The sequence below is a fragment of the Streptomyces sp. NPDC031445 genome, from assembly GCF_055581365.1.
The window spans coordinates 282868-339431 of record NZ_JBVIJO010000003.1 but is presented as its reverse complement, the minus strand read 5'-3'; the positions used below and the strand labels follow the sequence as shown (position 1 = coordinate 339431).

The window sequence follows — 56564 nt, the reverse complement described above, 5'->3', positions numbered from 1 at the left end:
CAACGTGATGGCGGAGGAGGGCGTCGTGGAGAACGCCAAGCGGCTCGGCGAGAGTGTCGTCGGCCCGGGCCTGGCCGAGCTGGCCGCGCGGCACCCGAGCGTCGGGGAGGTGCGCGGTACCGGCATGTTCTGGGCGCTGGACCTGGTGAGGAACCGGGAGACCCGCGAGCCGCTGGTGCCCTACAACGCGGCCGGCGAGGCGGGCGCCCCGATGGCCGCGTTCACGGCCGCCGCCAAGCGGAACGGCCTGTGGCCGTTCGTGAACATGAACCGCACCCACGTCGTCCCGCCGTGCAACGCGAGCGAGGCCGAGCTGAAGGAGGGGCTGGCCGCGCTCGACGCCGCGTTGAGCGTCGCCGACGAACACACGGTGTGACCGTACCGTGCCTGCCGCACGGCGGGTGCAGCGCGTAAGGTGACGTGCTCGTAAGCAACAGCGACCCGCGTAGATCGCGAGTCCGTACGAGTACGTCACCCGGACGTGTGAGGAGAGGCACGGACATGCCCGGCAACGGCACCGTGACGCGCAGCACCCTGCGCCAGCAGATCGCGGACGCGCTCCGCGACGAGGTGCTGGCGGGACGGCTGCGTCCGGGCCGGGCGTTCACCGTGAAGGAGATAGCCGACCAGTACGGCGTCTCCGCCACCCCCGTCCGCGAGGCGCTGGTCGACCTGTCCGCGCAGGGCGTCCTGGAGGCCGACCAGCACCGCGGTTTCCGGGTGCCCGAGTACTCGGTCACCGACTACCGGAACATGATCGAGGCGCGCATCCTGGTCACCGACGGCATGTTCGAGGTCCTCGCCGCCGGCCACCCCGCCTTCCGCACGCCGCCCGAGGACCCCCGCACGGCCACCGCCCTGGCCACCGTGCGCCGCCGCGGCGAGGAGGCCCAACGGGCCGCGAGCGCCGGCGAGCTGACGATCCTCATCGGTTACGACCTGCGCTTCTGGCGCGAGCTGAGCGCCCTCTTCGGCAACCCCTACCTCGGTGACTTCCTGCACCGTCTGCGCGTGCAGTCCTGGGTGTGCGTGGTGCAGCACCTGCTGCGCCTGCCCGACCTGCGCGGCCGGCTCTGGGCCGGGCACACCGAGCTGGTCGACGCGCTCGCCCGGCGCGAGGCCGAGACGGCCCGCGCGATCGTCGCCGCGTCCAACGCCGACTCGCTGGCGCTGCTGGAACACCTGACCAACGGGTAAGGGACCGGTACGGCCCGTCCGGTCCGTACGAGGGGAGCCGCCCAGGGGCCGTACCGACAACCCTTCCCTGACCACCTGCTGCCGTGCGTGACGGCGCGCCTGCCGATGTAGGAGCCCTCTTTTGGCCTGTGACCTGTGGCTGGTCCCGCTCGTGGACGTGTTGTGCCACACCCCGGACAACCCCTTCGCCGAGGAACTCGCGCAGTACGACAAGGCTCTCGCCGAGGCGGGTCTGCCGCCGGTGCCGGTGTACCAGTACATGCCGGGCCTGTCCGGTGACGTCGCCCCGGTCGCCGGTTTCGACTACGACGCCCTGCACTTCCTGCGCCGGGCCCACCTGCTCCAGGTCTGCGGCCTGCCGGTGACCCCGGTGGACGAACTGGGCGGCGACTACGAGCAGTTGCTGGAGATGTTCGAGTCGACCGCCCAGCAGTCGCACCTGGTCTGGCACTACGACCACGCGGGCGCGTACGTCCCCGTGGACTTCCCGCACCCGCTGTCGAACGACGAACTCCTCGCGGGCGGCGGCCCGTTGGGCTCGTCGCAGGCGCTGCTGCGCGAGCTCCAGCACGTCGCCCCGGCCATCGGCATCGACCCGGCGAACCCCCCGGCGCCCCCCGCCCCGCCCGCGGCCCCGACGGAGCTGGAGGAACCGGCCGTCGCGGCCCCCTATGACCCCAGCCCCTTCGCCCGCGAACGGCACGTCTGGCTGGGCCTGCACGCGGCGGCGACCCGCTCACTGGCCCAGGGCTCGATGATCGTGTTCAGCTGACGTGCCACGCCGGGGGCGGGACGGCCGGCCGGGGTCACCGTACCGGCCGGTCCGTCGCATCCCCGGGCTCCCGAACGGCGCGCTCAGAGGAACGAGTTGATCTCGATCGTCTCGTCGCGGCCCGGGCCCACGCCGATCGCGGAGATCGGCGCGCCGGACATCTCCTCCAGCGCCTTGACGTAGTTCTGGGCGTTCTTCGGCAGGTCGGCGAAGGACTTCGCCTTGCTGATGTCCTCGCTCCAGCCCGGCAGCATCTCGTAGACCGGCTTCGCGTGGTGGAAGTCGGTCTGGGAGTACGGCAGTTCCTCGACGCGCTTGCCGTCGATCTCGTAGGCCACGCAGACCGGGATCTGCTCCCAGCCGGTGAGGACGTCCAGCTTGGTGAGGAAGAAGTCGGTCAGGCCGTTGACGCGGGTGGCGTAGCGGGCGATGACCGCGTCGAACCAGCCGCAGCGGCGGTCACGGCCGGTGGTGACACCGCGCTCGCCGCCGATGCGGCGCAGGGCCTCGCCGTCCTCGTCGAACAGCTCGGTCGGGAACGGGCCCGCGCCGACGCGGGTCGTGTAGGCCTTGAGGATGCCGATGACCCGGCTGATCTTCGTGGGGCCCACGCCGGCGCCGGTGCAGGCGCCGCCGGCCGTCGGGTTCGACGAGGTCACGAAGGGGTACGTGCCGTGGTCGATGTCCAGCAGCGTGCCCTGGCCGCCCTCGAAGAGGACGACCTTGTCGTCCTCGAGGGCCTGGTTGAGGACCAGGACCGTGTCGGCGACGTACGGCTTGATCTGCTCGGCGTAGCCCAGCAGCTCCTCCACCACCTGGCCCACGGCGATCGCGCGCCGGTTGTAGAGCTTGGTGAGGATCTGGTTCTTGACGTCGAGGGCCGCCTCGACCTTCTGGGTCAGGATCGACTCGTCGTAGAGGTCCTGGACCCGGATGCCCACGCGGTTGATCTTGTCGGCGTAGGTCGGGCCGATGCCGCGTCCGGTCGTGCCGATCTTGCGCTTGCCGAGGAAGCGTTCCGTCACCTTGTCGACGGTCACGTTGTACGGCGTGATGATGTGCGCGTTACCGCTGAGCAGGAGCTTTGACGTGTCGACGCCACGCTCGTTCAGACCGCTCAGCTCGGAGAGCAGGACCGACGGGTCGACGACGACACCGTTACCGATGACCGGCGTACAGCCGGGCGACAGGATTCCGGAAGGGAGGAGGTGGAGCGCGTACTTCTGGTCGCCCACGACGACCGTGTGGCCGGCGTTGTTGCCGCCCTGGTAACGCACCACATAGTCGACGGAGCCACCGAGCAGGTCCGTCGCCTTTCCCTTGCCTTCGTCACCCCACTGAGCACCGAGCAGCACAAGTGCGGGCACGCGCGTACACCCCTTCCGGGCGGGGCATGTCCAAGGTCGGGGGCTTGGGCGTAAGGTTCACCGCCGCGTACCACTGCGACCGCCGTTGGTCGCACAACCGTCGGACCGGATGCCCCGGAATAGACGAAGCCCCTGGCGCAATAGCGCAAGGGGCTCTTGCACAAAGATGCTACCCGAGGAAGCGAGGCAGGACCGAGGTGGCGACTTTCGCGACGTCCGATCAGCTGCTGGTGATCATCGATCCATCGGCACGGCAGGCGGACGGCGAGTCCGTACGGATCGCGAAAGACGTGCTCAGCGCGGGTGCGGCGGCGAAGGTGTGCCTGCCGGACAGCCCGGAGGAATTCGCCCGCGCGCTCGGCCGCAGGGGGTCCCGGCGGCCGGTGGTGATCGGTGACGACCGCGCGCTGGTGCGGGCCGTCACCCTGCTGCACCGGCGGCGGGAACTGGCCGGATGCGCGCTGTCGGTGGTGCCGGTGGGGGACGCGGCGCTCGCCGAGGCGCTCGGGGTGCCCGGCGGCCCGGTGGCGGCGGCGCGGGCGGTCCTGGACGGCGCCCAGCGGCGACTGGACCTGCTGGTGGACGACAGCGACGGGGTCGTGCTCGGCACGCTGGGCATTCCGCCGGCGCGGCCGGTCCCCGCCGAGCCGGTCCCGCTCGGCCCGGACCGGCCCTGGTACCGCTCGCTGGCCCGCACCCTCGCCCCCCGTCCCGCCCGGCTGTCCGCCGTGCCGTCCCCGCGCGTGACCCGGCTGCGGGTCGAGGTGGACGGGGAGACGGTGGTCGACCTGGACCAGCCGGTGGAGGCGGTGTCGGTGACCCCGGGCCGGACCGGGACGGCCTCGGTGGAGGTGCGGCCCCTGTCGGTGGGCGCGGAGGCGACCCCGCTGCTGGCCTCCGGGCACACGGTGACGGTCACGGGGGCGGACTTCCGCTACCGGGCGGACGCGGCGGTCTCGGGCCCGGTACGGCGCCGGACGTGGCGCGTACTGGAGGGAGCCTGGGCCCTCACGCTGCCCCGCGCCTCCTCTTCCGGCACTGCTTGAGTCCCCGCGTGCCCGGGCCCGGTGCCGACGGCTCGCCGATCGGCCGGGCGGGTGGTCAGCGCAGCTCGACGGCCAGTCCCTCCAGGCCCCGGATCACGAAGTTCGGCTTCCGCTTCGGCTCCTGCGCCAGGGTGAGGGTGGGGGCCTGCCGGAGGAGGGCCGTCATGGACGCCGCCAGCTCCATCCGGGCCAGGGGGGCGCCGATGCAGTAGTGGATGCCCGCGCTGAAGGAGATGTGCGGGTTGTCCTTCCGGGTGAGGTCCAGGCGGGCCGGGTCGGCGAAGACCGCCGGGTCGTGGTTGGCGGAGCCGAAGAGCATGGCGATCTCCGAGCCCCTCGGGATCGTCGTGCCGTCGATCTCGACGTCGTCCAGGACCCAGCGTTCGAAGAGCTGGAGCGGGGTGTCGTAGCGCATCAGCTCCTCGATCGCGGAGGGGATCAGGGAGTGGTCCGCGCGCAGGGCCGCGAGCTGGTCAGGGTTGCGCAGCAGCGCCCACCAGCCGTTCACCGTGGCGTTCACGGTCGCCTCGTGGCCCGCGTTGAGGAGCAGCACCGCCGTGGAGATCATCTCCTGTTCCGTGAGGCGGTCGCCCTCGTCGTGGGCCGCGATCAGCCCCGAGATCAGGTCCTCGCCGGGCTCCGCGCGGCGGGCCGCGATCAGCTCCCGCAGACAGTCCGAGAACTCCACCGACGCCCGGACAGCCCGCGCCGCCGTCTCCTCGGACGGGTTCAGCTCGTACATGCCGCAGATGTCCGCCGACCAGGGGCGCAGCCGCGCCCGGTCCGCCTCCGGGATGCCCAGCATCTCGGCGATCACCGCGACCGGCAGCGGCTCCGCCACGTCCGTGAGCAGATCACCGCCGCCGTTGCCGGCCAGGGCGGCCACGAGGTCGTTCGCGAGCCCCTCGACGTACGGCCGCAGCCGCTCCACCGTGCGCGGTGTGAACGCCTTCGACACCAGGCGCCGGATGCGGGTGTGGTCCGGCGGCTCCAGGTCGAGCATGCCGTGGTCGTTGAGGGTGTGGAACGGCTCGTGCTCCGGCGGGGGCGGGGTGCGGCCGAACTCCTCGTGGCCGAACCGGTGCCGGTACGTCCGGCCCAGCCGGCGGTCGCGCAGCAGCGCCGAGACGTCCGCGTGGTGCGGGACCAGCCACTGGTCGGTCGGCTCGTACCGGATCACCCGGCCGCGAGCGCGCAGCTCCGCGTAGGCGGGGTACGGGTCGGCGACGAACGCCGGGTCCCAGGGATCGAACGCGAGGTCGGTGGGGCCTGCCATGCGGGGACGCTAGCGTGCCGGGCGCCATCTGACCAGGCGCAGTCGGCATGCAGGGATGCGGGGAGGACGTCGGGGCCCGGGCCGGACGTGCGGCCCGGTCCCGGCGTCCGGGGGCGTCGCGTCCCCGTCAGCCCGGCGTCACCAGTCGGGCCTCGTACGCGAACACCGCCGCCTGGGTGCGGTCGCGCAGGCCGAGTTTCACCAGGATCCGGCTCACATGGGTCTTGATCGTCGACTCCGCCACCACCAGCCGCCCGGCGATCTCCGCGTTCGACAGGCCCTGCGCGATCAGGACCAGTACCTCCGTCTCGCGCTCCGTCAGGTCCCCGTACGCCGCCTGGGCCCCCGGCATCAGCCGGGGGGTGTCCGCCAGCCGGGAGAACTCCGTGATCAGGCGCCGGGTGACCGAGGGGGCCAGCAGGGCCTCGCCCGCGGCGACCACCCGCACCCCGTCGGCCAGCTGGCGCGCCGAGGCGTCCTTGAGCAGGAAGCCGGAGGCCCCCGCGCGCAGTGCCTGGTACACGTACTCGTCCAGGTCGAACGTGGTCAGCACCAGCACCTTCGCCGTCTCGTCGGCCGCGACGATCTCCCGGGTCGCCTCGATGCCGTTCAGCTCCGGCATGCGGATGTCCATCAGGACGACGTCCGGGGACAGTTCACGGACCCGGTCCACCGCCTCCCGGCCGTTGACCGCCTCGCCGACGACCTCGATGCCCGGCATCGCGTTCAGCAGCACCGAGAATCCCTCGCGGACCATCATCTGGTCGTCCGCGATCAGTACCCGGATCGTCATGCCCCACCCTCGATCGCGGGGGCCGCCGCCGGCACCGGCAGGAACACCGCCACCTCGTAGCCCCCCTCGTCCGTGGCCGCCGCCGTCATCTCGCCGTTCAGCATCGACACCCGCTCCCGCATGCCCGTGATGCCGTGCCCGGCCCCGGGCGAGGGCTTCACCAGGTCCGGCGCCGGGGCCGGGCCGTTGACGATCCGCAGGCCCAGGCCGCCCAGCACGTAGCCGATCTCGACGCGGGCGCCCGCGCCGGGCGCGTGCCGCAGGGTGTTGCTCAGCGCCTCCTGCACGATGCGGTACGCCGACAGCTCCACCCCCTGCGGCAGCTCCCGCACCGCGCCGGTCACCGCCTTCTCCACCTCCAGACCGGCCTCCCGCACGTTCGCGAGCAGCCCGTCCAGGTCGGCCAGGGTGGGCTGCGGGGCGTCCGGGGCCTCGTAGTTCTCGGCACGGACCACCCCGAGGACCCGGCGCAGCTCGGTCAGCGCCGCCACCGCGTTCTCCCGGATGGTGGCGAACGCCTTCTCCAGCTCCGGCGGCGGGTTCTCCACCCGGTACGGCGCGGCCTCCGCCTGGATGGCGACCACCGACATGTGGTGGGCGACCACGTCGTGCAGCTCCCGGGCGATCGTCGTGCGCTCCTCCAGCAGGGTGCGGCGCGAACGCTCGTGCTCGGTCACCGACTGCTGGGCGGTCACCTCCTGCTCGGCCTCCCGGCGTACGTGCAGGACCGTGACGACCAGCAGGGCCAGCGCGGACAGCACGAGCATGGGGCCGGTGTCGGTGTAGTCGTTGCCGTAGCCGAAAACGGTCTCGGCCCAGAAGCCGTACACCGCGGTGAGCAGCCACATCCAGCCCGCCGTGCGCGGCCGGGTCCGGGCCGCCACGATCGTGAGCACCAGCAGGTGGGAGACGAAGCTGCCCGGGGGCCAGGGCCGGCCGTTCCAGTCGCCGCCGAGGACCGCGGCGACCGTCGTCGCCGCGAACGACAGCCAGAACGCGCCGGCCGGACGCACCAGGGTCAGCAGCACCGGGGCCAGGGCGAGCAGCCCGCACAGCAGGCCCGGCCCGCCGACGCCGGTGGTCACCGTGCCGACGAGCAGCGCCACGAGCCCGCCGGCCACCACCACCGCGTGCGGGGTCCGGGCCGCGTGGGCCCGCATCCGGTCGGGCAGGTGGCGGGTGAGGCGGCCGTCCACCGCCGTGCGGGGCAGCGGCCGGTAGGCGAAGGCGTCGTGGAACAGGTCCTGCCGCAGCCCGCGCAGGGCGTCCACGGCCAGCCGGAACTCGGGGCTGCGCGGCCGGCCGGCCGTGCCCGGCGGTGTCGTCTGCGTGTGCGTCGTCTCGGTCACGTGCCACACGGTAGGCGCCGGCCGGACTCCCGGTCGTCCCCTCGCAGGGGGGTCCTCGGGGGTCCGTCTCAAGTACTACGACGGTCCCGCGGTCCCTGCCGCGGAGTCCTCGGCCGCCCCGGCTGTCACCAGGCGAGCTGGGCGATCTCCTCCGCCACCACCGCGCAGGCGTCCGCCGCCGGGTCGATCAGCGGGAAGTGGCCCACGTCCTCCAGCAGGGTCAGTCCCACCATCTCGCCCGCCTTCGCCGCGGCCTCCGCGTAGGACTCGGCCACCGGCTCCGGTACGACCAGGTCGGCGCGGCCCTGGACGAAGGTCGTGGCGATGCCCGTGGGCAGGAGCAGCACCGGGTCGGCGTACGGACGGCGGGTGGCGAAGGTGTCGGGGCCGCCGAGGAGTTGCAGGGAGGCGTGCGCGCAGACCTCCAGCTTCTCCGCCACCTGGAGGTCCGCGATGGGGGCGAGCGCGACGACGCCCCGCAGGGCGGCCGGGCCGTCGGTGCGCCACGGCGCGTCCGCGGGGAGGACATGGCGGGCCGCCGCCCACAGCGCCAGGTGCCCGCCCGCCGAATGGCCGGTCAGGACCGTGCGGCGCGGGTCCGCCTGCGGCAGCGCCTCGCCGGCCAGGGCGGGCAGGGCGTCCAGGGCCGCCGCGACGTCGTCGAAGGTGTCGGGCCAGCGGCCGGCCGGGCCGCCGGCCGAGCCGTCGCCGCCCCGTCGGTACTCCACGTTGGCCACCGCGAAGCCCCTGCGGGCCAGGTAGTCGGCGAAGGGGCCGAGATGGCGGCGGTCGTAGCGGGCGCGCCAGGCGCCGCCGTGCAGGACGACGACCAGCGGGGCGAGGGCGCCGGGAGCGGTGGAGCCGGGGCCGGGGCGCGGAGCGTGGAAGTCGATCACCTGGTCGGGGTGGTCGCCGTACGCGGCGGTGACGTCCGGGGCGACCGGGGAGTGCGAGAAGGCCGACTCCTCTTCGGCGGCGGCGCGGGCTGCGGCGGCGTCGTCCGGCATGCTCCAACCTCTCAGCGACGATGGGTACCTCCCAGGCGTTCGGCACTGGGGGAGGGTGTGGCGGACCAGGGGGGAAGCGGGCCGTTGGCGGGGACGGTATCAGGCAGGTGACGTGCGGGGACACGGGGATGTGACGCACGGTCAGGGCGACCGGTCCTCCCGGGCCGTCGCGGGCGCGGTGCGGGGGCCGCCGAGACCCGACACGGCGACCGGACAAGCCGGTTGAGGGAGCCACCGGGGCGTGACGCGGGGCGGGGAGACCCGGGAGGACGACCGGTGCCCCGGGGTGCCGTCCCGGGCGCCCCGGGCCGCCCCGCCCCGCGTCCGCCGGCCTACGCCAGTTCCTCCCCCAGCACCCGTGCCGCCCGCTCCACGTCCCGGAAGCCCACGTACAGCGGGGTGAAGCCGAAGCGGAGGACGTCGGGGTGGCGGAAGTCGCCCACCACGCCCCGGGCGATCAGACGCTTCATCACCTCGCCCGCGTCCGGGCAGCGCAGGGCGATCTGGCTGCCGCGCTCCGCGTGCGGCCTCGGTGTCACGCACTCCACCCGGCCCGGCTCGGTGTACTCGTCCACGCACCGCAGGAAGAAGTCCGTCAGCGCCAGGGACTTGGCGCGTACGGCTTCGACGGACACCCCGTCCCAGACGTCGAGGGCGGCCTCCAGCGCCAGCAGGGACAGGATGTCCGGGGTGCCGACCCGGCCGCGCACCGCGCCCGCCGCCGGGGCGTACGACGGGCTCATGCCGAAGGGCTCGGCGTGGGAGTTCCAGCCGGGCAGCGGCGAGTCGAAGCGGTCCTGGAGTTCCCGCCGCACGTACAGGTACGCCGGTGAACCCGGGCCGCCGTTCAGGTACTTGTAGGTGCAGCCGACCGCGAGGTCCACGCCGTGCTCGTCCAGGCCCACCGGCAGCGCGCCCGCGCTGTGGCACAGGTCCCAGACCGCGACGGCTCCGCAGGCGTGGACCGCGGCTGTGAGCGCCGGGAGGTCGTGCAGCCGGCCGGTGCGGTAGTCGACGTGGTTGAGCAGCACGGCGGCCGTGCGGTCGCCCAGCGCCGCCGGCACCTGGGCCGGGGTCACCGCGCGCAGGGTGCGGCCGGTGAGCCGGGCCGCCGACTCGGCGATGTAGCCGTCGGTGGGGAAGGTCGTCGCGTCCACCAGGAGTTCGTCGCGGCCGTCGCCCGCCATGCGGACCGCGGCGACCAGTGCCTTGAAGACGTTGACGCTGGTCGAGTCGCCGACGACGATCTGGCCGGGTGCGGCGCCGACCAGCGGGGCGATCCGGTCGCCGATCCGCTCGGGCGCCGTCCACCAGCCGCTCTCCTCCCAGGAGCGGATGCGCAGTTCGCCCCACTGGCGGCGGACGACGTCCGCGATCCGGTCGGGGACGTGCGCGGGCAGGGCGCCGAGGGAGTTGCCGTCCAGGTAGACGCCCGTGGGGCCGGCCGCGTCACCGGACGCGGAGTCGAGGACGAAACGGTCCCGCAGGGGCGCCAGTTCGTCGGCCTGGTCCCGTTCCTTCGCGAGCAGGGGCAGGTCAGACATGGGACCTCGCCGTCCACAGCTCGGGGAACACGTTCTTGCGCGCGCGCTTCTCCAGCCAGGCCACACCGGCGGAGCCGCCCGTGCCGGTCTTGGCGCCCATCGCGCGCCGGGTGGCGACCAGGTGGTCGTTGCGCCAGCGCCAGACCAGTTCGGCCACGTCGCTCAACGCCTCGCCGAGGCGCGCGAGTTCGGCGTTCTGGTCGCCGGAGTAGATCTCCGTCCAGGCCGCCTCGACGGCGTCGGAGGGCTCGTGGCGCGCGGAGACGTCGCGGTGCAGCACGGAGTCGGGGATCGCGTGGCCGCGGCGCGCGAGGAGCCGTACCACCTCGTCGTACAGGCTGGGCTCGTGCAGCGCCTTCTCCAGCTCCGCGTGGACGCGCGGGGCGCCGCGGTGCGGGACGAGCATGGACGCGGACTTCTCACCGAGCAGGAACTCCAGGCGCCGGTACATCGCCGACTGGAAACCGGAGCCCTCGCCGAGCGCGCCGCGGTAGGAGTTGAACTGCGCCGGGGTCAGCTGCCCCAGCGGCTTCCAGGAGGCGTTCAGGGCCTCCAGCTCGCGCACGGAACGCTTCAGCGCGGCGAGCGCGACCGGCACGTCGTCCGCGCGCAGGGCCCGTGCGGCCGTCTCCCACTCGTGCACGATGACCGTGAACCACAGCTCCATGACCTGAGTGGTCACCAGGAAGACCATCTCTCCGGGGTCGTCGGAGAGGGTGTGCTGGAGGTGGGTGAGGACGTCCGCCTTGACGTAGTCCTCGTACGGCGTCGTCCCCGCGAAATCGAGATTCGGGGTCTCGGGCTCAGCGGCCTCGTGAAGGGGGTGAGCCTGTTGGGACATCGCTGTCTCCTGTTGTGTCACTCCGGGTAGCGGTCCGCCCCTGCCGATGCCGGCACGGGGGCCCCGGTCCCCACTACGGAATCCTCCGCAATCACTCCCGATACGGCAAGGCCGATCATGCCCGGTGCCGGGCGCCGCCGCCGAGCGGGGCGCGTGCGGTGGCGACCAGCAGGGCGGCCGGGACGAGCAGCAGGGCGGCCGCCACGAGGGCCGCGCGCAGCCCCAGGGCGGAGGCCAGCGCGCCGCCCAGGAGCCCGCCGGCCGGCATGCTGCCCCAGGCGAGGACCCGGTACGCGGCGGTCACCCGGCCGGTGAGCGCGTCCGGGATGCGGGCCTGCCGTTCGGAGACCGTGACCACGTTCCACACCACCACCATCAGCCCGTTGACGGCCAGCAGGGCCGCCCCGAGCACGGCCGGGCGGGAGACCGTGAGCAGGCCGAAGACCGCCGCCGAACCGGCGGCGGAACCGGCCAGCAGCCGCCGGTGGGACAGCCGCCGGGCCAGCGGGGCGGCGACCAGGGAGCCGAGGACGCTGCCCACGGCGCTCGCCGTCAGGAGCAGCCCGTAGCCGGCGCCGCCGAGGTGCCACTGGTGCCGCGCGAACAGGACCATGACACCCCAGGCGGCGGCGCTGCCCATGCCCAGCAGGACCGTCGCCAGGGCGAGTACCCGCACCACCCGGTCGTCGCGCAGCCAGCGCAGCCCCTCGGCGACGCTGTGCCGCAAGGACGCGGTCCCCTCCGGCGCGGGTGTACGCGGCGGGCGGAAGCGGCCCCTGACGCCCGCCAGCAGGGCCACCCCCAGCAGGTAGCTGGCCGCGTCGATGCCGGCCGGCAGCCAGCGGGCGACCGCGAACAGGGCGGCACCCGCGGCCGGCCCCGCGAACTGGACGAGCACGGTCGAGCTGCCCTGGAGCAGGCTGTTGGCCCGGACCAGCGAGCCGGCCCCGGCCACGGCGGGGATCACCGCCTGCGCGGAGGTGTCGAAGAAGATCTGCGCCGACCCCAGGGCGAACAGCACGGCCAGCAGCAGCCAGATGTTCCCCACGTCGAAGGCCACCGCCGCCGCGAGGGCCGCCACGAGCAGGGCGCGGCAGCCGTCGGCGATCAGCAGCACCTTCCTGCGGTCCCAGCGGTCGACCAGCCCGCCCACCAGCAGCCCGAGGAACAGCCAGGGCGCCTGGGTGGCGGCGGCGGCCGCGGAGACGAGCACCGGGTCCCGGGTCCAGTCCGTGGCCAGCAGGGGGAACGCGCTCAGCTCCAGCCCGTCGCCGAGCCCGGAGACCGCCGCCGCGGTCCACAGCAGCCAGAAGTCCCGGGACAGCCCCAGGGGCCCCGGCCTCCGCGCCCCGGCACAGCCGTCGCGGCGCGGGGCCAGGGCCGACTCGTTCGTCACCCGCGGGTCAGCCCAGGGTCTGGGCCGCCGTGGGCGAGGAGTCCTTCAGGAACTGGGTGCAGCGCTCGTACTCCTCCTGCTCGCCGATCGCCTGCGCGGCGCGGGCGAGGGCGTGCAGGGCGCGCAGGAAGCCGCGGTTCGGCTCGTGCTCCCACGGCACCGGTCCGTGGCCCTTCCAGCCGCTGCGGCGCAGGGAGTCCAGGCCCCGGTGGTAGCCGGTACGGGCGTAGGCGTACGACTCCACGACCGAGCCCCGCTCGAACGCCTCGTCGGCCAGCTGGGCCCAGGCGAGGGAGGAGGCGGGGTACTTGGCGGCGACGTCCGCCGGCGCGGCACCGCTCGCCAGGGCCTCGCGGGGCGCCGGGTCGTCGGGGAGGTGGGTGGGGGGCGGGCCGCCGAGCAGGTTCTCGTGAATCGTCATGACTTCAGTCTGACGCACGTCCGACGAACCCCCGAGAAGGGCCACGGGAGAAGGGCCCGAGCGCCCCGAAGGGGCGCGGGGAACGGCAGCGCCTCAAAGGGGCGCGGGGAACGGCGCGACCAGCCCCCACCGAACCCGCAGCCGAACAACCAGGGCCGCGGCCACCGAGCGCCCCAAAGGGGCGCGGGGAACTGCGCGACCGGCCCCCGCCGGGCCGCAGCCGAACGACCAGGGACGCCGGACACCACGCGCCCCCGCCGGACCACAGCCGAAGAGACCCCCGCCCTCACCCCGATCGGTCGGCCTCCAACGGCGGAGCCGTCACGCTGCCGTGGGTCCGGCACTCCGGTCGCGGGCACCCCGGTGCCGGCCGTCGGACCAGGGCGAACGCGAGCGCCGAGCCCAGCACCAGCACCCCCGCGCAGATCGGCATCGCCCGGTCGAACGCCGCGTCGAACGCCGTGGGCGACCGGTACGCCTCCGCCCCCATCCCCGCCAGCAGCGGCAGCGCCGCCACCGCCACCAGCCCCGCCGCCCGCGCCGCCGCGTTGTTGATACCGCTGGCCAGGCCCGCCCGGGCGGTGTCGACGGAGGCGAGCACCGTGGCCGTCAGGGGCGCGACCAGGGTGACCATGCCGGCGCCCATCACCAGCAGGGCCGGGAGCACGTCGGTCAGGTAGTCCGCCCCCTTCCCCACCCGCAGCATCAGCAGCATCGCCACCGCGCACAGCAGCGGGCCCACCGTCAGCGGCAGCCGCGGCCCCGTGCGGTCGGCCAGCGCGCCCGAGCGGGAGGAGAACAGCAGCATCAGGGCCGTGGTGGGCAGCAGCGCCGTACCGGCGGCGAGCGGCGAGTAGCCCGCCACCACCTGGAGCTGGAGCGCGGTGAGGAAGAAGAAGCCGCCGAAGGCCGCGTACACGCACAGGGTGACGAGGTTGACCGCCGTGAACTGCCGCGAGGCGAAGATGTCCGGCGGCAGCATCGGGTCGGGCCGGTGCCGCTCGACGTGCACGAAGGCCACCGCCGCCGCGAGGCCCGCGGCCCCGGTCAGGGCGACCGCCAGGGAGCCGCCCCGGGCCTCGATCAGCGCGTACGTCAGCAGGGCGAGGGACAGCGCCCCGAGGACCGCGCCCAGCACGTCGAAGCGGCCGTGGGCGCGCTGGTCGGCGGACTCCGGTACGTGCCGCAGCGCGATCGGCGCGCACAGCAGGGCCAAGGGCACGTTGAGGAGGAACACCCAGCGCCAGCCGGGGCCGGTCACCAGCCAGCCGCCGAGGAAGGGGCCGACGGCGGCGCCGATCCCGCCGAACCCGGACCACAGGCCGACCGCCCGGCTGCGGTCGTCGGGGTGGAAGGACGCCTGGATCAGGGCGAGCGAGCCGGGTGTGAGCAGGGCCCCGCCGATGCCCTGGAGGGCGCGGGCGGCGATGAGGATCCCGGAGGTGGGGGCCAGGCCGCACAGCAGGGAGGCCGCCGCGAACCAGACGACCCCGAGGACGAAGACCTTCCGGCGGCCGTAGCGGTCGCCCAGGGAGCCGCCCAGCAGGATCAGGCCGGCCAGCGTGACCATGTACGCGTTGACCGTCCACTGCAGGGCGGCGAGGCTCGCGTCGAGGTCCTGGCCGATGCGCGGCAGGGCGACGTTGACGACGGTGGAGTCCAGCATCGCCATGCTGGAGCCCAGGACGGTGGTGAGCAGGATCCACTTGCCCTGGGGCGAGGCGAGCCGGACGTCGGGCATGCCCCCAGGTATACAGCGGGCCCGGCGGCATGGACAGCCGCCGGGCCCGCCGGGACGCCGTAGCGCTTACTTGATCTTGTTGCCCGCCGAGCGCAGGTGCTGCGTGGCCTCGACGACGCGCGCGGCCATGCCCGCCTCGGCCAGCTTGCCCCAGGTGCGCGGGTCGTAGGCCTTCTTGTTGCCGACCTCGCCGTCGACCTTCAGGACGCCGTCGTAGTTCTGGAACATGTGGCCGGCGACCGGACGGGTGAAGGCGTACTGGGTGTCCGTGTCGAGGTTCATCTTCACGACGCCGTTCTCCAGCGCGGTCTGGATCTCCTGCTCGGTGGAGCCGGAGCCGCCGTGGAAGACGAAGTCGAACGGAGCGGCCTTGCCGAACTTGGCGGCGACGCCCTCGCTCAGCTCCTTCAGCAGCTCCGGGCGCAGGACGACGTTGCCCGGCTTGTACACGCCGTGCACGTTGCCGAAGGAGGCGGCCAGCAGGTAGCGGCCCCTCTCGCCCAGGCCCAGGGCCTCGGCGGTGCGGATCGCGTCGTCGACGGTGGTGTACAGCTCGTCGTTGATCTCGTGGGAGACCCCGTCCTCCTCGCCGCCGGTCGGGGTGATCTCCACCTCCAGGATGATCTTGGCGGCGCGGGCGCGCTCCAGCAGCTCCTGGGCGATGGAGAGGTTGTCGGCGAGGGTCTCGGCGGAGCCGTCCCACATGTGCGACTGGAACAGCGGGTTGCGGCCGGCCTTGACGCGCTCCTCGGAGATCGCGATCAGCGGACGCACGTACCCGTCGAGCTTGTCCTTCGGGCAGTGGTCGGTGTGCAGGGCGATGTTGACCGGGTACTTCTCGGCGAGGACGTGCGCGTACTCGGCGAGGGCGACGGCACCGGTCACCATGTCCTTGCTGTACTGCCCGCCGAGGAACTCGGCCCCGCCGGTCGAGATCTGGACGATGCCGTCGCTCTCCGCCTCCGCGAAGCCGCGCAGGGCCGCGTTCAGGGTCTGCGAGGACGTGACGTTGATGGCCGGGTAGGCGAACTTGCCTGCCTTCGCCCGGTCGAGCATCTCGTTGTAGACCTCGGGGGTTGCGATGGGCATCCTGTCCGCTCCTTGTGTTGCGGGTTGGCGTTCTGCGTTACGGCCCTGACCTAGACCTGGGGTGCGACGTCATCGTCGGCCCCATCTTTCCAGACCCGGGGGGCTGGCTCGGCGCCCCGGTCAAGTGCAGGCCGAACCGCCCGGTCAGTCCAGACCCAGTTCGTCCTTCGAGAAGGCGAACCGGTACGGAACGCCCGCTCCGGCCTCGATCTTCTCGGCGGCGCCGGTCGCCCGGTCCACGATGGTCGCGACGGCGACGACCTCCGCACCGGCCTCGCGGACGGCCTCGACGGCGGTCAGCGGCGAACCGCCGGTGGTGGAGGTGTCCTCCACCACCAGGACACGGCGGCCCGCGATCTCCGGGCCCTCGACGCGCCGCTGGAGCCCGTGCGCCTTGGCGGCCTTGCGGACGACGAACGCGTCGAGCCTGCGCCCGCGCGCGGCGGCGGCGTGCAGCATGGCGGCGGCGACCGGGTCGGCGCCCATGGTGAGCCCGCCGACCGCGTCGAACTCGAGGTCCTCGGTCAGGTCCAGCAGCACCTGGCCGACCAGCGGCGCGGCCTGGCCGTCCAGGGTGATGCGGCGCAGGTCGACGTAGTAGTCGGCCTCCAGACCGGAGGAGAGGGTCACCTTGCCGTGCACCACGGCCTTGTCCTTGATCTGCTGCAGCAGCGCGCCGCGAACGTCCGTCATGCCGACCAGCTTAGAGCCGCCGCCAGCTCCAGGTGGTCGCGGCTTCCAGCGGGTCCAGCGGGGTGACCAGGCGCGGAGTGGTGTTCAGCCCGTTGGGCGGCCCGGTCTGCGGCTCCACACAGACGGCCTCGGCCTGCTCGTCGTAGACCACCACCCACTCCTCCCGGCTAGCCACCTTCAGCTCCAGCTGCCCGGGCCAGGTGAGGGTGACGTCGACGCCGCCGGGCATGCCGAAGCAGTCGTCCCAGGGGCCCGGCCGGGGGTCGACGCGGTTGCCGGTGGGCAGGTGGTCGGCGCCGCGCTCCTCCTGCCAGGCGGGCTTGAAGTCCAGTCGGACGTCCTCGCCGCCGAGGTTGCGGTGGAACCACGGGTGCCAGCCGAGCTGTGCCGGGAAGGAGTCGTCGTACGTCTCCACCGACATCGTCAGCGTCAGGCCGTCCTCGGCGAGCGTGACGATCTGGGTGACGCGGCCGGGGTGCGGCCAGGGGTCGGTCAGCTCGCAGGTGATCACCGCCTCGTTCTCCGTCACGCGAGCGGTGCGCCAGGCGCCGTCGCGGGCGGTGCCGTGGATGGCGTGCGGCGGGGAGTTGAGCGGCATCTGGCGGACGGTGCCGCCGTCCAGGAAGCGGCCGTCCCGGATCCGGCCGCACCAGGGCACCATCGGGAAGCAGCCGTAGCGCTCCCCTTGCCGCAGCAGTTCCAGGGAGCCGATCCTGAGGCTGCCGATACGGCCGCCGTTGGCCGGGCTGACGCGTGCTTCCGCTTCGCCTGCGGTCAGCGTGATGTCTTCGTTACTCACGGGACGACAGTACTGGGGTCAGGACGGTGCCGGCCTCGCCTCCAGGGGGCGCGTGGCGCTCAGCGGCGTTTGCGCAGCGCCCTGCCGACGACGATCGCCGACGCCACGACCAGTGCCGCCGCCGGTGCCGCCCAGCGCAGTGCCGAGGCCGCCGTGACGCTCTGCGGCGCCGGGACGGGGGCGTAGCGGCCGCGCGGCGGGGCGTGGTCGACCTCCTCGGCGCTGCGGCCGATCATCGTGCGGCGGGCGTGCGCGGCCTCGGCGGGTGGCTCACCGGTGTCGGCGAAGTCGCCGGCGGGGCGGTCGGTGGAGGCGGCGGCGATCCCGGTGCCGGCGTCCGCGTCCGTGCCGGACTCCGCTTCCGTGCCGGTGTCCGCGTCGAGGTCGGTGCCGGGGCCCTCGTCCGCGTCCGGCGCCAGGGCGGACGGGGGGACCTCGGTGTCGAAGACGGAGGTGTGGGCGGCAGCGGCGGAGGGGTCCGGCCGGTCGCCCGCGCCGCCGTCGGCACCGGCGGCCAGCGACTCCAGGAAGCGGTTCAGCAGCCGGGTCGCCGCCGCGGCCACCGTCTCGGCCGGCAGTTCCGCGATCCGGCCGGTCGCGTCCGCCGTGCCCTCGGCCGTGACCGTGCAGCCGCCCTCGGTGTCCGCGAGGCGCAGGGTCAGCGCCAGCTTGACCGCGCCGGTGCCGCGCGCCTCGGTGGCATCGCCCACGAGGGCGTACCCGCCGTCCTCGCGGGCGGTCACCCGGGCCGTGCCGCGGTAGGTGACGGAGTGTCCGCCGACCCGCAGCTTCAGCCGGCCGGTGATGGGTTCGGCACCGGCGTCCTGCTGCAGGCCGGGGACCGACCGGGCCACGCGTGCCTGGTCGGCCAGTGCCGCGCCGATCCGCTCGGCGGGGGCCGGGACGAAGACCTGGTGCCTCATGTCCGGGGAGCCTACCCAGTTGTCGCCGGAACTCACCCGGCCGTGAAGCCGCTCAGTACCTCGGACGCACCAGTGTCGACACCGGCACCCCGGCCACCCGCGTCCGTTCCGCCGCCCGCGCGTCCGCCCTCAGCCCGGCCTGCGTCAAGGTCCCCGCGCGCCCGCCGCCCACGCGCAGGGCGGGCGCGGCGTCCCCGCGCGCCGCCAGCAGGAACCCCCAGTCGCGCGGTGCCCGCAGCGCCCCCGTCGAGCGGCCGGGCCCGGCCGCGAGGGCGGAGCCGTGGCCCGGCACCCGGTAGGGCGAGACGGCGAAGCCGGCGGCGCGCAGGGTGGCGGCCACGGTCCAGAAGGCGCGGGGCCGGGCGGTGACGGGCCCGGCGTGCACCACCAGGCGGCCGTCCGGGGCCAGGACGCGGCGGGCCAGGCCGTAGAACTCCTCGGAGTACAGCTTGGTGGAGGCGGTGATGCCGGGACCGGGCAGGTCGCTGATCACGACGTCGTACGCCGGTCCGCGCGCCCGCCGCAGCCAGGTGAGCGCGTCGGCCGTGGTCACGCGCACGCGCGGGTCGGCGAGCGCGTGCCCGTTGAGGGCGGTCAGACCGGGGTCGCGGCGGGCCAGCCGGACCAGGCCGGGGTCGAGTTCGACGACGTCCACACGGCGCACCCCGGGGTGGCGCAGCACCTCGCGGGCGGCCAGCCCGTCGCCGCCGCCGAGGATCAGCACGCGTGCGTGCGGACCGGTCAGGGCCGGCCGGACCAGGGCCTCGTGGTAGCGGTGCTGGTCCCGGCCGCCGACCGGGAGGCGGCCGTCGAGGAAGAGGTCGAGGGGGGCGCCGTGGGTGCCGCCGGCGAGGACGACCTCCTGCACGCCGGTCCGCACGGCCACCCGGACGTCCGTGCCGTAGACGGCGCGCCGCGCGGCCCGTTCGAAGTCGCCGGCGAGGGCGGCGGCGGAGGCGAGGACGCCGAGCACGGTGAGCCCGGCGAGGAGCAGGGTCCAGCGGGCGCGGCGGGTGAGGTCGCGGCGGAAGAGGCCGAGGACGAGGGCGCCGCCCGCGACGACGTTGACCGTCCCGGTGACCAGGGCGCCCGTCAGCTGGCCGAGGAACGGCAGCAGGAGGAAGGGGAAGGCGAGGCCGCCGACCAGCGCGCCCACGTAGTCCGCGGCGAACAGGTCGGCCACCGCGCCGCCCGCGTCCTGCCGGCGGATGCGCTGGATCAGCTCCATCAGCAGCGGGACCTCGGCGCCGATGAGCAGGCCGATGGCGAGGGAGAAGGCGACCAGGAGGCAGCGCGGGCCGTCGGCCCACATCCCGCCCCAGCCGGCGGTCCAGGCGAAGACGGCGTACAGGGCCATGGCGCTGCACCCGCCGATCAGCGCGAGGGCCGACTCCACCGCGCCGAACCCGGCCGCCGCGTGACAGCGCAGCCGCTTGGCGCCGAGCGAGCCGATGCCCATGGCGAACACCATCACGGAGAGCACCACGGAGGCCTGGGTGACCGAGTCGCCCATCAGGTACGAGGCGAAGGCGACCAGTTCGAGTTCGTACACGAGTCCGCAGGCCGCGCAGACGAAGACGCACACGAGGACCAGGAACCGCCCGGTGCCGGGCCGGACGGGCAGCCGTGCGGGGCCTGTCCAGGAGGGCGGGGCGCCCGGGGGCGCGGGGGCGTGCGATTCGATCACGCTGCGACGTTACGTCACTCGCCGGGTACGCTTCGTCACCCACACGTGTGGATCTGGGGGCGGTTGACGCGATCGGGGTTTATGTCGCCGCGGAGTGCCGGGCCACCGTCCGCCGCCGTGCCCCGACCCGGGTCCGGGTGGCCACCAGCTGGCCGTCCTGCGGGTAGGCGTGCCAGGTGCGCCAGTGCACCTGGCCCTCCTGGTGCTGGGCCAGCATCGCGGTGAAGGCGTGCGGGCTGCCCGGGAAGACCCCGGCGAGGCCGTGCGGGTGGTCGGAGACGAGGGCCAGCAGCTCCTGGGCGCGGCCTGCGAACGAGCCGGGGGTGAGCACCTCCACGCGGGCGGCGAACTCGTACTCCCAGTCGCCGACGCGCTTGGCGACGCCCAGCGGCAGCGGGGTGCTGGAGCCGGGGATGCAGGCGACCGTCTCCGAACAGCGGCCACGCTCCTCCTCCAGGAGCACCTGGTGGGACGCGCCGAGCAGCCGCAACTGCAGTTTCGCGCCGGTGAGTTCGAGGTCGAGGGTGGCCAGGGCGGGCAGCGGCTCGCGTCCCAGGGCCCAGGCGAGATCGGCAGCGCGCGTATCGGTGTAGGTGGTGTTCAGGGTCGTGAGCATGGATCGGCTCCGCTAACACGCAAGAAGGGGGAGATCGGCCATGTCAGCCCAGCCGGCCCGGCCGGGGTGGAATGCCTGGGGGACGTCCGAGGGGCTGCGTTGGCGTTTCAGAGGGAATCATGAACAGTGGCGACGCCACAGCGTTTTTACCCAACTTCGTAGGGTTTCCATCCCTCAGAGGGCTCCACAGCTCAACTGTTCAACCACGGCGTGCGCCGGGCGCGGGGAACGGACGCGGCCGGGCGCCCGCCGGGAGGTCTCCCCCGGCCGGTGCCCGGCCGTGTGCGGCCCGGATGCGGATGCCCCCGTTCCGGAAGCTCGGCTGCCCCGTGTCAGCCGCCTCCGCCGCATCCGCCCCCGCCGCCGCACGACGAACCCCCGCCGCAGGACGAGCCGCCACCGCAGGACGAATGGCCCCCACACGAGTGACCCCCGTGCCCGCCGTGGTGCCCCCCGTGCCCGCCCGACGAGCCGGAGTCGCCGCCGCCGGCCCACCAGCTGCCGGTGCCCCCGCCGCCCGCGTAGCCCGCTGCCGACGACGCGCGGTGCGACCGGTTCCGGCGGCCGCCCTTGCCGAGCGGCACCGCGCCGCGCCGGTTGCGGCGGTTACGGCCCGCCGCCGCCGCGATGACCAGAACCACGGCCACCGCCAGGATGATGCCGACGGTCATGGCGTCACCCTCCTTCCGTTCCCCCGAAGCGGCCCCCCGTGGGCGCCTCGCCGTTGCCGCGTCCTACCGCGGTGACCGGGGGATGCCCGGCCGCGCCTGACCCCAAAGCGGAGTTGAGGAACTCCAGAGCTTGGGCGGAGGATGACCGGCATGACCTCCAGCGCACGCCCCCACCTCAACCGCCGGCTCGCCGCGTTCGGGACGACGATCTTCGCCGAGATGTCGGCGCTCGCCGTGGCGACCGGGTCGATCAACCTCGGCCAGGGCTTCCCCGACACCGACGGGCCCGAGGAGATCCGGGAGGCGGCCGTGCGGGCGCTGCGCGACGGCCGCGGCAACCAGTACCCGCCCGGCCCCGGCGTCCCCGAGCTGCGCACCGCGATCGCCGCGCACCAGCTGCGCCGCTACGGCCTGTCCTACGACCCCGACACCGAGGTGCTGGTCACGGCGGGCGCGACCGAGGCCATCGCCGCCGCGCTGCTGGCGCTGGTCGAGCCGGGGGACGAGGTGGTGGCGCTGGAGCCGTACTACGACTCGTACGCGGCGAGCATCGCGATGGCGGGCGGCACCCGGGTGCCGGTCACCCTGCGCCCGCGGGAGGGCGGCTTCCGGCTCGGCCTGGACGAGCTGCGCGCGGCGGTCACCGACCGCACCCGGCTGCTGCTGGTCAACACCCCGCACAACCCGACCGGCACCGTGCTCACGCGCGCGGAGCTGGCCGCCGTCGCCGAGCTGGCGGTGGAGCGGGACCTGCTGGTGGTGACCGACGAGGTCTACGAGCACCTGGTCTTCGACGGCGCCGAGCACCTGCCGCTGGCCGCGTTCCCCGGCATGCGCGAGCGGACGGTCAGCATCGGTTCGGCCGGCAAGACCTTCTCGTTCACCGGCTGGAAGGTCGGCTGGGTGACGGCCGCGCCGGAACTGGTGAGCGCGGTCCGCGCGGTGAAGCAGTTCCTGACGTACGTCTCCTCGGGCCCCTTCCAGTACGCGGTGGCCGAGGCCCTCGCCCTGCCGGACTCCTACTTCGAGGAGTTCCGCCGGGGCATGCTGGCGCGCCGGGAGATCCTGGCGCAGGGGCTGACGGCGGCGGGCTTCGAGGTGTTCCGGCCGGCCGGGACGTACTTCATCACCACCGACATCCGGCCCCTGGGCGAGAAGGACGGCTTCGCCTTCTGCCGCGCGCTGCCTGAGCGGGCGGGCGTGGTGGCCATCCCGAACGCGGTCTTCTACGACGACCGGGAGGCGGGGGCGCCGTTCGTGCGGTTCGCCTTCTGCAAGCGGGAGGACGTCCTGCTCGAGGCGGCGGAGCGGCTGCGGCGCATGTGAGCGCGCAGGACGCGCGGGGACGCGCGGGATCCGGTCCGGGGGCGGGAAGGCCCCCGGACCGGCCGGGTCCCGTTACTCCCCGTTGCCTTCGGGGTTCTCGGGGTCCTCGGGGTTCTCGGAGTCGTTGACCTCCTGCTCCAGGCCGAGCTGCTCGACCAGCCACTTGTCGAACTCGATCGCGGCCCGCACCCAGCTGACCGTGGAGGAGACGAAGTGGTTGATGTCGACGCCCGTGCCGATCAGCATCTGGGCCTCGCCGATCAGGCGGACGGTGCCGTCGTCGTGGGTGTGGGTGTACACCTTGGGCCACAGGGTGCGGCGGTTCCAGTCGTCGATGGACTCCAGCAGCTGCGGCTTCTCGTCGATCTTGTGGGGGCGGTCGTAGAAGGTCCGCACCGAGAAGATCGCCTGTTCGGCCTCTCCCCTGAACATGAAGTAGGTGCGGAACTGCTCCCACGGCGCGGCGAGGTCACCCTCCTCGTCGACGACGTACTTCAGCTCCATCTGGTCGAGAAGCTGCTTCACCAGGTCCTGATCCGGGAGGACGGGGCCAACCGGTCCTTCGGGCTGCGGTTCGGGCTGGCCCCCGAAGTTCGGAATCGAGGACGGGTCGATGCTCACCGTGATTTTCCCTTCATGCGGATGCCGCCATCCTCCCCCAGGAGGGGCGGGGGATGGCAACCCCGGGCCGCCTGTCAGCCCAGGGCGGAACGGGCGCCCGCGGAACCGTGGCGGGTGACGGCGACGCGCCCGGCGCCCTCAGCGGCGTCCGGGCGGCCCGCACGGCACGACGGCCCCTGCCCGGCCGGCAGCCGGGCAGGGGCCGTCGTGCGGCCGCGTGGGGGCCTTACAGGGTCTTCCCCGTCGCGGGGCCGACCAGCAGGCCCTCGCCGAAGCGGTCGACGCGGACCGTGTCGCCGTCCTTGACCTCGCCGGACAGGATCTCCTTGGCGAGCCGGTCGCCGATGGCGCTCTGCACCAGCCGGCGCAGCGGCCGGGCGCCGTAGGCCGGGTCCAGGCCCTCCTCGGCCAGCCAGGCCAGCGCCTCGGGGGTGACGTCCAGGGTGAGCTGCCGCTCGGCCAGCCGCCGGGCCAGCCGGTCGATCTGGAGCCCCGCGATCCGCTCCAGCTCGGGCTTGGTGAGCGCCGAGAAGACCACCAGGTCGTCCAGCCGGTTGAGGAACTCCGGCTTGAAGGAGGCCCGGACGACCTCCAGCACCTGCTCCTTCTTCTGCTCCTCGGTGGTCAGCGGGTCCATCAGGAAGTGGCTGCCCAGGTTGGAGGTGAGGACCAGGATGGTGTTGCGGAAGTCGACCGTCCGGCCCTGACCGTCCGTCAGCCGGCCGTCGTCCAGCACCTGGAGCAGGATGTCGAAGACCTCCGGGTGGGCCTTCTCCACCTCGTCCAGCAGGATCACGCTGTACGGGCGCCGGCGCACGGCCTCGGTGAGCTGCCCGCCCTCCTCGTAGCCGACGTACCCGGGGGGCGCGCCGACCAGCCGGGAGACGCTGTGCTTCTCGCTGTACTCGGACATGTCGATGCGGACCATGGCCCGCTCGTCGTCGAACAGGAAGTCCGCGAGCGCCTTGGCCAGTTCGGTCTTGCCGACACCGGTCGGGCCGAGGAAGAGGAAGGAGCCGGTGGGGCGGTCGGGGTCGGCGATCCCGGCCCGCGAGCGGCGCACGGCGTCCGACACGGCCCGTACGGCCTCGCTCTGGCCGATGAGCCGCTTGCCGATCTCCTCCTCCATGCGCAGCAGCTTCTGCGTCTCGCCCTCCAGCAGGCGCCCGGCGGGGATGCCGGTCCAGGCGGCGACGACGTCGGCGATGTCGTCGGCGCCGACCTCCTCCTTGACCATGGTGTCCTTGGCGACCTCCTCCTCGGCGGCGGAGGCGGCCTCCAGCTCCTTCTCCAGCTGCGGGATCTCGCCGTACAGCAGTTTGGCCGCGGTGTCGAAGTCGCCGTCGCGCTGGGCGCGCTCGGCCTGCCCGCGCAGGTCGTCCAGGCGCTCCTTGAGCTCACCGACCCGGTTGAGGGACTGCTTCTCCTTCTCCCAGCGGGCGGTCAGGCCGCGCAGCTCCTCCTCCCTGTCGGCGAGGTCGCGGCGCAGCTTCTCCAGCCGGGCGACGGAGGCCGGGTCGGTCTCCTTGCTGAGGGCCAGCTCCTCCATCCGCAGCCGGTCGACGGAGCGCTGGAGCTCGTCGATCTCCACGGGCGAGGAGTCGATCTCCATGCGCAGCCGGGAGGCCGCCTCGTCGACGAGGTCGATGGCCTTGTCCGGCAGGAAGCGGGAGGTGATGTACCGGTCGGACAGGGTCGCGGCGGCCACCAGCGCGGAGTCGTTGATCTGCACCTTGTGGTGGGCCTCGTAGCGGCCCTTGAGCCCGCGCAGGATCGCGATGGTGTCCTCGACGCTCGGCTCGCCGACGAAGACCTGCTGGAAGCGGCGCTCCAGCGCCGGGTCCTTCTCGATCCGCTCGCGGTACTCGTCCAGCGTGGTCGCGCCGATCATGCGCAGCTCGCCGCGCGCGAGCATCGGCTTGAGCATGTTGCCCGCGTCCATGGCGGAGTCGCCGCCGGCACCGGCGCCCACGACGGTGTGCAGCTCGTCGATGAAGGTGATGATCTGCCCGTCGGACTCCTTGATCTCCGACAGGACGGCCTTGAGGCGCTCCTCGAACTCGCCGCGGTACTTGGCGCCGGCCACCATCGCGCCGAGGTCGAGCGCGACCAGCCGCTTGTCCTTCAGCGACTCGGGCACGTCGCCCTTGATGATCCGCTGGGCGAGCCCCTCGACGACGGCGGTCTTGCCGACGCCCGGCTCACCGATGAGGACGGGGTTGTTCTTCGTCCGGCGGCTCAGCACCTGCACGACCCGCCGGATCTCCTGGTCCCGCCCGATGACCGGGTCGAGCCGGCCCTCGCGGGCGGCGGCGGTGAAGTCGGTGCCGAACTTCTCCAGGGCCTTGTACTGGCCCTCCGGGTCGGCGGTGGTCACGCGGCGTCCTCCCCTGGCCTTCTCGAAGGCCTCCTGCAGTTTCCTGGCGTCGGCACCCTGCCCCTTGAGCACGTCCCCGGCGGCCCCGCCCTTCGCGGCGATGCCGATGAGCATGTGCTCGGTGGACAGGTACTCGTCGCCGAGCGCCTTGGCGCGCTCGGTGGCGTCCGCGATCACGGCAAGCAGCTCGCGGTTCGGCTGCGGCGGCGCGACGGTGGATCCGGTCACACTGGGCAGACCGGCGAGGATGCGCTCCGCGCCCGAGCGTACGGCGGCCTGGTCGGCCTCGACGGCCGCGAGCAGGTCGGTGATGTTCTCGTTGTCCTGCCCCTGGAGCAGAGCCAGCAGCAGGTGAGCGGGGGTGAGGTCCGGGTGCCCCTCGGTGAGGGCACGATTGCTCGCCGCGTTGATCGCGTCCCGGCTCCTGTTGGTCAGCTCGGCGTCCACGTGTGCGTTCTCCTCCTACCCGACGGTCCTGCCTCGGTCAACGTGCACAAAGTTGAGTCTATTCCACTCAAGGCGGGTCGCGCACGTGTCCCGGCGGTGTCGGTTAGGTTGCACGGCATGGCCTCGTACTCCCAGGATCCCGCTGCCCCGGACGAGCCGTACCTCGCCTTCTGGCGCGAGCGGCATCTGTGCACCCTGACCACGCTGCGCGCGGACGGCAGCCCGCACGTGGTGCCGGTGGGCGTGACCTACGACGCCCCGGCGGGGCTGGCCCGGGTGGTCAGCAACAAGACCAGTGCGAAGGTGGCCCATGTGCTCGCTGCCGGGGACGCGGGGGCCCGGGTGGCGGTGTGCCAGGTGGACGGCCGGCGCTGGGCGACGCTGGAGGGGCGGGCGCACGTGCGGGCCGAGCCGGAGCGGGTCGCGGAGGCGGAGCGGCGGTACGCCGAGCGGTACGGGCGGACGCCCTCGCCGAACCCGTCCCGGATCGTGATCGAGATCCAGGTGGAGCGGGCGCTGGGGCGCGGCTGAGCGCGGCGGGCGCAGGACGGTTTCCGGCCACCGTGGAGCGCGCCCATACCCGGAAATGTCCCCGCAAACTGCAGCGGGGTCACCGTGTTCAGGTCACGGTGACGCCGCTGCGGGGGGAAGCACCTGAGCGATCTGTTACGACGGGGGAATCGCGTCAGGCACTGCGGGGGGTGGCCGAGATGGTTCGTACGTCGGACGGCGCCGGCTCGGACAGCCGGTGGTCCCGCTGGTCCAGGTTCACAAAGATCATTCCGTACCGGATGGCACAGCGCACCGGCTGCGGCGCGCCACGCGGCTTGCGCAGGCACCGGTAGGCCCGCACGTCCCCGTCCTCGTCCCGCGTGACGACGACCGGCTCACCGAACACGGTGACCATCAGCGAGTCACCACTGTGCGGGATGGCCGTGACCAGGTCGATGAAGTGCCATCCGGAGCGGTAGGCGGTGGCCATTTCGCGGCGGAAGGACCGGTCGTCGGGTGGAGTAGTCATCAGTCAGCCCCAGGTGGTGTCGTCCACACCATCGGAATGAGCCGTTCCGGTGATGCCGTCACTCACAGCGACTGTCCGGGGAGCCACTCCCCAGGTCGTATCGCCCGCCGCGTCACGCTTCGCACCGGAGAGGCCACTCAGCGCGCCAATGGCCACAACGGTGGAGAAGGCGACGGCAAGCATCGACCGAAGCAATTTGTTGCGCATATTCGGCTTCGTCCTCACTTGAAGGTCCCCTCTTCCCCCGTCGAACAAGACGATGTCTCATTTGGGCACGTCATGGCCACACGATCGGTGCATCATGTTCCTGCATGTTCAGGACCCTGGGGGGTGGAGATTTGCCATCAAATCGGACCAAAGCGTCACATCCCCATGCCATGACCGAACTTTGCGAGGAGGGTAGCGGCCTTTACGCCAAGGCACTGCGTGTGGGGCGGATAGCCCGCGCGGAGACGGAAGCCGCCCCCTGCCTCATGGAGTTCGCCCTCCTCCAGCCGGATCCGGACGACGCGAACTGGCTGCGCCCCACCCCGCCGTCCGTCGCGCTCGCCCAGCGGCTCAATCCGATCGAGCGGGAGATCTCCGAACGCCGGCGGCTGTCGATCGAACTCACCGAGGCCTTCGAACCGTTCATGGCGCTCAGCGCCCAGGACACCACCTCCACCCACGCCATCTCGGTGCTGGAGGGCCTGGACCGCATCAACGCGGCCCTGGACGCGGCGACGGCGGAGTGCCGCTCCGAGGTGCTGACCGTGCAGCCGACCAGCCGCCGGATGGAGCACACCCTGCTCCAGGGCCTGGAACGCGACCGCCCCCTCCTCGAACGCGGCGTGCGCATCCGGACCCTGTACCAGCACACCGCCCGCTACAGCCCCGAAACCCTCGGCTACGTGGCCCAGTTCTCCGTCGGCAAGGTGGAGTACCGCACCATCGACGAACTGGTGGAGCGGCTCATCATCTGCGACGAGACGGTCGCCTTCATCCCCGTGCGCGACGACCGCCAGGTCGCCCTGGAACTGCGCCACCCCGGCCTGGTGCGCTACCTGATCAAGGTGTTCGAGTTCATGTGGGCCCGTGCCGTGCCGATGAGCACCGGCGCCCCCTACGAGACGGCCCCGGACGGCATCACGGACATCCAGCACTCCATCGCCAAGCTCCTGGTCGAGGGCCACGTCGACGAGGCCATCGCCCGCCGTCTCGGCATGAACGTGCGCACCTGCCGGGCCCACATCGCCAAGCTGGCCCAGGCCCTCGGCAGCGGCAGCCGCGCGCAGCTCGGCTATCTCATCGCCCAGTCCGGCATCCTCGACCGGAAGCACTGAGGCGCGGCGCCACCGGGCTCAGCGCGGGGCCGGGGGCTCCTGCTCCGGGCCGGCGAGGGCGGTGGTCGGCAGGGGCGGCCTGTGCCCGTCCAGGCCGACCTGGGCGATGCGGACGCCGAGCTGGGTACGGCTGGCCGCGCCCAGGGTCTCCGACAGGCGCGCGATATGGGCCCGGCAGGTGCGCACGCTGATGCCCAGGCGCTCGGCGATGACCGCGTCCTGGTGCCCCTCGGCGAGCAGCGCGGCGATGGACTGCTCGCGGTGCGAGATGCCCTCGATGCCGGTGTCGGGGAGCGGGGCCGTGAGCGGGATCGCCAGGCGCCAGAGCCGTTCGAAGACCGTCACCAGATAGGCGACCAGGGCCGGGTGACGCAGCTCCAGGGCCATCGTGCGGTCGGTGTTGGCGGGGATGAACGCCACCGTGCGGTCGAAGAGGATGAGCCGGTCGATGACCTCGTCCAGGGTGCGCGCCTCCACGGCGCCGCCCATCAGCTCCAGGTAGTTCAGCAGGCCCTGGCCGTGCCGGGCCACATGCGTGTACAGGTCCCGCATCCGCACGCCCCGGCCGCGCAGCGCCAGCGCCCGGTGCAGGCCCTCGGACAGCTCCGCCTCCCGCCGGATGCCGCCGGGCTGCACGGTGAGCACCTCGGTGGTGCACGCCTCGGTCGCCTCGTCCATCGCGGCCTGGATGCGGGAGAGCCCGTCCAGGACCCGGATGGCGCTGCCCTCGGCCGGCGCCGCCAGCGCGTCCAGCCGCCTGCCCAGGCCCGCGTACCACTCGAACGCGGCCACCGCCGAGCCCACCCGCCGCTGGCTCGCGCTGACCTCGTCGTAGACCCCGCGCAGCAGCCGGGTCATGACCTCCTGCGGGGAGGTCGGCACCAGCCATTCCATGTCGTCCGGGTCCGGGTGCAGCAGGGCCAGTTCCAGCAGGCAGGGCACCGGTTCGGCGTCCGTGCGCGGCACCCGCCCCCGGCGCACGGCACGGGAGTACACCCGGTCCCCGGCTGCACACAGCCGGTCGGCACCGTGAGGATGCTCCTCCGCCCCGTGCCCGGCCATCGCCCATTCCACCCCCGGTGTGCTGCCTCTTCCGTGGCGCAACTATGCGCGGCGCCGAACCGGGTCCGCAACACGGCTCCTTCCACGGCGGCCACCGGAAAGCGGGGGTGTGTCCGGGTTTCGGCACCGGTCCGCGCCGCTCACCGCGACGAGCCGGGGGGTGGAAAAGCGGGTGTCCTACTTCAGGCCGATCGCCGTGCAGGCCGCCTTGTACCTGGCGGTGCAGATGTCCCCGACGGTGTAGATGCCGTCCGCGACGACCGTGTCCTTGACGGTGCGCTGGGTCAGCGCGGTCACCTGGACCAGCTTGGCCGGGATGTCCTTGGTGGTGGGGCTGTCCACCCGGTCCTGGGTGAGGGCGTCGAACTGGATGTCCTTGCCCTGGAGCTTGGTGACGGCCATCTGCGCGGCGGCCTCGGCCTCGTCCGGGTAGGACTTGTAGACGCTCATGTACTGGTCCCCCGTCACCACGCGCTGCACGGCGTCCAGTTCGGCGTCCTGGCCGGTGATCGGGGGCAGCTTGGTGACACCGGCCGCCTTCAGGGCCTTGATGATGCCGCCCGCCATGCCGTCGTTGGCGGAGTAGACGCCGGCGATGTTGTCCTTGCCGATCTTCGCGATGGCCTTGGCCATGTTGGCCTCGGCGTTCTCCGGCTTCCACTTGACGGTGTCGAAGCTGTCCGCGATGTCCACCTTGCCGTTCAGCTCGGAGAGCGCGCCCTCCTTGAACTGCTTGGCGTTCGGGTCGGTGGGCGAGCCGTTCATCATCACGATCTTGTCGGAGGTGTCGACGCCCGGGCCCAGGGCCGCCAGCAGCGTGCGGCCCTGCACCTCGCCGACGAGTTCGTTGTCGAAGGAGATGTAGGCGTCGATCGGGCCCTCGGCGAGACGGTCGTAGGCGATGACCGGGATGCCCGCGTCCTTGGCCTTCTTCACCTCGCCGGCGATGGCGTGCGCGTCGACCGCGTCGACCAGGATGACGTCGACCTTGCCGTCGATCATGTGCTGCATCTGCTCGGACTGCCGGGCCGCGCTCGCGTCGGCGTTGGCGTACTCCACCTTGCCCTGCTTCTTGGTGAGTTCGGCCACCTTGTCCCTGATGATGGGGTAGTCGAACCTGTCGTAGCGGGTGTTCGCCTTCTCCGGCAGCAGCAGGCCCACCGTGATGTCGTTGCCCTTGGTCGGGCTCGCGCTCGCGCCGTCCCCCGTCACGTTCAGCACGCCACAGCCGGCGAGCGAGAGGGTCATCGTGGACGCGGCCACGGATATGGCGATACGACGCATGCGAGGGCTCACTTCAGGTGCGTTCCGGACGTGGGCGTTGCTATACGGCCCAGGTGTCTGAAAAGACAACGCGCAGGCCACACCCGGCGTCAAGAAGAATCACTTAACGAGTGCGCAACAGCACGCTCCGCTGCACCTGTGAAGGTCGCGCGAAACCCCCTTCAAGGACCCTTTACGGGCCGTCCACGTCAAGGGAGTTCATGGGAACGGCAAAGATCCGGACATCCAGGACGGTCCCGCACGGGCCGTTACCGGACACGAAGAGGGGCCCGGAATCCGGGCCCCTCTTCGTGTGCGCCTGTGCGCGTCAGTCCTGCTGCTGCCGTTTCGGCCGCCACACCACCAACGCGCTGGTCTGCTGCACCTCCTGGTACGGCACCAGGTCGCGCCGGTAGGAGGCGTGCACGGCGGCCTCGCGCTGCTGCATCGCCGCCGCCGCGCCGTCCAGGGCCGCCTCCAGCTCCGCGACACGGTGCTGGAGCGCGGTGACCTGGTTCTCCAGTTCGATGATCCGCTTGATGCCGGCCAGGTTGATGCCCTCGTCCTGCGACAACTGCTGCACCTGGCGGAGCAGTTCGATGTCACGGGCCGAGTAGCGGCGGCCCCGGCCGGCGGTGCGGTCGGGCGAGACCAGGCCCAGGCGGTCGTACTGGCGCAGCGTCTGCGGGTGGAGTCCGGAGAGCTGGGCCGCCACCGAGATGACGTAGACCGGGGTCTCCTCGGTCAGTTCGTACGGCCCACGAAAATTGTCACCGCGTCGACGGCCGTCCATCACTCTCAAGCTCCCTTCGCGGCCTCGAACAGCTCCGCCCGCGGGTCCTCGCCCGCGGTCGCCTCGCGATACGCCTCCAGTGCGTCACGAGCCTTCCCCGACAGGTCCGTCGGGACACGCACCTCGACGGTGACCAGGAGGTCGCCGCGGGTGCCGTCCTTGCGGACCGCGCCCTTGCCCCGGGCGCGCATGGTACGGCCGTTGGGCGTGCCGGGCGGCAGTTTCAGGGTGACGGGCGGGCCGCCGAGGGTCGGCACCCGCACCTCACCGCCGAGGGCCGCCTCGGGGTACGTCACCGGCACGGTGACGGTGAGGTTGTCGCCCTTGCGTCCGAACACCGGGTGCTCACCGACGTGGACGACCACGTACAGGTCGCCGGCCGGTCCGCCCCGCTCGCCGGGCGCGCCCTTGCCGCGCAGCCGGATCCGCTGCCCGTCGGTGACGCCCGCCGGGATGCGGACCTGCATCGTGCGCGACGACTTGGCGCGCCCGCTGCCCTTGCACTCCGTGCAGGGGTGCTCGGCGATCAGCCCGCGGCCCTTGCAGTCGGGGCAGGGGTCGGTGAGCGAGAAGCCGCCGCCGGACCCCCGGGCGACCTGGCCGGTGCCGACGCAGGTCGGGCACACGCGCGGTGTGCCGTTCTCGTCGCCGGTGCCCGAACAGGCCTTGCAGGGCGCCTGGGAGGACATCCGCAGGGGCACCGTGGCCCCCTCGATGGCCTCCGTGAAGCTCAGCGTGACCTCGGACTCGATGTCCTGGCCGCGCCGGGGCTGGGTCCGCGTGCCCGCGGCGCCGCCGCCGCGGTTGAACAGGCCCCCGAAGACGTCACCGAGTCCGCCGCCGAAGCCTCCGCCCTGGGCGGCGCCTCCGAAGAGGTCGCCCAGGTCGAAGTTGAAGGAGCCGCCGGCCGCGCCCGGCCCCGGGCGGAAGCCGCCGTTGCCGAACAGCGCGCGCGCCTCGTCGTACTCCTTGCGCTTCTTGGGGTCGCCGAGGACGTCGTTCGCCTCGGAGATCTCCTTGAAGCGTTCCTCCGCCTTGGCGTTGCCCTTGTTGGCGTCCGGGTGGAACTCGCGTGCGAGCTTCCGGTACGCCTTCTTGATCTCGGCCTCGGTGGCGTCCTTGGGGACGCCGAGGACCTTGTAGTAGTCCTTCTCGATGAAGTCCTTGGTGCTCATCCTCGACGCCCCTCCTTCCCGTCAGTGTTCCCGTCAGCCCTCGTCCGGGCCACCGTTCTCCTTGTCGTCGGCCGCCGGCGCCTCCTCGGCGTCCTCGGCCTTGACGGTCTGCGCGCCGGGCTGCGGTTCGGCGACGGCCACCCGCGCGGGGCGGATGGTGCGCTCGCCGATGCGGTACCCGGGCTGCAGGATCGCCACGCAGGTCGTCTCGGTGACGTCCGGCGCGTAACTGTGCATCAGGGCCTCGTGGATCGTCGGGTCGAAGGGCTCGCCCTCCTTGCCGAACTGCTGGAGGCCCATCTTGGCCGCGACGGTCTCCAGCGACTCGGCCACCGACTTGAAGCCGCCGACCAGCTCGCCGTGTTCCCGCGCGCGGCCGATGTCGTCGAGCACGGGCAGGAGCTCGGTCAGGAGGTTCGCGATGGCGATCTCCTTGACCGCGATCCGGTCGCGCTCGACCCGGCGGCGGTAGTTCTGGTACTCGGCCTGGAGCCGCTGGAGGTCCGCCGTGCGCTCGCTCAGCGCCGTGCGCACCTGGTCCAGCTGGGCGACCAGACCGGCGTTCTCTGCGTGTCCGTCCCCGGCCGGGGCCGCCCCCTCCTCGGGGGCGGCCTTCGGCTCGGCGTCGTCGGAGGTGGCGCCGGAGGGGACGTCGGGCTTCTCCTCGAAGCCCGGGGTCTCCTCCGTCATTACGCGGCCCCGTCCTTGCGCTCGTCGTCCACGATCTCGGCGTCCACGACGTCGTCGTCGGCCTTGGCCTCACCGGCGCCGGCGGAGGCACCGCCCGCGGCCTGCGCGCCCTGGGCGTCGGCGTACAGCGCCTGGCCCAGCTTCTGCGAGACGGCGGCGACCTTCTCGGTGGCGGAGCGGATCTCGGCGGTCTCCTCGCCCTTGAGGGCTTCCTTCAGCTCGCCGACCGCGGCCTCGACCTCGGTCTTGATCTCGCCGGGGACCTTGTCCTCGTTGTCCTTGAGGAACTTCTCGGTCTGGTAGACCAGCTGCTCGCCCTGGTTGCGGGCCTCGGCGGCCTCGCGGCGCTTGTGGTCCTCCTCCGCGTAGCGCTCGGCCTCCTCGCGCATGCGGTCGACCTCGTCCTTCGGGAGCGAGGAGCCGCCGGTGACGGTCATCTTCTGCTCCTTGCCGGTGCCGAGGTCCTTCGCCGTGACGTGCATGATGCCGTTGGCGTCGATGTCGAAGGAGACCTCGATCTGCGGGACGCCGCGCGGCGCCGGCGGCAGACCGGTCAGCTCGAACATGCCGAGCTTCTTGTTGTAGGCCGCGATCTCGCGCTCGCCCTGGTAGACCTGGATCTGCACCGACGGCTGGTTGTCCTCGGCCGTGGTGAAGATCTCGGAGCGCTTGGTCGGGATCGTGGTGTTGCGCTCGATCAGCTTGGTCATGATGCCGCCCTTGGTCTCGATGCCGAGGGACAGCGGGGTGACGTCGAGCAGCAGGACGTCCTTGACCTCGCCCTTGAGGACACCGGCCTGGAGCGAGGCGCCGATGGCGACGACCTCGTCCGGGTTCACACCCTTGTTGGCCTCCTTGCCGCCGGTCAGCTCCTTGACGAGCTCGGCGACGGCGGGCATGCGGGTGGAGCCACCGACGAGGACGACGTGGTCGATCTCGTTGATGGAGATGCCGGCGTCCTTGATGACGTTGTGGAACGGCGTCTTGCAGCGCTCCAGCAGGTCGGCCGTCAGCTGCTGGAACTGGGCGCGGGTGAGCTTCTCGTCCAGGTGCAGCGGGCCCTCGGCGGACGCGGTGATGTACGGCAGGTTGATCGAGGTCTCCGTGGAGGAGGACAGCTCGATCTTGGCCTTCTCGGCGGCCTCGCGCAGGCGCTGGAGGGCCATCTTGTCCTTGGACAGGTCCACGCCGTGACCGGACTGGAACTGCTTGACCAGGTAGTCGACGACGCGCTGGTCCCAGTCGTCACCGCCGAGGTGGTTGTCGCCGTTGGTGGCCTTCACCTCGACGACGCCGTCGCCGATCTCCAGCAGGGACACGTCGAAGGTGCCGCCACCGAGGTCGAAGACGAGGATCGTCTGGTCGTCCTTGTCGAGGCCGTAGGCGAGCGCGGCCGCGGTGGGCTCGTTGACGATGCGCAGGACGTTCAGACCCGCGATCTCACCGGCCTCCTTGGTGGCCTGGCGCTCGGAGTCGTTGAAGTAGGCCGGGACGGTGATGACCGCGTCCGTGACCTTCTCGCCCAGGTAGGCCTCGGCGTCCCGCTTCAGCTTCTGCAGGATGAACGCGGAGATCTGCTGCGGGTTGAAGTCCTTGCCGTCGAGCTGGATCTTCCAGTCGGTGCCCATGTGGCGCTTCACCGAGCGGATGGTCCGGTCCACGTTCGTGACCGCCTGGCGCTTGGCGACCTCGCCGACGAGCACCTCGCCGTTCTTGGCGAAGGCGACGACGGACGGCGTGGTCCGGGCACCCTCGGCGTTGGTGATGACGGTGGGCTCGCCGCCCTCCAGAACGCTGACGACGGAGTTAGTCGTGCCCAGGTCGATGCCGACCGCACGTGCCATGGTTGATTCCTCCAGCTGACTTGAGTGGAACAGGCTCAAGTGTGCACGAGGAGAACCGCTGGGTCAACAGACCTGAGCCAACGAGACTCAACTCTTATCCGTTCCTTACACGCAAGTGCCCGCTGACCTGCGTCGATGGCGGGCGGCGGCCCTGCGGAGCGGGAATCAAAAGGAGCACGAGAACGGCGAAGGCGACCCCGCCGGCCACCCAGAGCACGGCCGAGTCCCCCGTCCAGCCGGTGTGCACGAGCACCCCCACGAGCACCGAGGAGAAGGCGCCGGCCCCCAGCAGCACCACCGACGCCTGCGGGGCCAGCCCGAGCCGCCGCAGCCGGTGGGCGAGGTGGTCGGGACCGCGCCGCAGCAGCGGGCGCCGGGCCACCCCCCGGGCGAGGACCACGAGGAGGGCGTCGGCGACGGCCACGGCAGCGAGGCAGAACACCACGGCCGCGCTCGGCCCGATGTCGTACCCCGCGCGCGTGAAGACCACCGCCGACGACAGCACGAACCCGGTGAACAGCGAGCCGCAGGCGCCGAGCCCGACCCGCGCGGGATGCCAGTTGTGCATCAGGAAGCCGGTGAGCGCGGCGGCGACCACGCTCAGCAGCACGGCGAGCCCGTCCATCACCTCGGCGGCGGCGCAGGCTCCGGCGCCGAAGGCGGTGACCACGCCGACCGTCCCGGCCAGCCCGTCGGCGTGGTCGAGCCCCTTGAAGGCGAGGGTGGCGAGGACGATCCAGCCGATGGCCAGCAGCCCGCCCGGCACGCCCGTCTCGTCGTACGGCACCACGCAGACCGCCGCCACGGCCGTACCGGTGACGAGCACGCGCGCGCGGAGCCGCCAGACGTCGGCCACCAGGCCCAGCCCGGCCACGGCGGCGGCCGCCACGAGCAGCCGTCCGACCCCGTCCCCGAGCGGGGCGACCCGGGTCCACTCACCCGTTCCGGCGACCAGGCAGGTGACGATCACGACCGCGAGACCGCCGAGGAGGGGCAGCGGCCGCTGGCGGCGCCGGTCCAGGATTCCGGCCCTCCGGGCGGGCAGCCGGAGCGCCGCCGCGAGCACGGCGGTGAAGAGAAGGGCTGCGGTGGCGGCGGCGATCCCGTAGAGCACGGCTCTAAGGTAGGGGCGAAAGTATCAATTCGGTACGAATAACACGATCCGATTGACGGGCGGCGACCCAGATCACCCCGCGCTCTGCTGCATCCCGACGGAAGATGGGGGTAGTCTCAGACGGACTGCATAAGTTACCGCTTAGTAATGTCGATCAGCTCAGACAGCTCGTGTCGACCGAGGCCGCCTCAGGAGCCCCAATGCAACTCGCCGCGATCATCGTGTCGCTGGTCCTGATCGTGGTCGGCGTGGCACTGTTCGGCCGCGCCCTCCTGCAGATCTACAACTTCATGCGGCTGGGCCAGCCGGTGCCGGCCGGCACGCGGACCGACGATCCCACACAGCGCACCCTCACCGTGGCCAAGGAGTTCCTCGGCCACACGCGGATGAACCGCTGGGGCGTCGTCGGCGTGGCGCACTGGTTCGTGGCGGTGGGCTTCTTCACGCTCCTGCTGACGATCGTCAACGCGTTCGGGCAGCTGTTCAAGGCGGACTGGCTGCTGCCGTTCCTCGGCGACTGGGCGCCGTACAACGTCTACGTCGAGTTCATCGGCACCATGACGGTGATCGGCATCCTCGCCCTGATCGTCATCCGCCAGCTGAGCCACCCGCGCAAGCCGGGCCGCAAGTCCCGCTTCGCCGGCTCCAACTTCGGCCAGGCGTACTTCGTCGAGGCCGTCATCCTGATCGTCGGCGTCTGCATCTTCATGCTGCACGCCCTCGAAGGCGCCCAGCACCACGTGGACGGCTACGAGGCCTCGTTCTTCATCTCGTACCCCGTCGTCTCCTGGCTGGAGCACGCGGACGTCTCCACGCTGCAGAACCTCACCTACTTCTTCGCCGGCCTGAAGATCGCGACCTCCTTCATCTGGATGATCACGGTCGCCCTGAAGACCGACATGGGCGTGGCCTGGCACCGCTTCCTGGCGTTCCCGAACATCTGGTTCAAGCGCAACGCCACCGGCGAGACCTCGCTCGGCGCCCTGCTGCCGATGACGTCCGGCGGCAAGCCGATCGACTTCGAGGACCCCGGCGACGACGACGTCTTCGGCGTCTCCCAGGTCGAGCAGTTCTCCTGGAAGGGCCTGCTCGACTTCTCCACCTGCACCGAGTGCGGCCGCTGCCAGTCGCAGTGCCCCGCCTGGAACACCGGCAAGCCGCTCTCCCCGAAGCTGCTGATCATGTCGCTGCGGGACCACGCCCACGCCAAGGCGCCGTACCTGCTGGCCGGTGGCGGCAAGACCATGGAGGGCGAGGAGAAGGCGTCCGAGGAGCAGCTGAAGGACGTTCCCGCCGCCGCCCTCGCCGAGGCCGAGCGCCCGCTGATCGGCACGGCGGAGGAGAACGGCGTCATCGACCCGGACGTGCTGTGGTCCTGCACCACCTGCGGCGCCTGCGTCGAGCAGTGCCCGGTCGACATCGAGCACGTCGACCACATCGTCGACATGCGCCGCTACCAGGTGATGATCGAGAGCGCCTTCCCGTCCGAGGCGGGCACGATGCTCAAGAACCTGGAGAAGAAGGGCAACCCCTGGGGCCTGGCCAAGAAGCAGCGCCTGGAGTGGACCAAGGAGGTCGACTTCGAGGTCCCGGTCGTCGGCAAGGACATCGAGGACCTCACCGAGGTCGAGTACCTGTACTGGGTCGGCTGCGCCGGCGCCCTGGAGGACCGCGCCAAGAAGACCACCAAGGCCTTCGCCGAGCTGCTGCACATCGCGGGCGTGAAGTTCGCGATCATGGGCGGCGACGAGAAGTGCACCGGTGACTCCGCCCGCCGCCTGGGCAACGAGCCCCTCTTCCAGGAGCTCGGCATGGAGAACGTGATGGCCCTGAACACGGCGTTCGGCGAGGAGCTGGACGACGAGGGCAAGGTCGTCCCCGAGTCGGCGAAGCCCAGGTCGGCGAAGAAGATCGTCGCCACCTGCCCGCACTGCCTCAACACGATCGGCAACGAGTACCCGCAGCTCGGCGGCGACTACGAGGTCATCCACCACACCCAGCTGCTCCAGCACCTGGTGGACGAGGGCAAGCTGGTCCCGGTCACCCCGGTCGAGGGCATCATCACCTACCACGACCCGTGCTACCTGGGCCGCCACAACAAGATCTACACGCCCCCGCGCGAGATCATCGGCAAGGTCCCCGGCCTGCGCAACGAGGAGATGCACCGGCACAAGGAGCGCGGCTTCTGCTGCGGCGCCGGCGGCGCGCGCATGTGGATGGAGGAGCGCATCGGCAAGCGCATCAACAACGAGCGCGTCGACGAGGCCCTGTCCCTGAACCCCGACATCGTCTCCACCGCCTGCCCGTTCTGCCTCGTCATGCTCACGGACTCCGTGAACGGCAAGAAGAACGACGGCAAGGCCAAGGAGTCCATCCAGGTCGTGGACGTCGCCCAGCTGCTGCTCGACTCCGTCAGGACGCCGGCCGACCCGGCGGGCGAGGCCGAGGCGCAGAGCGAGCCGGAGCCCGAGCCGGTGAAGTAACGGCCCCTGGAACCCGACGGCGCCCCCCGACCCGCACGGTCGGGGGGCGCCGTCGTCCGTCCGTCAGGCGCCCTTGGGCGCGGCCTGCTGCACCACCTCGAACGACCACAGCGTCGAGCCGGAGGCCGCGGGCCTCGGACGCTCGCCGCCCTCGCCGCCGCCCTGGTGCGCCGACTTCATCGGCCCCTCCATCCACGCCTGGAAGGACTCCTCGTCACGCCAGCGCGTGTAGACGAGGTACTGGTCGGTGCCCTCGACGGGCCGCAGCAGCTCGAACCACTCGAAGCCGTCGGAGTTCTCCACCGCGTGGGCCCGCGAGGCGAACCGCTTCTCCAGGACCTCCCGCTGCTCGGCGGGAACGGTCAGCACGTTGATCTTCACAACACTGGGCACATGACACCTCTCGTCGAACGGGGCCCCGGCTGGACCCCTCATCCGGATCATGTGCGCGCAGTGTCCTACACGCGACGGTCAAAGAAGCGTGAGGACGACTCCGCGTCGTCCCCTGAAGTGTGGTCCCGCCGGACCCCGCGGCAGGCCGGACCAGCCGCCGCTCAGGCTGAGCCGCAGGAGACGCCGCCCGGCGCCGAACCGGCGGTGGCCTCCGGTCCCCACCGGCGGTCACAGCGGCCCCGGGAAAATTCACCGAACTCATGTACAACCCTTACGCCCCGGCGCGGGTCTCATGATCGCCGGTCTCCTGTGAACCGCGGAGCAACTCGCGTCGAACACAGGGCGACCGCACCCCATCGACTGCGGATGCCCGCCAGGCATCCCCCGCATGCCGTAGGAGAAACCGCATGCACAAGCACCGCCGACTCGCCCTCGCGACGGCCACCGCGGCCGCGCTGACGGGCGGCCTGCTCACCTTCGCCGCGTCGCCCGCGACCGCCGCGGACTCCGTCAAGGTCGCGAAGGCCGACTTCAACGGCGACGGCATCGGTGACGTCGCCGCCTCCGCCGCCGGCGCCTACGTCAGCGGCCACAAGGACGCCGGCCAGATCGTCGTGCTGTACGGCACGGCCACCGGCGTCACCTCCGCCAAGCGCACCGTCATCAGCCAGAACACCACCGGCGTCCCCGGCACCGCCGAGGCCGGCGACGGCTTCGGCCAGGAGACGGCCTACGGCGACTTCAACAACGACGGCTACGACGACCTCGCCGTCAGCTCCCCCTTCGAGAAGGTCGGCACCGACACCAACGGCGGCGACCTCGTCATCCTGTACGGCTCCAAGACCGGCCTGACCGGCAAGTCCGCCCACCTGGTCGACCCGGCCGCCTCCTCCCACGACTACTGGGGCAAGGACCTCGCCGCCGGCGACTTCGACGGCGACGGCAAGACCGACCTGGTCGTCGGCAGCTCCGCCGCCACGCTCTACCTCTACAAGGGCGGCATCAGCGCCTCCGGCACCGCGGGCAGCGTCACCACCGTCAAGCCGCCCATCCTGTCCGGCAGCAACGACTACCCGTTCGGCCCGATGAGCCTGACCGCCGGCGACGTCAACGGCGACGGCCGCACCGACCTGGTGGTCGACGGCTACGAGACCTCCACCCAGTACGGCTGGAACACCAACTACTGGCTGCCCGGCACCGCGAGCGGTCTGACCGGCTCCTCCGCCAAGGCCCTCAAGCCCGGCATCATCACGGCGATCGGTGACATCAACGGCGACGGCTTCGGCGACATCGTCAGCGGCGCCGGCTGGGACGCCACCACCGAGGACGGCACCCCCGTCCCGGACGCCTCCAACGGCGGCCGGGTGAACGTCACCTACGGTTCCGCCTCGGGCCCGGCCGGCACCACCGGCATCAGCCAGAACACCGGCAGCGTCCCCGGCACCTCCGAGAAGGGCGACTCCTTCGGCTGGGACCTCGACCTCGGCGACATCAACGGCGACGGCTACCAGGACCTCGTGGTCAGCGCCCCGCTGGAGGACATCGAGGGCGTCACCGACACCGGCGCGGTCACCGTCCTGTACGGCTCGGCGTCCGGCGTGAACACCGCCTCCGGCGCCCAGTCCTTCAACCAGAACACCACCGGTGTCCCCGGCGGCAACGAGAAGAAGGACCTCTTCGGCATCGACGTCAAGCTCGACGACGTCACCGGCGACGGCAAGGCCGACCTGGTGATCGGCGCGAACGAGGACAGCGGCGACGGCGCCCTCACCTACCTGCCGTCCAACGGCTCGAAGATCACCACCTCGGGCAGCCGCTTCATCGGCGCCGGCAGCGCCGGCGTCTCCACCTCGGGCACCCCGCAGTTCGGCTCCGTCTTCGCCGACTGACCAGCCCTCGACCCGTTCATCCCCGGCCGGGCCCGCGCGTCGCGTGCCCGGCTCCCTCCCACCCGGAGCCCCGCCTTGCGCAAGCGCGTCCTCCTGCTGGCCGCCACCCTGACCACCGGCCTGCTCACCGCCCTGCCCGTCACCCCCGCCTCCGCCGCGCCCTCCCGGCTCAGCGGCGACTTCAACGGCGACGGCTACCTGGACATCGCCCTGAGCGCCGCCGGCCACCAGGTCGGCTCGGCACAGCAGGCCGGTGCGGTCGTCGTCCTCTACGGTTCGTCCTCGGGCGTCTCCGCCGCCAAGCGCACCGTCATCACGCAGAACTCCACCGGTGTCCCGGGCACCGCCGAGGCCGGGGACCTCTTCGGCCAGAGCCTGGCCGCCGGCGACCTCGACGGCGACGGCTACTCCGACCTGGTCGTGGGCGCCCCGGGCGAGGCCATCGGCGACCGGGACGCCGTGGGCAGCGCGACCATCCTGTGGGGCGGCAAGTCCGGTCTGTCCGGCGGCGCCCTGGTGCCCCAGCCGTCCACCCTGAACGAGTGGGGCAACTTCGCCGCCGGCATCGCCGTCGCCGACTTCGACGGGGACGGCAAGAACGACGTCACCCTCGCCGGCCGCAACCACATCCGCCTGTACCGAGGCCCCTTCACCCGCACCGGCACCCCGGCGAACAACCTCGGCGTCGGCGAACTGGGCGGCGCCACCGACGTGTTCGCGGGTGATCTGAACCACGACGGCGCCGCCGAGCGCTTCTACCCGTTCCTCGTGGACGGCGACCCGGGCGGGGAGATCGACTACTTCACCTGGAACGGCTCCAAGTGGGCCATGAAGAACCTGCCGAACGCCGACGGTCTGCCCGGCTCGATCGGTGACATCAACGGCGACGGCTACGGCGACGTGGTCCTCGGCGACCCCACCGACCCCAGCGGCTCCAAGAAGTCCGGCCACAAGGGCGGCCAGATCTCCGTCTGGTACGGCGGCCCGAACGGCCCCGACCCCGCCCAGACCCCGACCGTGATCCACCAGGACACCGCGGGAGCGCCCGGCACCGGCGAGACCGGCGACCTGTTCGGTTCGTCGGTCAGCACCGGCGACATCAACGGCGACGGCTACGCCGACGTCGCGGTCGGCGCGCCCGGCGAGGCCATCGGCACCATCCGCGAGGCCGGCGCGGTGACGGTCTTCCTCGGCTCCGCCAAGGGCCTGACCACCAAGGGCGCGAAGACCTGGACGCAGGACACCGAGGGCGTGCCCGGCGGCTCCGAGACCGGGGACCAGTTCGGCCAGTCGGTGCGGCTGACCGACGTCAACAAGAACGGCAAGGCCGACCTGGTCATCGGCGCGGGCGGCGAGAACGGCTACGGCGCCGTCACGGTCCTGCGCGGCACCGCCTCCGGCCTGACCACCGACTACGCCAAGTACATCGGCGCCCGCGACGTCTCCGTGCAGGGCCTCGGGAACTTCGCCTGGGCCATCGCCCCGTGACGTCCCCCCGCCCCAGACCTTCCCGGGGCAACTCCGTGCGCACACGCCTCCTCGCCGGCGCGCTCGCCGGCGCGCTGGCCCCGCTCGCCCTGGCCGCGCCCGCCGCCCACGCGGCCCGGGCCGCCGCCCCGTACGACTTCAACGGCGACGGCCGCGCCGATCTCGCGGTCGGCGCCCCCGACGCGACCGTCGGCGGCCGGTCCAAGGCGGGGGCCGTCTCGGTCGTCTACGGCAGCTCCACCGGGCTGAAGACGGCCACCCGCACCGTGATCACCCAGAACACGGCCGGCGTGCCCGGCACCGCCGAGGCGGGCGACGCCTTCGGCAGCGCCGTCGCCTCCGCCGACCTGGACAAGGACGGCTACGCCGACCTGCTGATCGGCGCGCCCGGCGAGGACGTCGACGGCGACACCAACGGCGGCACGGTGGTCGTCGTCTGGGGCGGCCGGTCCGGCCTCTCCGGGGCCCGCACGGTCGTCGACTACTGGGAGGAGGAGACGGACCGGTACGGGCAGTCCCTGGCCGTGGGCGACCTCGACGGTGACGGTGACCTCGACGTCGTGATCGGTTCCACCGGCTCCAGCGCCCTGAACTTCGTCAACGGCCCCGTCACCCGGTCCGGCTCCTTCCAGGGCGGCTCGGGAGCGGGCTTCCCCGCCCCCTACTCCCCGTCGTACGGCGTCACCTCCGTGTCCGCCGGACGGGTCTCCCCCGCCTGGTCCACCAGCCTGGTGGTGCACGGCCGGCAGCCCCGCACCGGTGCCGCCGTCACCCACCTGGTCACCGACCCGTCCATCGGCAACTTCACCGACTGGTGGCAGGAGCTGCCCGCCGGCACGGTCTCGGCGATCGGCGACATCGACAAGGACGGGTACGCCGACATCGCCGTCGGCAACCCGGCGGAGACCTCCGCCGATCCGGCGGGAGCCAAGGGCGGCAGGGTCACCGTCGTCTACGGCGGACCGGGCGGCGAGGACACCACCCGCGCCCTGCTGGTCCTCACCCAGGACACACCGGGCGTGCCGGGCGCGGCCGAGACCGGCGACGCGTTCGGCAGCGGCGTCTTCCTGGGCGACGTGGACGGCGACGGCTTCGAGGACCTGGCGGTCGGCGCGCCCGGCGAGGACTCCGGCGCCGGATCGGTCACCCTCCTGCGGGGCACCGCCCACGGGCTGACGGCCAAGGGCGCGGTGTCGTACACCCAGAACACCGCGGGCGTCCCCGGCACCGCCGAGAAGGGCGACCGCTTCGGCGCCCGGGTCCTGCTCGCCGACCACTCCGGTGACCACCGCGCCGAGCTGACCGTGGCGGGTCCGGGCGAGAACGCGGCCGACGGCGCGGTCTGGTCGCTGCGCGGCGCCCCCACCGGGCCGACGACGACCGGCGCGCTCTCGTTCGGCCCGTCGGCCACCGGCATCTCCACGGCGGGCACCCCGCGGTACGGCTCGGTCCTCAACCACTGACGCCGCACGGCATCACCGGGGGCACCTGGGGCGAACCCCGGCGGAACCCTGGCAGGACCCTGAACCGCCCGCTGACGCCCCCTTAGGGGATGTCACAGGTCGGCCGCAAAGCCGGGCCCGGACCGCCGGGCCCGGCACACCGGTCCTCAGGACCAGGTACGTTCGTTGACGTGGCTGGATTCAGGATCGGACGCGGGGGCCGGGACAACCGCACCCCCCAAGGACAGCAGGCGCCGCAGGGACCGTCGTACGGGCACGGGCAGGGACACGGGCCCGCCCGCCCCGGGGGGCCGTCGTACGGACGGCCGGGCCCCTCCGCTCCCGCGGGCCCCTCGTACGGCTACCCGTCGGCGCCGCAGCCGCCGCAGCCGCCGTACCAGCGGCAGGGGCAGCCGTACGGGTACCCGGGGCCGGCCGACGACGGACCGGAGTACTTCGGCGACGGCGGCCACCACCCGGGCCCCGGCCCCGGCGCGCACGACCCCTACGCGGCCAACAACCCGGGCCACACCCAGGCCTTCTCGGTCGACGAGGCCGCCGGCTACACCCAGGGCGCGACCTACCAGGCGGGCTCCGCCACCGCGCCGGCGGCGCCGCTCGGCCCGCCCCTGCACTGGAAGGAACTGCTGAAGGGGATCGTCCTGTCCCCGAACGACACCTTCCTGCGCATGCGGGACTACACGATGTGGACGCCCGCCCTCGTCGTGACCTTCCTCTACGGCCTGCTCGCGGTCTTCGGCTTCGACGGCGCCCGCGCGGACGCGATCAGCGCGACCCTCTCCAACGCGGTGCCGATCGTGCTGATCACGGCGGTCGTGATGGTCCTCGGCCTGTTCGTCCTGGGCGTGGTCACCCACACCCTGGCCCGCCAGCTCGGCGGCGACGGCGCCTGGCAGCCCACGGTGGGCCTGTCCATGCTGATCACGGCGCTCACGGACGCGCCCCGCCTGGTCGTCGCCATGTTCTTCGGCGGCGACGCCGGTTTCGTCCAGCTCCTCGGCTGGGCCACCTGGATCGGCGCGGGCGCCCTGCTGACCCTGATGGTGTCCCGCTCCCACGACCTGCCGTGGCCGAGGGCGCTGGGCGCGTCGGCGATCCAGCTCATCGCGCTGCTGTCGATCGTGAAGCTCGGCACGTTCTGAGTGCCGACGCGCGGAAAGGGCCCCCGGCGGGAACTTTCCTTCTAGTGGTCGTCGCAACACCCCAGTTCAGGGGATGCGATGGACTTCGAGATTCGGAAGGTGCGGGCTCCTCAGGGGCCACGCAAGTTGGTGGCTGAGCGGGCCGCATACTTCCAGCTCATGGAGCAGGGCTACAGCACCCGGGAAGCGGCTCGCCTCGTCGGCATCAACGCGCGAACCGGCAGGAAGTGGCGTAACGGTCACCACTCGCCGGGCAAGGGCTTGAAGGCGGTTGCGCCGATCTATCCGGTTCCCGGGCTGTCCCGGGAACCGGTGGACCAGGCGGAGCCGCCTTCACGGCCGTCGCGGTACCTGGGTGAGGAGGAGCGCATCCACATCGCGGACCGTCTGCGGGAGAAGGCATCGATCCGGCAGATAGCTGCCGAGCTGGGGCGCAGTCCCTCCACCATCAGCCGGGAGATACGCCGCAACCGCCGGCCGATGCCCCGGGGCGGCTTCGCCTACCAGCCCTTCCACGCCGACCGCCGGGCCCGCCGCAGACGCGCCCGCCCCAAGACCGGCAAGATCGGCCAGTGCCCCGAACTGCGGGACTTCATCCAGGACCACCTGACGATGCGGTGGAGCCCGGAACAGATCTGCCAGGCTCTGCGGACCCGCTTCCCCGACCGCCCGGAGATGCACGTGGTCCACGAGACGATCTACCAGGCCCTCTACGTCCAGGGCCGCGGCGAACTCCGCCGGTAACTGACCCGCGCACTGCGGACCGGCAGGGCCATGCGACGCCCCCACCGCCACGCCGACAGGCGCATCAACCGGCCGATCAAGAACATGGTCATGATCAGCGAGCGTCCCCGCCGAGGCGGCCGACCGGGCCGTCCCGGGCCACTGGGAAGGCGACCTGATCATCGGCAAGAACGGCCAGTCCGCCATCGGCACGCTCGTCGAACGCTCCACCCGCTATCTGATGCTCGTCCACCTGCCGACCGGCCACAGTGCCCTGGCCACCCGCAACGCGCTCGCCGCGACCGTCCCGACCCTGCCGTCCCATCTCTGGCGGTCCCTGACCTGGGACCAGGGCTCGGAGATGTCCGCCCACCTGTCGTTCACCGTCGCCACCGACATTCCGGTCTACTTCTGCGACCCGGCCAGCCCCTGGCAGCGCGGCTCGAACGAGAACACCAACGGCCTGCTGCGGCAGTACTTCCCGAAGGGAACCGACCTGACCGCCCACACTCCCCAGGACCTGGCAGCCGTCGCCGCCGAACTCAACAGCCGTCCACGCAAAACGCTCGGCTGGGAAACCCCAGCCGAGCGCCTCGCTAAGCTCCTGGCCACAGCCAGTTGATCACCTGTGTTGCAACGACCCCTCGAATTCGCCGAAAGCCGGGGGCCCTTTCCGGTGTCCGTGCCCGGGATCAGGCGTCCAGGACCTGCCCCGCCCGCTTCACCACGGGCGGCTCCACGCTCCACGGGAAGTTGATCCAGTCGTCGGTCCGCTTCCACACGTACTCGCACTTCACGAGGGAGTGGGACTTCTCGTAGATCACGGCGGAGCGCACCTCGGCGACGGTGTCGAGGCAGAAGTCGCGGACCAGCTTCAGGGTCTTGCCGGTGTCGGCGACGTCGTCGGTGATCAAGACCTTCTTGTCGGAGAAGTCGATCACGTTAGGGACGGGCGCGAGCATGACCGGCATTTCGAGGGTCGTCCCCACACCGGTGTAGAACTCGACGTTCACCAGGTGGATGTTCTTGCAGTCGAGGGCGTAGGCGAGCCCGCCCGCGACGAAGACACCCCCGCGCGCGATGCTGAGCACGATGTCGGGCTCGTACCCGTCGTCGGCGATGGTCTGCGCCAGCTCGCGGATGGCGGCCCCGAACCGCTCGTAGGACAGGTTCTCCCGCACGTCTGCGCTGCTCATGCTGTCGTCGCCCTCACACCTGGGTCCGATGGAAATTGAGATAGGACCGCGAGGCGGTCGGCCCGCGCTGCCCCTGGTACCGGGAGCCGTAGCGCTCACTGCCGTACGGGGACTCGGCGGGCGAGGTCAGCCGGAACATGCACAGCTGCCCGATCTTCATCCCCGGCCACAGCTTGATGGGGAGCGTGGCGAGGTTGGACAGCTCCAGGGTGACGTGCCCGCTGAATCCCGGGTCGATGAAACCGGCGGTCGAGTGCGTGACCAGCCCCAGCCGCCCGAGCGAGCTCTTGCCCTCCAGCCGGGAGGCGAGATCGTCGGGAAGCGTGATCACCTCGTACGTGGAGGCGAGCACGAACTCCCCGGGGTGCAGGATGAACGGCTCGTCGCCCTCCGGCTCCACCAGCCGGGTCAGATCGGCCTGCTCCACGGAGGGGTCGATGTGCGGGTACCGGTGGTTCTCGAACACCCGGAAGTACCGGTCCAGCCGGACGTCGATGCTCGACGGCTGCACCATGGTTTCGTCGTAGGGATCGATCCGTACCCGCCCGGCGTCGATCTCGGCCCGGATGTCCTTGTCTGAGAGAAGCACGTAGCGAGGATACGCAAGGCGTGCGGAGCCGTCGCAATCGCGACGGCTCCGCACGCCCGCTGTCACACGCCGGCTACAGCCGGTTCCTCTCCCGCCGCGCCCTTACCTCTTCTCCAGGACGACGGGGGTCGCGCTGCGGAGCCGGGCACACCGCGGGCACCGCACGAGCCGGCCGGGGCCGAGCCGCTCGGCCTTCTGCATCGGGAACGAAGCGGTGCTGAAGACGTGCCCGTCCGCGCATCGGACGACGGTGCGTTCCATCAAGTCCCTCAAGTCCCTTCCCCAGGAGCCTCGTCCGGCGTTGCTGCCCGGACGACGAAGGCACATTACGGGATCAAAGAGACGACTCTCCAGGCGGCACTCCGGCCCCACCGGGACCGCCCACGGTACGCCCCAACTCCAGCCGCCCGCAGCCGGTTACCCCGCCGCCCACCGACGCATTCCTCCGGGCTCCGGACACCGGGGCCCGATGATGATGTAGAGTGAGCGAGCATCCGGACACCGGACCCTCCGGGGCCGTACCGTCCGTATTACGCGGGTGTAGTTTAATGGTAGAACATCAGCTTCCCAAGCTGAGAGCGCGAGTTCGATTCTCGTCACCCGCTCCATGATGAAGGCCCAGGTCAGAGACCTGGGCCTTGTTGTTGTGCGTGGTGATCACTCGCCGCGTGCCAGATTCGTGCCAGAAGGCTTGTCGGGCACCTTCCTGGCCGCAGCAGCCGCCCGCGCCTTCCGTACGGTGGCGTCGAGGCCGGCGGCGACCTCTTCCTGCCGCTCCTCGTCGGAGTGCTGGTAGATCAGCGCGGCTTTCTCGGAGGACTGCCCGGCGCGGACCATCGTGTCCTTGAGGGTGGCGCCGGACCGCGTGGAGAGCGTGTGCCTGGTGTGGCGAAGGTCGTAGAACCGGAAGCCCTCCGGCATGCCGACGGTCTCCCGCGCCTCACGCCACTTCCGCCCGAAGGTGCTGCGGCGGAAGGGGGCGCCCTTCTCCCCCACGAAGATCAGCCCGTCCGGTCCCGGCTCGGCGTACGACTCCAGATGCCAGCGCAGCTCCCGGCGGAGGAACGCGGGAAGAATCACAGTCCGGGTTCCGGCCTCCGACTTGGTGTCGCCCTGGACGCGTCGCCCGTTCATCCGCTCGGGCTCAGCGAGGCGAACGCGAAGGGTGTCGAGGTCGACGTCCCGGCGACGAAGGCCGGCCAGCTCCTCCGGGCGCATCGGACCGGAGGCGCCGAGGTAGACCATCAGCCGCCACCGCATCCCGACGGCTTCGGCGAGCGCATCGACCTGGGCGACGGTGGCGATGCGCCTCTCGGCCGCCTTCTCCTTGCCAGCGCCTTTGATCCGGCACGGATTGCGCGTGATCAGCTCGTCGTCAACGGCTGTCTCCATGATGGCTTTCAGGAGGCGGTACGCCTTGGCCGTCATGGTCTTGGCCCCAGTCAGACGTAACCGCTCGGCCCGCCACTCGCGCACGCGCGGTGCCGTGATCTCGTCCAAGTCCACGTCGGCGAAGGCGGCCAGGTGCTTGTCGAGAAGGTAGCGATACAGGTCCCTGGTGAGCGGCGCCAGCTTTACGGGTTCAAGGCCCGCGCACAGCGCGGGCGCGCACCGCCTCTGCGGCGCGCTCGGCGGCTGCGGGCACGTCGTGGGAGAAACCCTCTGTGACTGGGGCGGTCGCTAATGCACCCACACCTCAAGGCCCGCAGAGAACTCTTCGCCCAAAATCCGCCTGAGGTTCGCATGCCCTAGCGCCGTTCCCACGCCCGTGAGTTCACATCTCCTTATCGCAGCGCTTCCCCGTATGGTTACTAGGTTCCGCAGGTTCGGATGCAAGGATGCGAACTCTTCCTCGATCTCGTCACCCGGCATTAGGTTGACGAGACTCGTCTGCATGTTCTTCACGGCCGACGCGGAGAGCGGCATTCACGTCATTCACTGGGGAGAAGCCCACCTGGAACCGGATCGCTCCTTAACGTGGGTGCACAAGGAACAGCTCCCGGTCGCCTCCATGCCGCTTGACTGACGTGTGTCGGTGCGGCGCGGCATGACCGCTCCGACTCGGCTCGGCCCTGGGCCGTCCCTGGGCCGTGCGAGGGTGCCCGAGGCCGACCGATGGCGACCGACAGTGACAGGTGAGGCGCGGCCGTCAGCCGCGAACCCGCAGGTCAGAGGGCCGGGGTCATATGCGTTTCCCCCAGGGGTGGCGGTCAGGCAAGATGAGGGGCGCTTCTTCCCGCCGGACAGAGGCCCTGTCTGGCACGTCCTGGGGGGACTTCAGTGATCATCGCTGTTTCGGACGGGCACGACCCGGCCTATCAGCTCCAGACGAGCGTGCTAGCGCTGGTCTTTGGCATAGCGCTCATCAGCGTCGGGCGGATGCTGCGACGGACCGGACGGCTACCTGCGTATCTCGACATCGGGCAAAAGACGTCGGGCTCGTTGGTGCCGCAAGGGGGCAAGAGTGCCGGCGTCGGGAGGCTCGGCGCAGGCCTGATCGCCATGGGCGGGTTCTTCCTCTTCGGTACCGCCTGCCTCATACTCGGCGCGCTGGGCGTCCTCGGTCCCTGAAGACAGAACCGGCAAGAGCCACGCCACCTACAGGGTGAGTGTCTAACTGCGTGACAACGCCGACGGACAGCGACGGACGAGCACGGACGCTCACGGACCATCGCAGCAGGTCAGGGGAACAATGGCCAAAGGCCAGCGGCCTGCGCGAGTTGCTTCGGGACGAAGAGGTCGTGGGTTCAAATCCCGCCACCCCGATCGGAGAAGTATCGGCTCAGGGCAGGGGGACATCTGGTCTACGAAGCGGGTTGGCTCTCCAGCAGTGTTTCCACCGTCAGGGTTCCTGCCAGCGTGCCGGTCAGCCATTCTGCCAAGTTCACGCCCTGGGGCCAGCACTCGCCCTCGTGGTTGCACCACATGGCGCCCGCAGGATCGCGGAAGTCGACGAGCGACCAGATGGCGCAGCCCCAGTCGTAGATCAGCACCAGGCCGGCCGGGATGCGGCCGGACGGATCCGGACCGTCCTGGTACAGCTCGGCGATGTCCGCAAAGTTGCCCTGCGCGGCCCCACCGCTCACCCCCAGGACTCCTTCGTCCGGGCCGAATCCGCCGTTGGCGACTTCGACGTACAGGCGCCGCAGGAGAGAGGGCAGCGGGAACCCGATGACTTCTTCCGCCGCGACGACAGCCTCCGGTGTTGCGGGCGGTGGCAAAGTCCCCGCCCGGGCTATGATCCGCAACGCCTCGACAACCTCATCGTCAGTCACCGGCTCAGCCTCTCAGCCCGGGTGGTCGTACGTGCCAGACGTGTGCCAGATCGTGCGGGGAACCAGGGAACACCGGGGACCCATTCGACCGCCCACCGGGCACCAACACCGCTCCTCCGCAGGTCAGCTCCGGAGCAAGCCCTGGATGCGCTTAGCTTCCCAAGCGGAGAGCGCGAGTTTTGATTCTCATCACCCGCGCCATATTGAAGGCCCAGGTCAGAGACCTGGGCCTCGTCTTTTGCGCAGTTTGTTCAGCCGTCGGGGGCCAGAAACGCGCCAGATCCACATCACAAGGATCCCGCACCAGTGGTGAAGCTCAGCGGCGGACCTACAGGTGAAGGAGGCCAGAAGCTGATGAGCCAAGGGCGCGCCCAGAACGTCCCGGACCGTGCCCTGCCGATCTGGATTGCAGTCGGCGGCAATGGTCCGTGATATCACCAGGGCAGGGGTTCCGGGCGGCGGTTCCACCACCATCCGTGTACCGAGGCGGCGTCCTTGCCGGGGAGCGGCTCCCTGCCGAGCAGGCCATCAGTGTCGTTGACTGTCAGGTCGGCGAAAAGGTCGTCCAGCGGCTCAAGAGCGTTCTGCAGGAGGACAGTCACCTTTGGGGGGAGCTGATTGCGCAACTGCTCCAGCCTGTCCCGCGCTGAGAGACGCTCCATGTAGAGGTCGGCCGGATACCAGCCGGACGGTTCCCAGGCAGCTTCCATCTGGCGGACGAGTTTCTCCCAGGCGATCAGGGCACTCCTTGCCGTCCAGAACGGGGTTCCCGGGGTGTCGGTCTCCTCCGGGTACATGCGATGCAGATGCGCGGCGAAGACGTCGCCAAGCGGGGTGGCAACCTTTAGCTCGCGGACAACTTCGGGAATGCGCGCGACCGTGACGTGCGGGAGCCGGTCGATGGGTGCCTCGACTCTGTCGATCGTGTAGCCGAGTTCTTCGTCGTCGCTCTCGTACAGGCGTGCCCGTGTGACGAGTCCGCTCTCCGTTGCCAGCCAGTACGCGCTCGGCAGCGCCTCCTCGGCGGGGAAGAGGACCAGGGCACCTGCCGACCGGGCGAAAGCGGATGCCAGCTCTCGCTCGCTGGGGAGCGGCTGCACTGACTCGTTGACATAGATGTCCAGAGACGTGGACACGTCACCCAGGACGCTCACCATTTCGCACAGCACCAGGGCATCCCAGTTACGCAGGTCCTGGTCTGTGTCCTCGTCGGCGACGTCCACCTCCTGGACGCCCACATGCAGGCACTGCGCAAGTGCGGCCGTGACGGCGTCGAGGGACAGGGGCTCCACGGTGAGGAGGTTGTACGTCATGGTGAGTAGGTCCCGTTGTAAATGTCCATGGCCTTCTGTACGGCCTCTGGGTTGTTTGTGAAGCGCGGATTCCGCGTCAGCTGCGGAGCTGCACTGATATCACCCTTGGCCTTGGCAATCTGCTGGAGGGCGGCGTATTCGTTCCGGTCGAGCTTGACGATGCCCGCACCGCTGTCGGGGTACACCGTGCCCGTGTCCTCGACGCCATACGTGCGCCCGTTGACCTCGTAACGGTTGGTGGCGTCGTCCCAGACGGCCTTGCCGGCCGCGATGTCGGCGATGTCCTGGTGGATGTCCTGCTCGTAGCCGCGAAGCACAACACTGTTGGCCTCTCTGACGTTGCGGCCACTGTGGGCGGCCCCCGAAACAGTGTGCCGGGCGTTCGGCGGTCTGAGGGACTTACCGGCTGCGGCTCCTTCGACGCCGCTCACCGCAGGCCAAGGTCCCTTCCCCGCCCCGCTATCCCCGGCGCCGGAGCCGCTGATCCGCATCGCGTAGCTATTACCCGCCGCGAGGTCACCAGTGGCTCCGCCGAGCTCGCCCGGGACTCCGGCGACGGCCATGCGAGGCCCGGTGAGATTGATATCGATGCTGTCGAAGAAGCTCGTCAAGCCTCCAGTACGGACAGCCCGGAAAGTTGCACCCGCACCGCCGAAACCACCGCCCAGGAGCGCGCCGTACACACCGGCCTGGCGGGCCTCATCGAGGCTGAGCCCACCCTTTTGCTCCCCCAAGGCGATGGACACGGGCTGGGTTACAGCGAGATCCACCGTGATGGATTCGACACCGGCGAAGGCCGCGGTGGCCAGGGTGGTGCCCGCAATGGTGGCGATCTCCTCGGTCACTGCGATGCCCAGGCCGGCGGCCATGTCCGCGACAGTGACCGCTGCCGCTGCTGCCGCGCCCTCCGAAATGCCCGCGGTGAAGATGGCCAGGGCGGTCCCGGCGACGAGGGTGGCGCCGACGATCTCCAGCTCGTGTTCCAGCTTCTTCTTCGCGCCGTGCACGGCGTCCGCGTAGGCGTCCAGAGCCTTGGCCATGTCTCGGGCGGCGTCGGCAAGATCCCTCAGCCAGCCTCGCCCGTCGTGGTAGTAGCGACGCCAGTACGGGTCGTCGAAGGCGGAGATGGCCTCGCCCTTGTTGTGCTCGATGATGGAGCGCGCTGCTTTGTTGGCGTCGGAGGTGACATCGTCGACGTCGTCGGCGAAGTTCCTCCACACCTTCGCGGCGTCCCGCAACCCGTCTTCATCGGCGTCCGGCCACCACATGCCCGTCAGGTCCTGGACGACCTTGCGGGCCTTGTCCGCGACACTCACTTGCCATCGCCCTTGGTGTCGCGATCAACGCGGATCCGGCTGAACATGCCTCGGATCAGCTCTTCGTTGTCGAGGTGCCCGTCAGCCATGTCGACCATGGCTTCTCGAATGCTGGCCAGCCCGTCGACCAGGATCTGAGTGGACTGCTCGATCTGCTTGACGTGCGGACCGTACACCTCATGGAACTTCTCGCCCTGCTCGTCGTCTCCCCAGGGAGAGCCGGCCGCAGCCAGCCCGTGCTTCAGCTTCGTGAGGGCTTGCGCGAGAGCAACGCTCTGATGGTGAAAACGAGGTGCTGTCGCCTTGAGGTCGGCGATCTTGATGTCGAGCACCTCGTCGCTGTCACCCATGACTTGACGTCTCCCCCTCCTTGACCAACCGGGCATTCGACCCTAGTCAGCAGTCCCCCTTCACGTCCGCGAGCTACGCAAACTCTGAGCAAAGGTCTGCTGGTGGGCCGTGAGCTGCGTCATTGGTCAGCGCGTGAGAGGCGTAGGCAGGCTCGCCCGTGACGGCCATGCGTGCTCGCCTCGTTTGGGATGCAGTCTTAAACATGTGCGCGCAGGCCCCCACACGACAGAGACATTGGCGTGCCTACGCCCGGGGCAAAGCCGGTCTGGCTGCCGAAGCGCCGTCGCTTCCCAAGCTGAGAGCGCGAGTTCGGTTCTCGTCACCCGCTCCACGAGAAACCCCCAGGTCAGCGACCCGGGGGTCGATTACCTCATCGATCCGTCACCCGAGGATCGAGGACGAGTCGCAGCCGAGGCTGGCGCGGCTGGCGACGGTGAAGGAGATGCTTCCGGTGTTCTCCCAGATGTTGTTGATGTTGGCGAACAGCCACCTCGTGGTCAGGCTGTGGTCGGCCGACGAGAGGGTGGCCGTCCGGCCCTCCGTCCCGGGCCTGATGCGGAACGTCACCGCGGTGTCCGCCAGCTTGTACGGCGGTGTCTCCTGGGCGCTCAGCGTCGTCCCGGAGAAGCTGCCCGGTCCCGTCACCGACACCACGTCGGCCACCGCCATCACCGAGGCCAGATTGACCCGGTGGATGTGGTACTGCGCTCCCACGGGATTGCGTGTGGTGTCCGGGCGCCACCTGAACGTGAACGTCGACCCCGGCGCGATCCGGCCGCCGAACGGGTTCGGTGACGACCACTCGTTGATCACCCCCTCGCCCAGCCGGGTGCCGAAGACGTTGCGCCAGTAGAAGCGGGGGTTCAGCCACGCGTTCCCCGGCTGAACGCACTCCGGGTCTCGTGCGGTCGTGGCCCGCGAAGCCGCCGCTGCGGGCTGGGCCTGCGCCGTGGCGGCGTTCGCGGGCAGTGACGACGCCAGCAGCATCGCCGCGGCCAGCGTGCCCAGGGTCCAGGTGCGCCGTCTGCCCCGTCGCAGCCGTGGCACCGACGAGGCAGCGCGCCGGATACGGCCCGGCAGGGCGTTTTCTGCTCCGTACATCTCCAGCCTTTCTCTTGCGCGCGACCCGTCGATGGCGCCGGTCGAGCCGGCGGGACCACCGACGGGCCGGTTCACCGGGTGGCTCAGTCCTCGTTGGGGTCGAGGACGCGGCCCTTGAGCTTGATCGGGTTGGCGGCGCCCACCTTGAGCTGGCCGTCGGTGTAGCGGCCCGGGGTCGCGCCGTCGACGGCGGTCACCTGGGCGCCGTAGCCGAGGCACTCCTGGTTGGTGGACAGGTACGGGTTGTGGGTGAAGGTCAGGGTGCGGCCCCCGTCACCGACGGTGCCCTGGGTGGTTTCGAGATTGCCCTTGGCCTGGAGCGTGTTGACGTCGTGGTAGGCCCAGGACAGCCAGCCGGTGAACACGAAACCGGTGGGCGCCTTCAGGGTGAAGGTGATGTCCCCGGGGTTGACCGGGCCGGGAACGGTGCTGAGGATGCCGAAGCTGAGGTGGGCGGGGACTCCGCCCGGCGCGTCCTCGACGATGCCCTGCTGGAGGATGTAGAGCTTGTTCTCCGATCCCGGCTGGACGGGGGTCTGGGTCTGTGTGGCCATTGTTGTCCCTTCTGTGGGTGGGTGTGTCCGCGTGAGCGGATCCGCCGGTGGCGGGCTTGGAAACCGGGCCCGCTCATGGACCGTCGGGGTGGCGACGGGCGTCATGAGCTAGGCGCGGACGGCGTGGGGTCGGCCGGTGCGTGGTCGGCCAGGAGCGGGCCGAGGACGGACAAGGCGCCCAGGGCGATGTCCTCGTAGAGGTAGAAGCCCGCTTCCAGCGGCGGCAGTTCCGCGTCTGTGTCGTCCGTGACGGGTTCCGGGTCGGTGGCATAGCCGTCGCCGTCGTCGGGGGCGGTACGCGGTTCGAGCAGGTCGGTGATGTCCTGCGCGGCACCCAGGAGGGTGCTGCGGGCTGTGGTGGCCAACAGGCGCAGGGGGAGGTCGAGGGCGGCGGTCGTCCGCTGACCGGGAACCAGCTTCGCCACCGTCGGCACCTCCTCGGTGGACGCGGCGGCCATCAGTCGCACGGGGAGCGTGCAGGCGGCGACGATCCGCTCGGTGGACATCAGGGGCGGGGGGTCGCCGTCGACCATGAGGTCTTCCCACTCCATCAGGTCGAAGAGGAACTGGCCGCCCTTGTACAGGGGCCAGGGCCGTACGGTGTCGAGCAGGAGGCGGGCGCGTTCGGGGGTGTCGCGGCGCAGGGCCACGCCGTGCCTGGCCAGGGTGCACAGGCACTGGCGCAGGCCGCTGTTGACGTGGCCGAGGAAGGCGAAGGCCCGGTGGTCCGTGGAGGTCAGCGGGCCGGTGTCGGCGGGGCAGTCCGGCGGGGGCGGGGTGGTGGTCACAGTGGCCTCGAGGTGACGTAGTGGGCGATCTGCCGCAGGACGGCTTTGCCTTCGTTCTCGGGGATGAACCGGAGGTCTTCCTCGAAGCGGGCGATGCCTTCGGCGGCGAGCCGGTCGGCGAGTTCGGTGGCGTACTCGATGGAGCCGTGCCGGCGCATGGCGGCGAGGAGTTCCTCGGCGTGCTGCTGGGTCTTGTCGGTACGGCGCTGCCGCAGGA

The 56564-nt window shown here is 71.5% G+C and carries 53 protein-coding genes, 1 tRNA gene and 2 pseudogenes (2 of these 56 only partly in view); 16 read left to right on the top strand and 40 right to left on the bottom strand.

Annotation, left to right across the window (positions count from 1 at the left end; genetic code table 11):
- The 3 genes from ACZ5DC_RS11810 to ACZ5DC_RS11800 form a co-directional block, all read left to right on the top strand.
- Window positions 1–376 carry the final stretch of an aminotransferase class III-fold pyridoxal phosphate-dependent enzyme gene (locus ACZ5DC_RS11810; RefSeq protein WP_468651803.1) on the top strand. Its footprint begins 980 nt before the window's first position, so only the last 376 of its 1356 coding nucleotides appear in the window; the start codon falls outside the window, past its left edge; the stop codon is at window positions 374–376.
- A gap of 125 nt (window positions 377–501) precedes the next feature.
- Window positions 502–1197, top strand: coding sequence for a GntR family transcriptional regulator (locus tag ACZ5DC_RS11805; RefSeq protein WP_468651801.1), 696 nt, complete (start codon window positions 502–504; stop codon window positions 1195–1197).
- A 121-nt stretch (window positions 1198–1318) separates the two neighbouring features.
- A complete protein-coding gene (locus ACZ5DC_RS11800) occupies window positions 1319–1969 on the top strand; it encodes a hypothetical protein (RefSeq protein ID WP_366750147.1) in 651 nt (216 codons plus the stop codon).
- A gap of 83 nt (window positions 1970–2052) precedes the next feature.
- Here the strand turns inward: ACZ5DC_RS11800 and ACZ5DC_RS11795 are convergent, their stop codons facing one another.
- A complete protein-coding gene (locus ACZ5DC_RS11795; protein ID WP_468651799.1) occupies window positions 2053–3336 on the bottom strand; it encodes an adenylosuccinate synthase in 1284 nt (427 codons plus the stop codon).
- Between the two features lie 197 nt (window positions 3337–3533).
- Between ACZ5DC_RS11795 and ACZ5DC_RS11790 the strand changes: the two genes are divergently transcribed.
- Window positions 3534–4382: a diacylglycerol kinase family protein gene (locus tag ACZ5DC_RS11790; protein WP_468651797.1), complete on the top strand. Its 849-nt coding sequence runs from the start codon at window positions 3534–3536 to the stop codon at window positions 4380–4382.
- A 55-nt stretch (window positions 4383–4437) separates the two neighbouring features.
- Here ACZ5DC_RS11790 and ACZ5DC_RS11785 read toward each other — a convergent pair whose 3' ends face one another.
- From ACZ5DC_RS11785 to ACZ5DC_RS11710, 16 genes are all read right to left on the bottom strand, one after another.
- Window positions 4438–5658 (bottom strand): cytochrome P450, encoded by a 1221-nt coding sequence (locus ACZ5DC_RS11785; protein ID WP_468651795.1) that lies wholly within the window; start codon window positions 5656–5658, stop codon window positions 4438–4440.
- A 127-nt stretch (window positions 5659–5785) separates the two neighbouring features.
- Window positions 5786–6451, bottom strand: coding sequence for a response regulator (locus ACZ5DC_RS11780; protein ID WP_468651793.1), 666 nt, complete (start codon window positions 6449–6451; stop codon window positions 5786–5788).
- Window positions 6448–7800, bottom strand: coding sequence for a sensor histidine kinase (locus tag ACZ5DC_RS11775; RefSeq protein ID WP_468651791.1), 1353 nt, complete (start codon window positions 7798–7800; stop codon window positions 6448–6450). Before ACZ5DC_RS11775 ends, ACZ5DC_RS11780 begins: the two co-directional genes overlap by 4 nt.
- A 125-nt stretch (window positions 7801–7925) precedes the next feature.
- Window positions 7926–8807 carry an alpha/beta hydrolase family protein gene (locus ACZ5DC_RS11770; RefSeq protein WP_468651789.1) on the bottom strand — a complete coding sequence of 294 codons (882 nt, stop codon included), beginning with the start codon at window positions 8805–8807 and terminating at the stop codon, window positions 7926–7928.
- Between the two features lie 332 nt (window positions 8808–9139).
- Window positions 9140–10351 (bottom strand): kynureninase, encoded by a 1212-nt coding sequence (gene kynU / locus ACZ5DC_RS11765; RefSeq protein WP_468651787.1) that lies wholly within the window; start codon window positions 10349–10351, stop codon window positions 9140–9142.
- Window positions 10344–11192: a tryptophan 2,3-dioxygenase family protein gene (locus ACZ5DC_RS11760; protein ID WP_468651785.1), complete on the bottom strand. Its 849-nt coding sequence runs from the start codon at window positions 11190–11192 to the stop codon at window positions 10344–10346. The genes kynU and ACZ5DC_RS11760 overlap by 8 nt, the downstream gene beginning before the upstream one ends.
- A 115-nt stretch (window positions 11193–11307) precedes the next feature.
- Entirely contained in the window at window positions 11308–12588 is a 1281-nt protein-coding gene (locus tag ACZ5DC_RS11755) for an MFS transporter (protein WP_468651783.1), read from the bottom strand.
- 7 nt (window positions 12589–12595) lie between these two features.
- Window positions 12596–13009 carry a DUF3151 domain-containing protein gene (locus ACZ5DC_RS11750; protein ID WP_468651781.1) on the bottom strand — a complete coding sequence of 138 codons (414 nt, stop codon included), beginning with the start codon at window positions 13007–13009 and terminating at the stop codon, window positions 12596–12598.
- Between the two features lie 286 nt (window positions 13010–13295).
- Complete coding sequence (locus tag ACZ5DC_RS11745; RefSeq protein WP_468651779.1) at window positions 13296–14750, bottom strand: MFS transporter; 1455 nt, start codon at window positions 14748–14750, stop codon at window positions 13296–13298.
- A 66-nt stretch (window positions 14751–14816) separates the two neighbouring features.
- Window positions 14817–15839, bottom strand: coding sequence for a class II fructose-bisphosphate aldolase (gene fbaA, locus ACZ5DC_RS11740; protein WP_468651777.1), 1023 nt, complete (start codon window positions 15837–15839; stop codon window positions 14817–14819).
- 144 nt (window positions 15840–15983) lie between these two features.
- Complete coding sequence (gene pyrE, locus ACZ5DC_RS11735) at window positions 15984–16532, bottom strand: orotate phosphoribosyltransferase (RefSeq protein WP_468651775.1); 549 nt, start codon at window positions 16530–16532, stop codon at window positions 15984–15986.
- Window positions 16533–16542: 10 nt separating this feature from the next.
- Window positions 16543–17331, bottom strand: a complete 789-nt coding sequence (locus ACZ5DC_RS11730) for an aldose epimerase family protein (RefSeq protein ID WP_468651773.1) — start codon at window positions 17329–17331, stop codon at window positions 16543–16545.
- 59 nt (window positions 17332–17390) lie between these two features.
- The gene (locus tag ACZ5DC_RS11725) at window positions 17391–18254 is read right to left on the bottom strand and encodes an SRPBCC family protein (RefSeq protein ID WP_468651771.1); all 864 of its coding nucleotides are present in this window, start codon (window positions 18252–18254) and stop codon (window positions 17391–17393) included.
- A 52-nt stretch (window positions 18255–18306) separates the two neighbouring features.
- Complete coding sequence (locus tag ACZ5DC_RS11720) at window positions 18307–19941, bottom strand: polyamine aminopropyltransferase (RefSeq protein WP_468651769.1); 1635 nt, start codon at window positions 19939–19941, stop codon at window positions 18307–18309.
- A gap of 79 nt (window positions 19942–20020) precedes the next feature.
- On the bottom strand, window positions 20021–20557 hold the full coding sequence (locus ACZ5DC_RS11715) for a DUF2617 family protein (RefSeq protein WP_468651767.1): 537 nt from the start codon (window positions 20555–20557) through the stop codon (window positions 20021–20023).
- A gap of 332 nt (window positions 20558–20889) precedes the next feature.
- Window positions 20890–21228: a hypothetical protein gene (locus ACZ5DC_RS11710; protein WP_468651765.1), complete on the bottom strand. Its 339-nt coding sequence runs from the start codon at window positions 21226–21228 to the stop codon at window positions 20890–20892.
- A 141-nt stretch (window positions 21229–21369) separates the two neighbouring features.
- On the opposite strand from ACZ5DC_RS11710, the gene ACZ5DC_RS11705 reads away from it, so the two are divergent.
- Complete coding sequence (locus ACZ5DC_RS11705) at window positions 21370–22554, top strand: pyridoxal phosphate-dependent aminotransferase (RefSeq protein WP_468651763.1); 1185 nt, start codon at window positions 21370–21372, stop codon at window positions 22552–22554.
- Between the two features lie 72 nt (window positions 22555–22626).
- Here the strand turns inward: ACZ5DC_RS11705 and ACZ5DC_RS11700 are convergent, their stop codons facing one another.
- Window positions 22627–23175, bottom strand: a complete 549-nt coding sequence (locus ACZ5DC_RS11700; protein WP_468651761.1) for a type III secretion system chaperone family protein — start codon at window positions 23173–23175, stop codon at window positions 22627–22629.
- Between the two features lie 226 nt (window positions 23176–23401).
- On the bottom strand, window positions 23402–25999 hold the full coding sequence (clpB, locus tag ACZ5DC_RS11695; protein WP_468651759.1) for an ATP-dependent chaperone ClpB: 2598 nt from the start codon (window positions 25997–25999) through the stop codon (window positions 23402–23404).
- Between the two features lie 117 nt (window positions 26000–26116).
- Here clpB and ACZ5DC_RS11690 point away from each other — a divergent pair, with 117 nt between their 5' ends.
- Window positions 26117–26530 carry a pyridoxamine 5'-phosphate oxidase family protein gene (locus tag ACZ5DC_RS11690; RefSeq protein ID WP_468651757.1) on the top strand — a complete coding sequence of 138 codons (414 nt, stop codon included), beginning with the start codon at window positions 26117–26119 and terminating at the stop codon, window positions 26528–26530.
- Between the two features lie 154 nt (window positions 26531–26684).
- On the opposite strand, the gene ACZ5DC_RS11685 is transcribed toward ACZ5DC_RS11690, so the two are convergent.
- Window positions 26685–27020, bottom strand: a complete 336-nt coding sequence (locus ACZ5DC_RS11685) for a Rieske (2Fe-2S) protein (protein ID WP_030648261.1) — start codon at window positions 27018–27020, stop codon at window positions 26685–26687.
- A gap of 3 nt (window positions 27021–27023) precedes the next feature.
- A complete protein-coding gene (locus tag ACZ5DC_RS11680) occupies window positions 27024–27227 on the bottom strand; it encodes a hypothetical protein (protein ID WP_366750118.1) in 204 nt (67 codons plus the stop codon).
- Window positions 27228–27397: 170 nt separating this feature from the next.
- Here ACZ5DC_RS11680 and ACZ5DC_RS11675 point away from each other — a divergent pair, with 170 nt between their 5' ends.
- Window positions 27398–28342, top strand: coding sequence for a helix-turn-helix transcriptional regulator (locus ACZ5DC_RS11675; protein ID WP_468651755.1), 945 nt, complete (start codon window positions 27398–27400; stop codon window positions 28340–28342).
- 18 nt (window positions 28343–28360) lie between these two features.
- Here the strand turns inward: ACZ5DC_RS11675 and ACZ5DC_RS11670 are convergent, their stop codons facing one another.
- From ACZ5DC_RS11670 to ACZ5DC_RS11640, 7 genes are all read right to left on the bottom strand, one after another.
- Window positions 28361–29404: a helix-turn-helix transcriptional regulator gene (locus tag ACZ5DC_RS11670; RefSeq protein ID WP_468651753.1), complete on the bottom strand. Its 1044-nt coding sequence runs from the start codon at window positions 29402–29404 to the stop codon at window positions 28361–28363.
- Window positions 29405–29581: 177 nt separating this feature from the next.
- Window positions 29582–30688 (bottom strand): sugar ABC transporter substrate-binding protein, encoded by a 1107-nt coding sequence (locus ACZ5DC_RS11665; RefSeq protein ID WP_468651751.1) that lies wholly within the window; start codon window positions 30686–30688, stop codon window positions 29582–29584.
- Between the two features lie 307 nt (window positions 30689–30995).
- Window positions 30996–31460, bottom strand: a complete 465-nt coding sequence (locus ACZ5DC_RS11660; RefSeq protein WP_103814833.1) for a heat shock protein transcriptional repressor HspR — start codon at window positions 31458–31460, stop codon at window positions 30996–30998.
- 5 nt (window positions 31461–31465) lie between these two features.
- Window positions 31466–32635 (bottom strand): molecular chaperone DnaJ, encoded by a 1170-nt coding sequence (dnaJ, locus tag ACZ5DC_RS11655; protein ID WP_366750115.1) that lies wholly within the window; start codon window positions 32633–32635, stop codon window positions 31466–31468.
- A 33-nt stretch (window positions 32636–32668) separates the two neighbouring features.
- Window positions 32669–33325: a nucleotide exchange factor GrpE gene (gene grpE, locus ACZ5DC_RS11650; RefSeq protein WP_468651749.1), complete on the bottom strand. Its 657-nt coding sequence runs from the start codon at window positions 33323–33325 to the stop codon at window positions 32669–32671.
- On the bottom strand, window positions 33325–35169 hold the full coding sequence (dnaK, locus tag ACZ5DC_RS11645) for a molecular chaperone DnaK (RefSeq protein WP_468651747.1): 1845 nt from the start codon (window positions 35167–35169) through the stop codon (window positions 33325–33327). Before dnaK ends, grpE begins: the two co-directional genes overlap by 1 nt.
- Window positions 35170–35263: 94 nt before the next feature.
- Window positions 35264–36283: an MraY family glycosyltransferase gene (locus ACZ5DC_RS11640; protein ID WP_468651745.1), complete on the bottom strand. Its 1020-nt coding sequence runs from the start codon at window positions 36281–36283 to the stop codon at window positions 35264–35266.
- A 200-nt stretch (window positions 36284–36483) separates the two neighbouring features.
- Between ACZ5DC_RS11640 and ACZ5DC_RS11635 the strand changes: the two genes are divergently transcribed.
- Window positions 36484–38766, top strand: coding sequence for a (Fe-S)-binding protein (locus ACZ5DC_RS11635; RefSeq protein WP_468651743.1), 2283 nt, complete (start codon window positions 36484–36486; stop codon window positions 38764–38766).
- A gap of 63 nt (window positions 38767–38829) precedes the next feature.
- Here the strand turns inward: ACZ5DC_RS11635 and ACZ5DC_RS11630 are convergent, their stop codons facing one another.
- Complete coding sequence (locus ACZ5DC_RS11630) at window positions 38830–39159, bottom strand: antibiotic biosynthesis monooxygenase family protein (RefSeq protein WP_468651741.1); 330 nt, start codon at window positions 39157–39159, stop codon at window positions 38830–38832.
- Window positions 39160–39566: 407 nt separating this feature from the next.
- On the opposite strand from ACZ5DC_RS11630, the gene ACZ5DC_RS11625 reads away from it, so the two are divergent.
- The 5 genes and pseudogenes from ACZ5DC_RS11625 (at window position 39567) to ACZ5DC_RS11605 (ending at window position 46486) form a co-directional block, all read left to right on the top strand.
- Window positions 39567–41048, top strand: a complete 1482-nt coding sequence (locus tag ACZ5DC_RS11625) for an FG-GAP-like repeat-containing protein (protein ID WP_468651739.1) — start codon at window positions 39567–39569, stop codon at window positions 41046–41048.
- Window positions 41049–41123: 75 nt separating this feature from the next.
- Window positions 41124–42536 carry an FG-GAP-like repeat-containing protein gene (locus tag ACZ5DC_RS11620; RefSeq protein ID WP_468651737.1) on the top strand — a complete coding sequence of 471 codons (1413 nt, stop codon included), beginning with the start codon at window positions 41124–41126 and terminating at the stop codon, window positions 42534–42536.
- Between the two features lie 35 nt (window positions 42537–42571).
- Window positions 42572–43999 (top strand): hypothetical protein, encoded by a 1428-nt coding sequence (locus ACZ5DC_RS11615; protein WP_468651735.1) that lies wholly within the window; start codon window positions 42572–42574, stop codon window positions 43997–43999.
- Between the two features lie 89 nt (window positions 44000–44088).
- Window positions 44089–45141 (top strand): Yip1 family protein, encoded by a 1053-nt coding sequence (locus tag ACZ5DC_RS11610; protein ID WP_468651733.1) that lies wholly within the window; start codon window positions 44089–44091, stop codon window positions 45139–45141.
- 78 nt (window positions 45142–45219) lie between these two features.
- Window positions 45220–46486: pseudogene (locus ACZ5DC_RS11605) on the top strand (IS30 family transposase).
- A 70-nt stretch (window positions 46487–46556) separates the two neighbouring features.
- On the opposite strand, the gene ACZ5DC_RS11600 reads toward ACZ5DC_RS11605, so the two are convergent.
- Together ACZ5DC_RS11600 and dcd are read right to left on the bottom strand one after the other, a co-directional pair.
- Entirely contained in the window at window positions 46557–47060 is a 504-nt protein-coding gene (locus ACZ5DC_RS11600; protein ID WP_468651731.1) for a phosphoribosyltransferase, read from the bottom strand.
- 13 nt (window positions 47061–47073) lie between these two features.
- Window positions 47074–47649: a dCTP deaminase gene (gene dcd / locus ACZ5DC_RS11595; protein ID WP_014673940.1), complete on the bottom strand. Its 576-nt coding sequence runs from the start codon at window positions 47647–47649 to the stop codon at window positions 47074–47076.
- 534 nt (window positions 47650–48183) lie between these two features.
- On the opposite strand from dcd, the gene ACZ5DC_RS11590 reads away from it, so the two are divergent.
- Window positions 48184–48257, top strand: a tRNA-Gly gene (locus ACZ5DC_RS11590).
- Window positions 48258–48306: 49 nt separating this feature from the next.
- On the opposite strand, the pseudogene ACZ5DC_RS11585 reads toward ACZ5DC_RS11590, so the two are convergent.
- Window positions 48307–49221, bottom strand: a pseudogene (locus ACZ5DC_RS11585) (tyrosine-type recombinase/integrase); the annotation flags it as partial.
- 322 nt (window positions 49222–49543) lie between these two features.
- Between ACZ5DC_RS11585 and ACZ5DC_RS11580 the strand changes: the two are divergent.
- Complete coding sequence (locus ACZ5DC_RS11580; RefSeq protein ID WP_468651729.1) at window positions 49544–49675, top strand: hypothetical protein; 132 nt, start codon at window positions 49544–49546, stop codon at window positions 49673–49675.
- A 254-nt stretch (window positions 49676–49929) separates the two neighbouring features.
- Window positions 49930–50220, top strand: coding sequence for a hypothetical protein (locus tag ACZ5DC_RS11575; protein WP_468651727.1), 291 nt, complete (start codon window positions 49930–49932; stop codon window positions 50218–50220).
- A 233-nt stretch (window positions 50221–50453) separates the two neighbouring features.
- Here ACZ5DC_RS11575 and ACZ5DC_RS11570 read toward each other — a convergent pair whose 3' ends face one another.
- The 8 genes from ACZ5DC_RS11570 to ACZ5DC_RS11535 form a co-directional block, all read right to left on the bottom strand.
- Complete coding sequence (locus tag ACZ5DC_RS11570; RefSeq protein ID WP_468651725.1) at window positions 50454–50924, bottom strand: SMI1/KNR4 family protein; 471 nt, start codon at window positions 50922–50924, stop codon at window positions 50454–50456.
- Window positions 50925–51358: 434 nt separating this feature from the next.
- Window positions 51359–52237 carry a hypothetical protein gene (locus ACZ5DC_RS11565; RefSeq protein WP_468651723.1) on the bottom strand — a complete coding sequence of 293 codons (879 nt, stop codon included), beginning with the start codon at window positions 52235–52237 and terminating at the stop codon, window positions 51359–51361.
- Window positions 52234–53553, bottom strand: coding sequence for a WXG100-like domain-containing protein (locus ACZ5DC_RS11560; protein ID WP_468651721.1), 1320 nt, complete (start codon window positions 53551–53553; stop codon window positions 52234–52236). The genes ACZ5DC_RS11565 and ACZ5DC_RS11560 overlap by 4 nt, the downstream gene beginning before the upstream one ends.
- Window positions 53550–53903 (bottom strand): hypothetical protein, encoded by a 354-nt coding sequence (locus ACZ5DC_RS11555; RefSeq protein WP_468651719.1) that lies wholly within the window; start codon window positions 53901–53903, stop codon window positions 53550–53552. The genes ACZ5DC_RS11560 and ACZ5DC_RS11555 overlap by 4 nt, the downstream gene beginning before the upstream one ends.
- A gap of 382 nt (window positions 53904–54285) precedes the next feature.
- Complete coding sequence (locus ACZ5DC_RS11550; RefSeq protein ID WP_468651717.1) at window positions 54286–55005, bottom strand: hypothetical protein; 720 nt, start codon at window positions 55003–55005, stop codon at window positions 54286–54288.
- Window positions 55006–55088: 83 nt separating this feature from the next.
- Window positions 55089–55559 (bottom strand): hypothetical protein, encoded by a 471-nt coding sequence (locus tag ACZ5DC_RS11545; RefSeq protein WP_468651715.1) that lies wholly within the window; start codon window positions 55557–55559, stop codon window positions 55089–55091.
- Window positions 55560–55660: 101 nt separating this feature from the next.
- Window positions 55661–56347 carry a hypothetical protein gene (locus tag ACZ5DC_RS11540; protein ID WP_468651713.1) on the bottom strand — a complete coding sequence of 229 codons (687 nt, stop codon included), beginning with the start codon at window positions 56345–56347 and terminating at the stop codon, window positions 55661–55663.
- A protein-coding gene (locus ACZ5DC_RS11535; RefSeq protein WP_468651711.1) for a polyprenyl synthetase family protein crosses the window boundary here: on the bottom strand, window positions 56344–56564 show its end. It continues 1432 nt past the right edge of the window; the window shows 221 of its 1653 coding nt (coding positions 1433–1653); its start codon lies off the right edge, out of view; its stop codon occupies window positions 56344–56346. Before ACZ5DC_RS11535 ends, ACZ5DC_RS11540 begins: the two co-directional genes overlap by 4 nt.

Coding starts and splice junctions, on each gene's coding strand:
- ACZ5DC_RS11805 (WP_468651801.1), top strand. CDS start 502: ATGCCCGGCAACGGCACCGTGACGCGCAGCACCCTGCGCCAGCAGATC.
- ACZ5DC_RS11785 (WP_468651795.1), bottom strand. CDS start 5,658: ATGGCAGGCCCCACCGACCTCGCGTTCGATCCCTGGGACCCGGCGTTC.
- ACZ5DC_RS11780 (WP_468651793.1), bottom strand. CDS start 6,451: ATGACGATCCGGGTACTGATCGCGGACGACCAGATGATGGTCCGCGAG.
- ACZ5DC_RS11770 (WP_468651789.1), bottom strand. CDS start 8,807: ATGCCGGACGACGCCGCCGCAGCCCGCGCCGCCGCCGAAGAGGAGTCG.
- kynU (WP_468651787.1), bottom strand. CDS start 10,351: ATGTCTGACCTGCCCCTGCTCGCGAAGGAACGGGACCAGGCCGACGAA.
- ACZ5DC_RS11760 (WP_468651785.1), bottom strand. CDS start 11,192: ATGTCCCAACAGGCTCACCCCCTTCACGAGGCCGCTGAGCCCGAGACC.
- ACZ5DC_RS11750 (WP_468651781.1), bottom strand. CDS start 13,009: ATGACGATTCACGAGAACCTGCTCGGCGGCCCGCCCCCCACCCACCTC.
- ACZ5DC_RS11745 (WP_468651779.1), bottom strand. CDS start 14,750: ATGCCCGACGTCCGGCTCGCCTCGCCCCAGGGCAAGTGGATCCTGCTC.
- fbaA (WP_468651777.1), bottom strand. CDS start 15,839: ATGCCCATCGCAACCCCCGAGGTCTACAACGAGATGCTCGACCGGGCG.
- pyrE (WP_468651775.1), bottom strand. CDS start 16,532: ATGACGGACGTTCGCGGCGCGCTGCTGCAGCAGATCAAGGACAAGGCC.
- ACZ5DC_RS11725 (WP_468651771.1), bottom strand. CDS start 18,254: ATGAGGCACCAGGTCTTCGTCCCGGCCCCCGCCGAGCGGATCGGCGCG.
- ACZ5DC_RS11715 (WP_468651767.1), bottom strand. CDS start 20,557: ATGCTCACGACCCTGAACACCACCTACACCGATACGCGCGCTGCCGAT.
- ACZ5DC_RS11710 (WP_468651765.1), bottom strand. CDS start 21,228: ATGACCGTCGGCATCATCCTGGCGGTGGCCGTGGTTCTGGTCATCGCG.
- ACZ5DC_RS11705 (WP_468651763.1), top strand. CDS start 21,370: ATGACCGGCATGACCTCCAGCGCACGCCCCCACCTCAACCGCCGGCTC.
- ACZ5DC_RS11690 (WP_468651757.1), top strand. CDS start 26,117: ATGGCCTCGTACTCCCAGGATCCCGCTGCCCCGGACGAGCCGTACCTC.
- ACZ5DC_RS11685 (WP_030648261.1), bottom strand. CDS start 27,020: ATGACTACTCCACCCGACGACCGGTCCTTCCGCCGCGAAATGGCCACC.
- ACZ5DC_RS11680 (WP_366750118.1), bottom strand. CDS start 27,227: ATGCGCAACAAATTGCTTCGGTCGATGCTTGCCGTCGCCTTCTCCACC.
- ACZ5DC_RS11675 (WP_468651755.1), top strand. CDS start 27,398: ATGACCGAACTTTGCGAGGAGGGTAGCGGCCTTTACGCCAAGGCACTG.
- ACZ5DC_RS11670 (WP_468651753.1), bottom strand. CDS start 29,404: ATGGCCGGGCACGGGGCGGAGGAGCATCCTCACGGTGCCGACCGGCTG.
- ACZ5DC_RS11665 (WP_468651751.1), bottom strand. CDS start 30,688: ATGCGTCGTATCGCCATATCCGTGGCCGCGTCCACGATGACCCTCTCG.
- ACZ5DC_RS11660 (WP_103814833.1), bottom strand. CDS start 31,460: ATGGACGGCCGTCGACGCGGTGACAATTTTCGTGGGCCGTACGAACTG.
- dnaJ (WP_366750115.1), bottom strand. CDS start 32,635: ATGAGCACCAAGGACTTCATCGAGAAGGACTACTACAAGGTCCTCGGC.
- grpE (WP_468651749.1), bottom strand. CDS start 33,325: ATGACGGAGGAGACCCCGGGCTTCGAGGAGAAGCCCGACGTCCCCTCC.
- dnaK (WP_468651747.1), bottom strand. CDS start 35,169: ATGGCACGTGCGGTCGGCATCGACCTGGGCACGACTAACTCCGTCGTC.
- ACZ5DC_RS11635 (WP_468651743.1), top strand. CDS start 36,484: ATGCAACTCGCCGCGATCATCGTGTCGCTGGTCCTGATCGTGGTCGGC.
- ACZ5DC_RS11625 (WP_468651739.1), top strand. CDS start 39,567: ATGCACAAGCACCGCCGACTCGCCCTCGCGACGGCCACCGCGGCCGCG.
- ACZ5DC_RS11610 (WP_468651733.1), top strand. CDS start 44,089: ATGTCACAGGTCGGCCGCAAAGCCGGGCCCGGACCGCCGGGCCCGGCA.
- ACZ5DC_RS11600 (WP_468651731.1), bottom strand. CDS start 47,060: ATGAGCAGCGCAGACGTGCGGGAGAACCTGTCCTACGAGCGGTTCGGG.
- ACZ5DC_RS11580 (WP_468651729.1), top strand. CDS start 49,544: ATGTTCTTCACGGCCGACGCGGAGAGCGGCATTCACGTCATTCACTGG.
- ACZ5DC_RS11565 (WP_468651723.1), bottom strand. CDS start 52,237: ATGACGTACAACCTCCTCACCGTGGAGCCCCTGTCCCTCGACGCCGTC.
- ACZ5DC_RS11555 (WP_468651719.1), bottom strand. CDS start 53,903: ATGGGTGACAGCGACGAGGTGCTCGACATCAAGATCGCCGACCTCAAG.
- ACZ5DC_RS11550 (WP_468651717.1), bottom strand. CDS start 55,005: ATGTACGGAGCAGAAAACGCCCTGCCGGGCCGTATCCGGCGCGCTGCC.
- ACZ5DC_RS11545 (WP_468651715.1), bottom strand. CDS start 55,559: ATGGCCACACAGACCCAGACCCCCGTCCAGCCGGGATCGGAGAACAAG.